The 53,798-nt window shown below is 66.2% G+C and carries 45 protein-coding genes, 1 tRNA gene and 1 pseudogene; 32 read left to right on the top strand and 15 right to left on the bottom strand.

The features are described 5' to 3' along the window. Positions 1 to 549: 549 nt before the first annotated feature. The 12 genes from ACETK3_RS18715 (at position 550) to ACETK3_RS18770 (ending at position 12,745) form a co-directional block, all read left to right on the top strand. A complete protein-coding gene (locus tag ACETK3_RS18715) occupies positions 550 to 2,406 on the top strand; it encodes a hypothetical protein (RefSeq protein WP_373993352.1) in 1,857 nt (618 codons plus the stop codon). A gap of 6 nt (positions 2,407 to 2,412) precedes the next feature. Further along, on the top strand, positions 2,413 to 3,402 hold the full coding sequence (locus tag ACETK3_RS18720; RefSeq protein WP_373993353.1) for an HAD-IIA family hydrolase: 990 nt from the start codon (positions 2,413 to 2,415) through the stop codon (positions 3,400 to 3,402). Positions 3,403 to 3,411: 9 nt separating this feature from the next. Beyond that, complete coding sequence (locus tag ACETK3_RS18725; protein ID WP_373993354.1) at positions 3,412 to 3,675, top strand: hypothetical protein; 264 nt, start codon at positions 3,412 to 3,414, stop codon at positions 3,673 to 3,675. Then, positions 3,675 to 4,490, top strand: coding sequence for a TlyA family RNA methyltransferase (locus ACETK3_RS18730; RefSeq protein WP_373993355.1), 816 nt, complete (start codon positions 3,675 to 3,677; stop codon positions 4,488 to 4,490). The genes ACETK3_RS18725 and ACETK3_RS18730 overlap by 1 nt, the downstream gene beginning before the upstream one ends. 13 nt (positions 4,491 to 4,503) lie before the next feature. Then, the gene (locus ACETK3_RS18735; protein WP_236801978.1) at positions 4,504 to 5,529 is read left to right on the top strand and encodes an NAD kinase; all 1,026 of its coding nucleotides are present in this window, start codon (positions 4,504 to 4,506) and stop codon (positions 5,527 to 5,529) included. Between the two features lie 4 nt (positions 5,530 to 5,533). After that, complete coding sequence (recN, locus tag ACETK3_RS18740; protein WP_373993356.1) at positions 5,534 to 7,273, top strand: DNA repair protein RecN; 1,740 nt, start codon at positions 5,534 to 5,536, stop codon at positions 7,271 to 7,273. A 38-nt stretch (positions 7,274 to 7,311) separates the two neighbouring features. Then, positions 7,312 to 9,099 (top strand): CTP synthase, encoded by a 1,788-nt coding sequence (locus ACETK3_RS18745; protein ID WP_236802829.1) that lies wholly within the window; start codon positions 7,312 to 7,314, stop codon positions 9,097 to 9,099. A gap of 25 nt (positions 9,100 to 9,124) precedes the next feature. Further along, complete coding sequence (locus ACETK3_RS18750; protein WP_237430229.1) at positions 9,125 to 9,784, top strand: NUDIX hydrolase; 660 nt, start codon at positions 9,125 to 9,127, stop codon at positions 9,782 to 9,784. After that, on the top strand, positions 9,784 to 10,806 hold the full coding sequence (xerD, locus tag ACETK3_RS18755; RefSeq protein WP_373993357.1) for a site-specific tyrosine recombinase XerD: 1,023 nt from the start codon (positions 9,784 to 9,786) through the stop codon (positions 10,804 to 10,806). The genes ACETK3_RS18750 and xerD overlap by 1 nt, the downstream gene beginning before the upstream one ends. A 123-nt stretch (positions 10,807 to 10,929) precedes the next feature. Further along, a complete protein-coding gene (locus tag ACETK3_RS18760) occupies positions 10,930 to 11,433 on the top strand; it encodes an RNA polymerase sigma factor (RefSeq protein WP_373993358.1) in 504 nt (167 codons plus the stop codon). Between the two features lie 2 nt (positions 11,434 to 11,435). After that, positions 11,436 to 12,227, top strand: coding sequence for a hypothetical protein (locus tag ACETK3_RS18765; RefSeq protein WP_373993359.1), 792 nt, complete (start codon positions 11,436 to 11,438; stop codon positions 12,225 to 12,227). A gap of 35 nt (positions 12,228 to 12,262) precedes the next feature. Further along, the gene (locus ACETK3_RS18770) at positions 12,263 to 12,745 is read left to right on the top strand and encodes an 8-oxo-dGTP diphosphatase (RefSeq protein ID WP_236821763.1); all 483 of its coding nucleotides are present in this window, start codon (positions 12,263 to 12,265) and stop codon (positions 12,743 to 12,745) included. Positions 12,746 to 12,830: 85 nt separating this feature from the next. Here the strand turns inward: ACETK3_RS18770 and ACETK3_RS18775 are convergent, their stop codons facing one another. The 4 genes from ACETK3_RS18775 to ACETK3_RS18790 all read right to left on the bottom strand — a co-directional run bounded on the left by ACETK3_RS18775 (position 12,831) and on the right by ACETK3_RS18790 (position 17,126). Next, complete coding sequence (locus ACETK3_RS18775; protein ID WP_373993360.1) at positions 12,831 to 13,970, bottom strand: bifunctional 2-methylcitrate synthase/citrate synthase; 1,140 nt, start codon at positions 13,968 to 13,970, stop codon at positions 12,831 to 12,833. Positions 13,971 to 14,054: 84 nt separating this feature from the next. Further along, the gene (gene prpB, locus ACETK3_RS18780) at positions 14,055 to 14,957 is read right to left on the bottom strand and encodes a methylisocitrate lyase (protein ID WP_236801986.1); all 903 of its coding nucleotides are present in this window, start codon (positions 14,955 to 14,957) and stop codon (positions 14,055 to 14,057) included. Beyond that, positions 14,957 to 16,477, bottom strand: coding sequence for an MmgE/PrpD family protein (locus tag ACETK3_RS18785; protein ID WP_236801987.1), 1,521 nt, complete (start codon positions 16,475 to 16,477; stop codon positions 14,957 to 14,959). Before ACETK3_RS18785 ends, prpB begins: the two co-directional genes overlap by 1 nt. After that, positions 16,470 to 17,126 carry a GntR family transcriptional regulator gene (locus ACETK3_RS18790; protein ID WP_236801988.1) on the bottom strand — a complete coding sequence of 219 codons (657 nt, stop codon included), beginning with the start codon at positions 17,124 to 17,126 and terminating at the stop codon, positions 16,470 to 16,472. Before ACETK3_RS18790 ends, ACETK3_RS18785 begins: the two co-directional genes overlap by 8 nt. A 172-nt stretch (positions 17,127 to 17,298) precedes the next feature. On the opposite strand from ACETK3_RS18790, the gene ACETK3_RS18795 reads away from it, so the two are divergent. Next, positions 17,299 to 19,203, top strand: a complete 1,905-nt coding sequence (locus ACETK3_RS18795) for a propionyl-CoA synthetase (protein ID WP_236821764.1) — start codon at positions 17,299 to 17,301, stop codon at positions 19,201 to 19,203. Positions 19,204 to 19,236: 33 nt separating this feature from the next. Here ACETK3_RS18795 and ACETK3_RS18800 read toward each other — a convergent pair whose 3' ends face one another. Both ACETK3_RS18800 and ACETK3_RS18805 read right to left on the bottom strand, forming a co-directional pair. Continuing rightward, the gene (locus ACETK3_RS18800; RefSeq protein WP_236801990.1) at positions 19,237 to 19,950 is read right to left on the bottom strand and encodes a response regulator; all 714 of its coding nucleotides are present in this window, start codon (positions 19,948 to 19,950) and stop codon (positions 19,237 to 19,239) included. After that, a complete protein-coding gene (locus ACETK3_RS18805) occupies positions 19,947 to 21,581 on the bottom strand; it encodes an ATP-binding protein (protein ID WP_236801991.1) in 1,635 nt (544 codons plus the stop codon). Before ACETK3_RS18805 ends, ACETK3_RS18800 begins: the two co-directional genes overlap by 4 nt. A gap of 157 nt (positions 21,582 to 21,738) precedes the next feature. Here ACETK3_RS18805 and ACETK3_RS18810 point away from each other — a divergent pair, with 157 nt between their 5' ends. The 10 genes and pseudogenes from ACETK3_RS18810 (at position 21,739) to ACETK3_RS18855 (ending at position 31,357) form a co-directional block, all read left to right on the top strand. Continuing rightward, positions 21,739 to 23,082, top strand: coding sequence for a cation:dicarboxylate symporter family transporter (locus tag ACETK3_RS18810; protein ID WP_236801992.1), 1,344 nt, complete (start codon positions 21,739 to 21,741; stop codon positions 23,080 to 23,082). 231 nt (positions 23,083 to 23,313) lie between these two features. Next, on the top strand, positions 23,314 to 24,213 hold the full coding sequence (locus tag ACETK3_RS18815) for a ParA family protein (protein WP_026266195.1): 900 nt from the start codon (positions 23,314 to 23,316) through the stop codon (positions 24,211 to 24,213). A gap of 7 nt (positions 24,214 to 24,220) precedes the next feature. Then, complete coding sequence (locus ACETK3_RS18820; RefSeq protein WP_236801993.1) at positions 24,221 to 25,036, top strand: ScpA family protein; 816 nt, start codon at positions 24,221 to 24,223, stop codon at positions 25,034 to 25,036. A 26-nt stretch (positions 25,037 to 25,062) separates the two neighbouring features. Next, complete coding sequence (locus ACETK3_RS18825) at positions 25,063 to 25,722, top strand: SMC-Scp complex subunit ScpB (RefSeq protein WP_236802830.1); 660 nt, start codon at positions 25,063 to 25,065, stop codon at positions 25,720 to 25,722. Positions 25,723 to 25,845: 123 nt separating this feature from the next. Next, complete coding sequence (locus tag ACETK3_RS18830) at positions 25,846 to 27,054, top strand: pseudouridine synthase (RefSeq protein ID WP_306971224.1); 1,209 nt, start codon at positions 25,846 to 25,848, stop codon at positions 27,052 to 27,054. Between the two features lie 3 nt (positions 27,055 to 27,057). Continuing rightward, positions 27,058 to 28,167 carry a prephenate dehydrogenase gene (locus tag ACETK3_RS18835; protein ID WP_236801995.1) on the top strand — a complete coding sequence of 370 codons (1,110 nt, stop codon included), beginning with the start codon at positions 27,058 to 27,060 and terminating at the stop codon, positions 28,165 to 28,167. Continuing rightward, a complete protein-coding gene (gene cmk / locus ACETK3_RS18840) occupies positions 28,167 to 28,880 on the top strand; it encodes a (d)CMP kinase (protein ID WP_236801996.1) in 714 nt (237 codons plus the stop codon). Before ACETK3_RS18835 ends, cmk begins: the two co-directional genes overlap by 1 nt. A 31-nt stretch (positions 28,881 to 28,911) precedes the next feature. Continuing rightward, positions 28,912 to 29,587: pseudogene (locus ACETK3_RS18845) on the top strand (lysophospholipid acyltransferase family protein); the annotation flags it as partial. Between the two features lie 12 nt (positions 29,588 to 29,599). After that, positions 29,600 to 31,147, top strand: coding sequence for a ribosome biogenesis GTPase Der (gene der / locus ACETK3_RS18850; RefSeq protein WP_236801997.1), 1,548 nt, complete (start codon positions 29,600 to 29,602; stop codon positions 31,145 to 31,147). A 136-nt stretch (positions 31,148 to 31,283) separates the two neighbouring features. Then, positions 31,284 to 31,357: transfer RNA gene (locus tag ACETK3_RS18855), tRNA-Pro, on the top strand. A 204-nt stretch (positions 31,358 to 31,561) separates the two neighbouring features. On the opposite strand, the gene ACETK3_RS18860 is transcribed toward ACETK3_RS18855, so the two are convergent. After that, positions 31,562 to 33,181 (bottom strand): polysaccharide deacetylase family protein, encoded by a 1,620-nt coding sequence (locus ACETK3_RS18860; RefSeq protein ID WP_306971225.1) that lies wholly within the window; start codon positions 33,179 to 33,181, stop codon positions 31,562 to 31,564. 115 nt (positions 33,182 to 33,296) lie between these two features. Next, the gene (locus tag ACETK3_RS18865; RefSeq protein ID WP_373993361.1) at positions 33,297 to 34,166 is read right to left on the bottom strand and encodes an Fpg/Nei family DNA glycosylase; all 870 of its coding nucleotides are present in this window, start codon (positions 34,164 to 34,166) and stop codon (positions 33,297 to 33,299) included. Positions 34,167 to 34,333: 167 nt separating this feature from the next. Here ACETK3_RS18865 and gcvH point away from each other — a divergent pair, with 167 nt between their 5' ends. From gcvH to ACETK3_RS18890, 5 genes are all read left to right on the top strand, one after another. After that, the gene (gcvH, locus tag ACETK3_RS18870) at positions 34,334 to 34,720 is read left to right on the top strand and encodes a glycine cleavage system protein GcvH (RefSeq protein WP_018763524.1); all 387 of its coding nucleotides are present in this window, start codon (positions 34,334 to 34,336) and stop codon (positions 34,718 to 34,720) included. 156 nt (positions 34,721 to 34,876) lie between these two features. Continuing rightward, positions 34,877 to 35,353 (top strand): FHA domain-containing protein, encoded by a 477-nt coding sequence (locus ACETK3_RS18875; protein ID WP_236802000.1) that lies wholly within the window; start codon positions 34,877 to 34,879, stop codon positions 35,351 to 35,353. Positions 35,354 to 35,376: 23 nt separating this feature from the next. Next, complete coding sequence (locus ACETK3_RS18880; protein ID WP_018763526.1) at positions 35,377 to 36,093, top strand: MerR family transcriptional regulator; 717 nt, start codon at positions 35,377 to 35,379, stop codon at positions 36,091 to 36,093. Then, positions 36,093 to 36,596 carry a bifunctional nuclease family protein gene (locus ACETK3_RS18885; protein WP_056331728.1) on the top strand — a complete coding sequence of 168 codons (504 nt, stop codon included), beginning with the start codon at positions 36,093 to 36,095 and terminating at the stop codon, positions 36,594 to 36,596. Before ACETK3_RS18880 ends, ACETK3_RS18885 begins: the two co-directional genes overlap by 1 nt. Before the next feature lie 233 nt (positions 36,597 to 36,829). Then, positions 36,830 to 37,423, top strand: coding sequence for a MerR family transcriptional regulator (locus ACETK3_RS18890; protein ID WP_142134380.1), 594 nt, complete (start codon positions 36,830 to 36,832; stop codon positions 37,421 to 37,423). Between the two features lie 97 nt (positions 37,424 to 37,520). Here the strand turns inward: ACETK3_RS18890 and ACETK3_RS18895 are convergent, their stop codons facing one another. After that, positions 37,521 to 38,339, bottom strand: a complete 819-nt coding sequence (locus tag ACETK3_RS18895) for a ParA family protein (RefSeq protein ID WP_236802001.1) — start codon at positions 38,337 to 38,339, stop codon at positions 37,521 to 37,523. Positions 38,340 to 38,641: 302 nt separating this feature from the next. Between ACETK3_RS18895 and ACETK3_RS18900 the strand changes: the two genes are divergently transcribed. Continuing rightward, the gene (locus tag ACETK3_RS18900) at positions 38,642 to 42,040 is read left to right on the top strand and encodes a pyruvate carboxylase (protein ID WP_237430240.1); all 3,399 of its coding nucleotides are present in this window, start codon (positions 38,642 to 38,644) and stop codon (positions 42,038 to 42,040) included. A 60-nt stretch (positions 42,041 to 42,100) separates the two neighbouring features. Here ACETK3_RS18900 and ACETK3_RS18905 read toward each other — a convergent pair whose 3' ends face one another. Beyond that, positions 42,101 to 43,909, bottom strand: coding sequence for a long-chain fatty acid--CoA ligase (locus ACETK3_RS18905; RefSeq protein WP_236802003.1), 1,809 nt, complete (start codon positions 43,907 to 43,909; stop codon positions 42,101 to 42,103). A gap of 170 nt (positions 43,910 to 44,079) precedes the next feature. On the opposite strand from ACETK3_RS18905, the gene ACETK3_RS18910 reads away from it, so the two are divergent. Next, on the top strand, positions 44,080 to 45,168 hold the full coding sequence (locus ACETK3_RS18910; RefSeq protein ID WP_236821769.1) for an ROK family glucokinase: 1,089 nt from the start codon (positions 44,080 to 44,082) through the stop codon (positions 45,166 to 45,168). A 76-nt stretch (positions 45,169 to 45,244) separates the two neighbouring features. Here ACETK3_RS18910 and ACETK3_RS18915 read toward each other — a convergent pair whose 3' ends face one another. The 3 genes from ACETK3_RS18915 to ACETK3_RS18925 are packed head-to-tail and all read right to left on the bottom strand — an operon-like array spanning position 45,245 to position 47,389. Then, complete coding sequence (locus ACETK3_RS18915) at positions 45,245 to 45,811, bottom strand: hypothetical protein (RefSeq protein ID WP_236802005.1); 567 nt, start codon at positions 45,809 to 45,811, stop codon at positions 45,245 to 45,247. After that, positions 45,798 to 46,604 carry a carboxylesterase gene (locus ACETK3_RS18920; RefSeq protein WP_236802006.1) on the bottom strand — a complete coding sequence of 269 codons (807 nt, stop codon included), beginning with the start codon at positions 46,602 to 46,604 and terminating at the stop codon, positions 45,798 to 45,800. The genes ACETK3_RS18915 and ACETK3_RS18920 overlap by 14 nt, the downstream gene beginning before the upstream one ends. Further along, positions 46,601 to 47,389, bottom strand: a complete 789-nt coding sequence (locus tag ACETK3_RS18925) for a carboxylesterase (RefSeq protein ID WP_237430241.1) — start codon at positions 47,387 to 47,389, stop codon at positions 46,601 to 46,603. Before ACETK3_RS18925 ends, ACETK3_RS18920 begins: the two co-directional genes overlap by 4 nt. Before the next feature lie 111 nt (positions 47,390 to 47,500). Here ACETK3_RS18925 and ACETK3_RS18930 point away from each other — a divergent pair, with 111 nt between their 5' ends. Both ACETK3_RS18930 and ACETK3_RS18935 read left to right on the top strand, forming a co-directional pair. Beyond that, complete coding sequence (locus ACETK3_RS18930; RefSeq protein ID WP_236802007.1) at positions 47,501 to 48,325, top strand: 1-acyl-sn-glycerol-3-phosphate acyltransferase; 825 nt, start codon at positions 47,501 to 47,503, stop codon at positions 48,323 to 48,325. A gap of 97 nt (positions 48,326 to 48,422) precedes the next feature. Beyond that, positions 48,423 to 49,814: a class II 3-deoxy-7-phosphoheptulonate synthase gene (locus tag ACETK3_RS18935; RefSeq protein WP_236802008.1), complete on the top strand. Its 1,392-nt coding sequence runs from the start codon at positions 48,423 to 48,425 to the stop codon at positions 49,812 to 49,814. A gap of 79 nt (positions 49,815 to 49,893) precedes the next feature. Here ACETK3_RS18935 and pknB read toward each other — a convergent pair whose 3' ends face one another. After that, entirely contained in the window at positions 49,894 to 51,990 is a 2,097-nt protein-coding gene (gene pknB / locus ACETK3_RS18940) for a Stk1 family PASTA domain-containing Ser/Thr kinase (RefSeq protein WP_373993362.1), read from the bottom strand. 95 nt (positions 51,991 to 52,085) lie between these two features. Next, complete coding sequence (locus ACETK3_RS18945; RefSeq protein ID WP_236802010.1) at positions 52,086 to 53,465, bottom strand: lytic transglycosylase domain-containing protein; 1,380 nt, start codon at positions 53,463 to 53,465, stop codon at positions 52,086 to 52,088. Positions 53,466 to 53,798 lie beyond the last annotated feature (333 nt).

Genomic DNA, 53,798 nt, shown 5'->3' on the forward strand with positions numbered 1-53,798 from the left:
CCCGGGAGGGTGTGGGAGAGTAGGTCACCGCCGGAACAACTATTAACTGGTCGAGGCCCCAACCACACGGTTGGGGCCTCCCACATTTAACAACCACCCACCACCACCCAGAATCCCCAGCTCACCTCTGACGGGTAAACGGTCAACCCCCGCTCACCTTTGACCGGTAAACGATCAACCCCAGCTCACTTCTGGCGGGTAAACCATCGACCCCCGCTCACCTGGTAACGATGCCTTGAGAGCGGGCCTTCAGGGAAAACCTGCCAGAGGTGAGCGGGGGCCGGGGGAAAACCTGCCAGATGGGAGCGGGCGCCGGGGAGAACCCGCCACACGTGAGCGGGCGTTGTTGGGGAGAACCACAGTCCCTGGTTGGTGTGAAGATGGCCACGATACCGCCGCCAGGGCTCCCATCGTCCCAGGGGATTTTGCGGCTCCACTAGAATTGATGAAGATGTACGGACTTCGAAGCGCTTGATTTCGGGTTGCGTAGGAAACGAAACGAGCGGCTGCAGTTGCGCCAGTGGTCGGCTCACAACAGGAGGAATCCATATGGCCGAGCACAACGGTGGCAACCGCGGCAACGACCGCGGCGCGTTCCGCGGCAACAACAACTCCGGCGGTGAGCCCCGCGGCTTTAGGTCGCGGTCTGACCGGGACGGCAACAATTTCTCCCGCGGTGGAGCTACCGGAGGCGGGGAGCGTAAATCCTACGAGGATCGTGACCGGAAGCCTTATGGTGATCGTCCGCGTCGTGATGGTGAGGGTGACCGTCGTGGTTTCGGTGGCGGCGGTGATCGCGATCGTAAGCCCTTTGGTGATCGTCCGCGTCGTGATGGCGAGGGTGAGCGCCGCCAGTTCGGTGATCGCGATCGTAAGCCCTTTGGTGATCGTCCGCGTCGTGATGGCGAGGGTGACCGTCGTGGTTTCGGTGGCGGCGGTGATCGCGATCGTAAGCCCTTTGGTGATCGTCCGCGTCGTGATGGTGAGGGTGACCGTCGTGGTTTCGGTGGCGGCGGTGATCGCGATCGTAAGCCCTTTGGTGATCGTCCGCGTCGTGATGGTGAGGGTGACCGTCGTGGTTTCGGTGGCGGCGGTGATCGTGACCGTAAGCCTTATGGTGATCGTCCGCGTCGTGATGGTGAGGGTGACCGTCGTGGTTTCGGCGGCGACAACCGCAAACCGTTTGGCGACCGGCAGGAACGTGCGCCCCGCAGCTTTGACCGCCGAGACTCGCGTGCCGAGTCCGGCCGCGGCGCAGGCCCCCGCGACTCCGGCTCCCGCAGCTTCGGCCGCGACCGCCAGGAGGAACGTCCCGCGCGCGTGCCCAACGCCGCGGACCTTCGCAGCGCCAACCGCCCGGACCGGGAACGCTCACCCGAAATCGACGAGGACGTCACGGGCAAGGAGCTCGATCGCGCCACGCAGCACCAGATCAAGACGCTCGAGTCCAAGAGCGCGGAATGGGTGGCCCGCCACCTGGTCATGGCTGGCCGCCTGATTGATGACGAGCCCGAGCTGGCCTTCCAGCACGCCCTTGCCGCCAGCCGTCGCGGCGGACGGCTGGCTGCCGTGCGTGAAGCCGTTGGACTGACTGCTTACGCTGCGGGCCACTACGGTGAAGCGCTCCGCGAGTTCCGCACCTTCCGGCGCATCAGCGGCTCCAACGTGCATCTGCCCGTGATGGCCGACTGCGAACGTGGCCTGGGCCGGCCCGACCGCGCCCTGGACGTTGCCCGCTCGGAGGAAGCCCAGGATCTGGATGCTCCCGGCAAAGTTGAACTGGCCATTGTTGCCGCCGGCGCACGGACCGACCTGGGACAGCTGGACGCGGCAGTGGCGGAGCTCGAGATCCCGCAGCTGGATATCAACCGTGCATTCTCCTACAGCCCCCGTCTGTTCCGTGCCTACTCCGAGGCACTTGCTGCGGTGGGTCGCGACGACGAGTCGCAGAAGTGGGGCCGGCAGGCTGTAGTGGCGGAAAATGCCCTGGGCCAGGGTGCGGATGAGGAACCTGACATCATCGACCTCGGCTGGGACGAGGAAGAAGAGGCCCGGGAAGAGGCTGAACGCCGCCGGATGCTGGACCGTGCTTCCAAGGCTTCCGGAGCTGAAAGCGGCGGCGATACCGGCACCGATACAACGGCAGCCGACCACGAGGTCACAGCTACTGAGAGCCCACGCGCCACCGAGGCGAAGGCTGCCGAGGACGGCGGCATCGATGACCAGGAGGCCGACTACTTCGTCTCTGACGACGCCGAATCGGACCAGGACTCGGTGGAACACGACGAGCTTGACCCCGCAGCTGCGCACGAGCCCGGCAACGGGGACCAGGGGGAAGACCAGGGCGCCGCGGAACACCACCACGACGGCGCGGACGCCTTTGCGAATGAAGAACGGCGGGACTGACCACCCATGACTGACGTTTCCCTGGTTTCCCGCTTCGATGCCCTGCTGGCCGACCTGGATGGCGTGGTGTATGCGGGACCGCATGCAATCCCCGGAGCAGTGGAATCGCTGAAGCAGCTCTCCGGGCTGGGCATCGGCTTGGGCTACGTGACGAACAACGCCTCCCGTTCACCTGCGGAGGTTGCAGCCCACCTTCGCGAGCTTGGTGCGCCCGCCGAGGACAACCAGGTGGTCAGTTCCTCGCAGGCGGCGGCGGACATGCTGGCGTCGCTGCTGGCTCCGGGGTCACGGATCCTCATCACTGGCAGCCCGGCGCTGGCCCGGGAAATCGAGCTGGCCGGTCTGGTGCCAGTGGGCAGCCAGGACGAGGAACCGGTGGCGGTGGTGCAGGGCTTCAGCCCCGGCATTGGCTGGAAGGAGCTGGCGGAAGCCACCTATGTGGTGAACGCCGGCGCCCTCTGGGTGGCGACCAACACGGACATGACGATTCCACAGGCTCGGGGGATCGCCCCGGGGAACGGCACCCTGGTTGCTGCTGTCGCCGCGGCTACTGCGCAGCAGCCCAAGGTCGCAGGTAAGCCGGAGGCGCCTTTGTTCCACTCCGCTGCCAAACGTCTTGGGGCCGAGCGTCCGCTGGTGGTGGGGGACCGGCTGGACACGGACATCCTGGGCGGCAACAACGCCGGCTTCGCCACCGTGGCGGTGCTGACCGGCGTCGACTCCCGCGAAACAATCCTTGCGGCGCGTTCCGCGGAACGACCCAACTACATCATCGGGAACCTGACGGACCTGCACCGCCCGTACCCGGACGTGACGCACGACGACGGCACCTACGTGTGCGGCGAAGCGACGGCACGCGTGGCCAACGGAGCGGTGGGCATCATCGGCAGCCAGGACAACCTGGACTCCTGGCGGGCGGCCTGCGCTGCCTGGTGGGCGGAGACGCCAGAGGCTGCAACCCCGCAGGCACCCAAGCTGGTGTGGCTCAATCACTAGACTGGTTCCATGACTGAGCTGACCGAACCGGACGACTCGACAGCCCAGCCTGCCCCGGAGTGGCCGCAACCCGTCGCCCGGGAGAATGGGCAGCACATCAGCGATCCGCAGGTGGCACGGGCCGTGGCAAGGCTTTCCGGGATCCCCGGCCTCCCTGCGGCTGACCACGAAGCTGTCTACAACGGGCTCCACGACGAACTGCTGGCAGCCCTGAACAGCGATCCCATCGACCAGGTCAGGGCGGCAACCGGCCGCGCCGGCGGGGCAGCCTGATGCCGGTCCGCCTCGATCAGGCCCTGGTGGCCCGCGGCCTGGCACGGTCGCGCACGCACGCAGCCTCGCTCATCGCCGAAGGCAAGGTCACCTCGGGCGGCAACGTCCTCGCCAAAGCCTCCCTGCAGGTTGACGAAAGCCGGGACCTCGCTGTCCAACTTGATGACCAGGACACCTACGCCAGCCGGGCCGCCCACAAGCTGGCTGGCGCCCTGGACGCCTTCCCCGAGGTGTTGCCGCAGGGCAAAAGGTGCCTCGACGCGGGTGCCTCGACCGGAGGTTTCACCGACGTCCTGCTTCGGCGCGGCGCCGCGCACGTGGTGGCGGTCGACGTCGGGCACGGCCAGTTGGTGCCACACCTCCGCAACGATCCCCGCGTGGCCGTCCACGAGGGGATGAACGTCAGGTACATGGCCCCGGCCGACATTGGCGGCCCCGCCGCCCTGACCGTGGCGGACCTGTCCTTCATCTCCCTCACCCTGGTGGTGCAGCCGCTGGCGGACTGCACCGAACCGGGCGGCGACCTGGTGCTGATGGTCAAGCCGCAGTTCGAGATCGGCAAGGACCGGCTGGGCCGCACCGGGGTGGTCACCTCGGAGCGTGAGCGGCGGATGGCGGTCGAAAAGGTCGCCAAGGCAGCGCTCGACGCCGGGCTGGACCTTTGCGGCCTGGCGCCCAGTCCGCTGCCCGGACAGGACGGAAACGTCGAATACTTCCTGTGGATAAAACGCAGGATCAGCAAAGACTTGCCTAAGATCGAAGAGCGAGAGGCAGCAGCCGCTGCGTTGCTCGGACAAATCTGGCCGAACCACTAGAGAGCGGAACCTGATGAGCAGGCGTGTACTGGTCCTTGCCCACACCGGCCGCGAGGAGTCACTGAAAGCCGCCTGGGAAGCCTGCGCCCTGCTGCACGCCTCGGGCATGGTCCCCGTGATGCAGGAATCCGAGCTGGGGGACATGGAGCGGTTCTTCGGGCACCTGGCCCAGCCGGTGGAAGTGCTCCACGACCACGTGCAGCTGCCCGATGTTGAACTAGTCATGGTCCTCGGCGGCGACGGGACCATCCTGCGGGCCGCCGAACTGGTCCGCGAGGTGGATGTCCCGCTGCTGGGCGTTAACCTGGGCCACGTGGGGTTCCTGGCCGAAAGTGAACGGGCGGACCTGGCCCAAACCGTCGAGTGGATCGCCAGCCGCGAGTACACGGTGGAAGAGCGCATGACCATCGACGTTCAGGTCTGGGTCCGTGGCCAGAAGATTTGGCACACCTGGGCTTTAAACGAGGCCGCCATCGAGAAAGCCAACCGTGAACGGATGCTGGAAGTGGTGACCGAGGTGGACGAACGTCCGCTGACGTCCTTTGGCTCCGACGGCATTGTCCTGGCCACTCCCACCGGATCCACGGCCTACGCGTTCTCCGCCGGCGGACCCGTCGTGTGGCCGGAAGTGGAGGCGCTGGTGATCGTGCCCATCAGTGCCCATGCGCTCTTCGCCAAGCCGCTCGTCGTGTCGCCCCGGTCCAGGCTGGCAGTTGAGGTGCTGGGCCGGACCGACGCCCAGGGGGTCCTGTGGTGCGACGGGCGGCGCTCGGTGGACCTGCCGCCCGGCGCCCGCGTGGAAGTGACCAAGTCAGCGACCCCGGTCCGGCTGGCCCGCACCCACCAGACCCCGTTCTCGGCACGCCTGGTCCGCAAGTTCGAGCTGCCCATCCACGGCTGGCGCGGGCCACTGCCCAAGTCCGACGCCGTACACACCGGCCCCATCCCCGTGGTGCGCACGCCCCGGCCCATGCCGCCGCTGCCCGTACCGCACGTTGAGAACCCGGACAGCGATCCCGATCCGTCGACTGCAAAGTGAATCCATGCTTGAAGAACTGAGAATCCGCGATCTGGGCGTCATCACCGACGCAACGCTTCCGCTCGGCCCGGGACTGAGCGTGGTGACCGGTGAAACCGGCGCCGGAAAGACCATGGTGGTCACCGCCGTCGGACTGCTGCTGGGCGCCCGCTCGGACGCAGGGGCCGTCCGCAGCGGTGCGAAGAGCGCCACCGCCGAAGCCGTGCTCAAGCTTGAGACCGGACATCCCGCCGTCGCCCGTGCCCTCGAAGCCGGCGCCGACGCTGAGGAGTTCGACGGCGGCACTGAACTGATCCTGGCCCGCCGGCTGGGTGCGGACGGACGGAGCCGCGCGTTCCTTGGCGGCCGCGCCGCACCCGTGGGCGTCCTGGCCGAGATCGGCGAATCGCTGGTGGTGGTGCACGGCCAGACGGACCAGATCCGGCTCAAGGGCGCCACGGCCCAGCGCGAAGCCCTGGACAAGTTCGCCGGCGAGGCACTGGCCAAACCGCTGGCCGCATATAAGGACCTGTACAGCCGGTGGAAGGCCAGCCAGGCGGAGCTGCATGCCCTGCGCAGCGCCGCCCGTGACAGGCTCCGCGAAGCTGAATCCCTGGAGGCGGCCCTGGCGGAGATCGATGAGGTGGACCCACAGCCGGGGGAGGACGAGCTGCTCAAGGCCGAGGCCGTGAAGCTTGCCAATGTTGAGGAACTGCGAATTGCCGCCAGCACAGCGCACCAAGCCCTCATTGCCGAGGACTTCGGCGAGGCGGGTGACGCCACCACCCTGGTGGACTCGGCCAAACGGACCCTTGAACACGTGGCCGAGCACGACGCCGAGCTGGGATCTGCGGCCGCGCGCCTGGCCGAGGTGGGCTTTCTGCTCAACGACATCGCCACCGAGCTGGCCAGCTACCAGGCGGGCCTGGACTCCGAGGGCCCGGAACGGCTCGCCGAGATCGAAGACCGGCGCGCTGCCCTGGCCAAGCTGGTCCGCAAATACGCCCCCACCATCGATGAGGTGCTGGAGTGGGCGGAGAAGGCGCGCGTCCGGTTCGACGAGCTGCAGGACGATTCGTCCCGCATCGAGGCCCTGGACGGGGAAGTGGTCCGCGCCGAAGCGGACCTGAAGAAGCAGTCGGCGGCCATCAGCAAGATCCGGGCCAAGGCCGCCAAGGACCTTTCCGCCCGGGTCAGCGCCGAATTGAAGGCCCTGGCCATGGCCGACGCCACCCTGGTGATCAACCTCGACCCCGCCGCGCAGCTGGGCCCTTACGGCGCGGACGAGATCAGCTTCCTGCTGCAGCCGCACTCGGGCGCCCCGGCCCGGCCGCTGGGCAAGGGTGCCTCCGGTGGTGAGCTCTCCCGGGTGATGCTGGCCATCGAAGTGGTGCTGGCCGCCGTCGATCCCGTCCCCACATTCGTCTTCGACGAAGTGGACGCGGGCGTGGGTGGGCGCGCCGCCGTCGAGATCGGCCGGCGGCTGGCCATGCTGGCACGCCACGTGCAGGTGCTGGTGGTCACGCACCTTCCGCAGGTGGCCGCCTTCGCGGACCAGCACATCACCGTGACCAAGACATCGGTCAGGGGAGCCGACGGCGGCACCGCCACCGGGTTCACCTCCAGTGACGTCCGGCTGCTTGACGGACCGGAGCGGGTGCGTGAGCTTGCGCGCATGCTGGCGGGCCAGGAGGACTCGGAATCGGCGCAGGCGCACGCCCAGGAACTGCTGGACGACGCCAAACTCCTGCCGCAGCGGGCCTGAGCGGGACGGCTCTGGCCACCCACGGGAAGGCGCAAATGATGATAGGCTCGAATTCCGTGGTGCAGCGATCAAATTCCCGTGTAAATTCCCGGTTCCCGGGCTCCTCCAAGACGACCAAGCATATTTTCGTCACTGGCGGTGTGGCGTCCTCGCTCGGTAAGGGACTGACGGCCTCCAGCCTTGGTCATCTACTGCGGGCACGCGGCCTGTCGGTCACGATGCAGAAGCTCGATCCCTATCTGAACGTGGATCCGGGCACGATGAACCCCTTCCAGCACGGTGAGGTCTTCGTCACGGACGACGGCGCCGAGACGGACCTGGACATCGGGCACTACGAACGCTTCCTCGACGAGAACCTCGAAGGTTCTGCGAACGTGACCACGGGGCAGGTGTACTCCACCGTTATCGCCAAGGAACGCCGGGGCGAATACCTCGGGGACACCGTTCAGGTCATCCCGCACATCACCGATGAGATCAAGCGCCGCATGCGGCTGCCCGCCGAGGGCAAGAACGCCCCGGACGTGATCATCACCGAAATCGGCGGCACCGTTGGCGATATCGAGTCCCAGCCCTTCCTGGAATCCGCCCGCCAGGTCCGCCAGGACATCGGCCGGAACAACGTGTTCTTCCTCCATGTCTCCTTGGTGCCCTACATCGGGCCTTCCCAGGAACTGAAGACCAAGCCCACGCAGCACTCCGTGGCCGCGCTGCGCTCCATCGGCATCCAGCCCGAGGCCATCGTGATCCGGTCGGACCGCGAAGTGCCTGAGGCCATGCGGGAAAAGATCGGCCGCATGTGCGACGTCGACATCGACGCCGTGGTGAACGCCGCCGATGCCCCCAGCATCTACGACATCCCCAAGACCCTGCACGGCCAGGGACTGGACTCCTACATCGTCCGCGCCCTGGACCTGCCGTTCAAGGACGTCGACTGGACCAGCTGGGACCGCCTGCTCGAGGCCGTGCACAACCCCAAGCACCACGTCGAGATCGCCCTGGTGGGCAAGTACATCGACCTGCCGGACGCCTACCTTTCGGTCACCGAGGCGCTGCGGGCCGGCGGCTTCGCCAACGAGGCCAAGGTCAAGATCCGCTGGGTCCCGTCGGATGAGTGCGAGACCCGCGAAGGGGCCATCAAGGCCCTCGACGGCGTTGACGCCATCTGCGTTCCGGGCGGTTTCGGCATCCGCGGCCTCGAAGGCAAGCTGGGCGCGCTGAAGTTCGCCCGCGAAACCAAGCTGCCGGTCCTGGGTCTCTGCCTTGGCCTGCAGTGCATGGTGATCGAGTACGCCCGCAATGTGGTGGGGCTGGAAGGCGCCTCCTCCAGCGAGTTCGAGCCGGATTCAAAGTACCCCGTCATCGCCACCATGGAGGAGCAGCTGGAGTACGTCGAGGGCCGCGGCGACCTTGGCGGCACCATGCGCCTGGGCCTGTACGAAGCCAAGCTCGACGAAGGATCGGTCATCGCCGGAACGTACGGCAAGACCACCGTCAGCGAACGCCACCGGCACCGCTACGAGGTGAACAACAAGTACCGCCAGCAGATCGCGGATAAGGGCCTGGTCTTCTCCGGCACTTCCCCTGACGGCAAACTGGTGGAATTTGTCGAGCTGCCCGCCGACGTCCACCCGTACTACGTGGCCACGCAGGCGCACCCCGAGCTGAGCTCGCGGCCCACGCGCCCGCACCCGCTGTTCGCCGGCCTGGTCAAGGCTGCCCTTGACCACCAGAACGCCAACCACCAGGGTGCAGGCCAGGCCGCAGCCGACACGGCGGCGGCCACGGACGGCGAGCCTGCAGCATCGGGTAGCGTTACCGCTAAGTAGTCAAAAGAACACAAAGGACGGCGCGATGCCTGGTACACCTGAAGCCACCCCTGCCAAACAGGTTTCGGATGCACCAAGCCCGCGCCGTCTTTTGTCGTCCGAGAAGGTCTATGAGGGCCGGATCTGGGACGTCGTCAGCGACACCTTCCAGCTCTCCGAGTCCGGGGACGCCCTCACCCGCGACTACATCGACCACCCCGGGGCGGTCGCGATCCTGCCCATGAACGACGAAGGCCAGATCCTCCTCCTGAAGCAGTACCGGCACCCGGTGGGCATGGACTTATGGGAAGTCCCCGCCGGCCTGCTGGACGTCGAAGGCGAAGACTTCGTGGTGGGGGCGGCACGGGAACTTGCCGAAGAAGCGGACCTGGCGGCCGGGACCTGGAACGTCCTGGCCGACGTCTTCAACTCCCCGGGATCCTCCAGCGAAGCCATCCGCATCTACCTGGCCCGGGACCTCACCGAGGTGCCGCACCACGAACGGCACGAGCGGACGGACGAGGAAGCGGAGATTGAGTTCCACTGGATCAGCCTGGACGACGCCGTGGCCTCCGTACTGGCCGGCCGCCTCCACAACCCGTCGGCCGTCGTCGGGATCCTTGCCGCCGCTGCCGCCCGGGCCGGCAACTACCAGGACCTCCGCCCCGCTGACGCCCCCTGGCCCGCCCACCCCAGCCAGCGCTGATGGTCCCGGGTCCCTCGGCTGAAGCAGTACCGTCCCTCGAACCGGCTCCGGATGCAAAAGCTCCCGGTGCTGCCCCAACGGAAATCCCGGCCGCTATCGACCGGGGAATCACGGACTACCTCCAGCACATGGGCGTGGAACGGGGGCTGGCGGCTAACACACTGGCGGCCTACCGCCGCGACCTGGCCCGGTACGCCCGCTACCTCGCAACCTCAGGCTGCACCCGGCCGGAAGACATCACCCGGCACCATGTCACCGGCTACGTCCGCGCCCTCGCCGACGGATCCGACGGCGGGTCCACCCTGGGCGTGCGCTCGGCAGCCCGCACGGTGGTGGCTGTCCGGGGGCTCCACAAGTTTTGGGCCCTGGAGGGCTACACGCCCGCGGACCCTGCCAGCGAAGTCCACCCGCCGATGGCCGGCAAGCGGCTGCCCAAGGCCATCAGCGTCGATGAGGTGACCCGCATCCTGGAAGCTGCCGGAACGGACACCGCAACGGGACTGCGGGACCGGGCCCTCCTGGAATTCCTCTATTCCACCGGCGCCAGGATCAGCGAAGCTGTAGGACTGGACGTGGACGATATCTCCCTGGCCGAGCCCGGATCCGGGCCGGCCGTTGTCCGCCTGTTCGGCAAGGGATCGAAGGAACGGCTGGTGCCGCTGGGATCCTACGGCGCCCGGGCACTGGATGCCTACCTGGTCCGCGGCCGGCCCCCGCTCGCAGCGAAGGGAAAGGGCACCCCGGCACTGTTCCTGAATGCCCGCGGCGGCAGGATCAGCCGGCAAAGCGCCTGGACCATCCTGAAGGCGGCGGCGGAGAAAGCCAACATCACCCGGGATGTCTCGCCGCACACCCTGAGGCACTCGTTCGCCACCCACCTGCTCGAAGGCGGCGCGGACGTGCGCGTGGTGCAGGAACTGCTCGGCCACGCCTCCGTGACCACCACCCAGGTTTATACGCTGGTCACGGCCGACACCCTGCGCGAGGTCTACGCCGCGGCGCATCCGCGGGCGTTGGGCTGAACAGGGTCCTGACGCGAGCCTTGGATTGATTCCCACGATAATTTTCCCGCTGCTGTAAGAATCAGCGCTGCCCGCGACACTTAGTCTTCAGGAAGAAGTCATGACGTGTCCGGGGGGAAAACTATGTTGGCAGCGGACGAGCAGGCATTCATCGATCTGCATTCCCGGCATTCGGGTCGGGTCTACCGGTACATCGCCTGCCGCATCAGTGACACGGGCCGGGCCGAGGAGTTGGCGGCCGATGTGTTCCGGATCGCCTGGCAGAAGCAACTTCCGGAGCCACCCGGCATCGGCTGGCTCCTCGCCACGGCCCGCCACGTGGTCGGCAACGAATACAAGGGCCGTCGCCGCCGCCAGGAACTTCTTGATCGGTTGCGGGACGAGGCACGCAGCAATCACCCGCAGGAGAATACCGGGGAACAGGCGGCGGTGGCAGAGGTACTCGGCCGCCCCCGGGAACGGGACCGGGAGATCCTCATGCTCTGTTACTGGGATGACCTGACCATCCCCGAACTTGGCCAAGTCCTTGAATGTTCCGCCTCAACGGCTGCCGTACGGCTTCACCGTGCACGCCGGGCGTTCGCCAAAGCAGCACCAGCTCAGCTCATGACCGAACGGAAGGACTAGCCATGGATCGGATCGAGCAGTTGATGAAGGCAGCCAAGCCCCGGCCCACGGCACCGAATGGGGTGGCCGGAGGCGACGCGGCACGCGGGTTGGGACTCATCGGGGACATGGAAGTCGTCCACCTGGCCGCGCGGGCACCGGAACGCGGCACCCCGCGCGGACGGACAGCCGTCCGCGCGGCTGCTGCCACCGTGCTCGCGGCTGCAGCTGTGGCCGGCGCGGTGTACCTGGGCGGAACCATGGCACAGAGGCCCATGCCCGGCCCTGCCGGGGTTCCCTCGGAGCCGTCCGGAAGCGCTGCAGCACCCACCCAGTCGGCCACGCCGCCGGCCAGTGAACAAGCCCATGCCACCGCGCCACCTTCCACCGCCCAACCGGGAAACCCTGCGGCTGGCGGCTTGAGCACCGGCGGCGTGCCCTGCACGCCGGCGAACATCGACCAGCTGCGCAACGACCAACAGCGCTCGATCCTGCCGATCCCGGCGGCGGAGCAGCGCTACTACACCGTGCTCGGCTGCGCGGGCGGTTGGCTCTCCTACACGATCTCCGATGAGGGGGCGCGGGCCCTGCAGCTCGACGGCGGCAACGCCTGGTTCCGGATCGCCAAACTACAGAACGACCGCTTCCTCTGGGACGTCCGCCAACCCTGGGCCACCGTCTTGAACTGGGACTTCCAAGCGCTGAACAACCAAGGCCTCACGCCCCAGGAAGCGATGGACCTTGACTTTGCCGCCAAAGGTCTTCCGGTGGAGCTCCGGCCGCAACTGGTTGGTCAAGGCCCGGCGGCCGGATAGCGTCAGGGCCTCCCGGCATCTATAGGGTTGTGCACATGAACTTCTCCCAGGTCACACTCTGTTTCCTCCTGCGGGAAGGCCCGGCCGGGGCTGAAGTCCTGCTCGGGCTGAAGCAGACAGGCTTCGGCAAGGGCAAGATCGTGGGCATCGGCGGCCACGTGGAACCGGGGGAGACAGACGCCCAGGCGGTGATCCGTGAGGTACTCGAAGAAACTGCTGTAGTGCTCCGCCACGAGGATCTCGCCGACGCCGGAACCGTCCGCTTTGTCTTTCCGGCGCGGCCGGAATGGAACATGGCCACCCGGCTCTTCACGGCGCGCACCTGGCAGGGGGAGCCGGCCCCCAGTGACGAGATCCTGCCTGAATGGTTCAGCGTGGCGGCCCTGCCCGTGGAGCGCATGTGGCAGGACGCCGACCATTGGCTGCCCGTGGTGCTGGAAGGCGGCCGGGTCAACGTGGTGGTCACCATGCACACCGACAACGAGTCGGTTGCCTCGTCCGAAAGCCGCCTGGAGTAAGTCCGGCAGCGTCCCCGCCGTTTAACGTTCGACGGCGGGTGGCCACCTAAGTGGCCGCCCGCCGTCGTAATCTTCCTGCCAAGAGCTACGGTAGGTGCCGTTCCTCCACGCCGTTGTATTCGCTCAGCGGCCTGATCAGCGAGTTGGCGTCCAGCTGCTCCATGATGTGCGCGGTCCAGCCGGTGATCCGGCTGGCCACGAACAGGGGAGTGAACGTGGGGGTGTCGAAGCCCATCAGGTGGTACGTGGGTCCCGCCGGGTAGTCGAGGTTCGGCTTGATGGCCTTGGCCTCGTCCATCGCCGTTTCCAGCCCGTTGTACAGGCCCAGCAGTTCGGGGCGGCCGTAGTGGGCAATCATCTTGTCCAGGGCCGCCTTCATGGTGGGAACCCGGGAATCGCCGTGCTTGTAGACGCGGTGGCCGAAGCCCATGACCTTCTTCTTCTTCGCCAGGGCGTCTTCCATCCAGGCCTTCGCCCGGGCCGCAGCCTCCTCGAGCGACTCCTCCTGCCGGATGCCGATCTCATCGAAGGTGTGCATCACGGCCTCGTTGGCACCGCCATGCAGGGGACCCTTCAGGGCCCCGATCGCTCCAGTCACTGCCGAGTGCAGGTCGGAGAGCGTTGAGGTGATGACCCGGGCCGTGAAGGTGGATGCGTTGAAGGAGTGCTCGGCGTACAGGATCATCGAGACGTTGAAGGCCTCCACCACTTCGGGGACCTGTTCCTCGCCGAAGGCCATCCACAGGAAGTTCGCGGAGTAGCCCAGGTCGTCCCTGGGTTCCACGAGGTCCTGGCCGTGGCGGCGGCGCTGGTCGTAGGCCACCACCGCAGGCATGGCCGCGAACAGGTCCACTGCCTTGGCCATGTTGGCTTCCCGGGAGGAGTCCTCGGCCAGCGGATGCCGGGCGCCCATGACCGATGCTGCCGTCCGGCAGACATCCATCGGGTGGGAGCTGGTGGGCAAAGCATCAATGACCTGCTTGACCACCGGGTCCAGGGCGCGGCCCTCGCGTTCCTTCGCCGTGAATTCCGCCAGCTGCTCCTGGGTGGGCAGTTCGCCGTTCCAGAGCAGGTAGGCCACTTCCTCGAAGCTGCAGCGGGCGGCCAGCTCCTGGACGGGATAACCCCGGTACAGCAGGGAGTTGGTGTCCGGGTTGACCTTGGAGACTGCGGTGTAGTCCACCACGACGCCGGCAAGGCCCTTTTTGATCTCATTTTCAGCCATGCTGAAACTCCTTTGTTCCTAAAGCCTGTTTTCCTGGAGCCGTTGTCCGGCTGCTGCCGGCATTCCGGCGTTCAGGTCTGGGTGTCAGATGCCGGGGATCTGGAAGTTGAACACCCCGGTGTCAAAGCGGTTGTAGGCCTCATAGTCGACGAGTTCGTAGAGCCGGGCACGGGTCAGCATGCTTGGGACCTGTGCCTCCTGGGTGCCGTCGGACTTGATCGATTCCAGAGTACGCTCAGCAGCACCCATGGCACTACGGAGCAGGGTGACCGGATAGATGATCATATTGACCCCGACGCCGGCCAGCTGGTCCACGGTGAACAGGTCGCTCTTGCCGAACTCGGTCATGTTGGCCAGGATCGGCACGTCCACGGCGTCCCGGATGGCCTGGAACTCGCTGAGGTCCTTCATGGCTTCCGGGAAGATGGCGTCGGCTCCGGCTTCAACCAGGGCCTTTGCCCGCTGCTGGGCCGCTTCCAGCCCGTCGGTGGCCCGGATGTCGGTGCGGGCCATGATCAGGAAGTTCGGGTCCCGGCGGGCGTCCGCGGCGGCCCGGATCCGCTTGGTGGCGGTGTCCAGGTCCACCACGTTCTTGCCGTCCAGGTGGCCGCAGCGCTTGGGGTTGAACTGGTCTTCGATGTGGCAGCCGGCCAGGCCGGCGTTTTCGAGTTCCTGCACCGTGCGGGCCACGTTCATCGGCTCGCCGAAACCGGTGTCCGCGTCCACGATCGAGGGCAGGTCGGTCATGCGCGCAATCTGCCCGGCACGGGTGGCCACCTCCGTGAGGGTGGTCAGCCCGATGTCCGGCAGGCCCAGGTCGTTGGCCAGGACGGCACCGGAAATGTAGACGCCGGCGAAGCCCTTTTCCTCGATCAAGCGGGCGGAGAGCGGGTTGAACGCGCCCGGGAACTGCTGGATGGTGCCGGAAGAGAGCAATTCCCGGAAGCGGATCCGCTTCTGTTCCGGGGTGGTTTTGGAGTACAGCATCAGAAGAGTCCCTTCGGTGCCGCGGCCAGGTCGATGACGCCCGGGGCGGCGGTGATGTTGAGCTGGTCCAGTTCGCCGGCGGCGAGTTGGGGGAGGCGTTCGACGGCGGCGAGGAACCTTTCGATCTCCGCCTCCTCCACCAGGCCCGTGGCGAGGGTACGGAACTTGTTGACGTACTGTTCCCGGGCGAACGGGCGGGCACCCAGCGGGTGGGCGTCCGCGACGGCTATCTGGTCCGTGATGACGGTGCCGTCCTTGAGCGTGATCTCCACGGAGCCGCCGAAAGCCTTCTCGGAGATGTCCAGGGAGTGGTAGCGGCGGGTCCATTCCGGGTCTTCCACGGTGGTCACCTTGTGCCACAACTCCACGGTGTCCGGGCGGGCAGCGCGTGCCGGCGCGTAGGAATCCACGTGGTGCCAGGCGCCATCCTGGAGGGCGACGGTGAAGATGTAGGGGATGGAGTGGTCCAGGGTTTCCCGGCTCGCGGTGGGGCTGTACTTCTGGGGGTCGTTGGCGCCGGAGCCGATCACGTAGTGCGTGTGGTGGCTGGTCTTGATCAGGACGGACTCCACGTTGGTGGGGTCGGTGACCTCCGGGTTCTCGCGGTGGAGCTTGCGTGCCAGGTCGATCCAGGCCTGGGCCTGGTACTCGGCGGAGTGTTCCTTGGTGTAGGTGTCCATGATGGCGCGCTTGGCTTCCCCGGGGGTGGGGAGCGGGACCATGTAGGATGCGTCCGGCCCGTCCAGCATCCACGCGATGACGCCGTCTTCGCCCTCGTAGATGGGCACAGGGGAGGTCTGGCCGCGCATGGCCCGGTCCGCGGACTCGATGGCCATCTTGCCGGCAAACGCAGGGGCGTGGGCCTTCCAGGTGGAGATCTCGCCCTTGCGGGACTGCCGGGTGGCGGTGGTGGTGTGCAGCGCCTGCCCCACCGACTGGAAGATGGTTTCGACGTCGAGGCCCAGCAGGGTCCCGATGCCTGCTGCGGCGGAGGGGCCCAGGTGCGCCACGTGGTCGATCTTGTGCTTGTGCAGGCAGATGGCCTTGACCAGGTTGACCTGGATTTCATAGCCGGTGGCAATGCCGCGGATCAAGTCGTGGCCGCTGGAGCCAACGTGCTGGGCGACGGCCAGGATCGGCGGAATGTTGTCCCCGGGGTGGGAGTACTCGGCCGCGAGGAAGGTGTCGTGGTAGTCCAGTTCGCGCACGGCCACGCCGTTGGCCCAGGCCGCCCATTCCGGCGCCACCCGCTCCTCGATGCCGAACACCTTGGAGCCCTGGCCGCCGGTGGTGGGCCCATGGGTGAGTGCCTGGGCACGGGCCGCGACGATGGGCGCCCGGTTCAGGGAGGCGATGGCCACCGAAGCGTTGTCGATGATGCGGTTGATCACCATGTCGGTCACCTCATCGGAGACGGCGACGGGGTCCGCTGCCACTTGGGCGATCTTGTACGCGAGCTGGTCCTCGCGGGGGAGGTTTTCTTCGCTCTTGTAGACGCGGACGTGGTGTTCCTTAACCATGATGCTCCTTTGGGTGGGATGCGTGGGTTGCTTTGACGTGGGAGAGGCTTCGGTGCAGGTGGACGATGGTGGCTGCTTCTGCCAGCTTCGGGTTGCCGGCAGCGATCGCCTCCGCGATGGCGGCGTGTTCGGCGGCCGCGGCGGTCAGGCGGTGCGCATCGTCGGCTGCCAGGCGCCGGATCCGGACCAGGTGGACGCGCAGGCTGCGCATGGCCTGCGCCAGGTAGGAATTGGAAATGGCTGCGTCGATGGCGGTGTCCAGCCGCCCGACCAGGTCGTAGTAGTCATGGAGGCCGGGCTCACCGCCGCTGATCAGATCGGGCGCCCGGAGCAACTCGTGCTGCAGGCGCTGGAACGTTGCGGCGTCACCGCGCCGGGCGGCCAGTGCCGCGGCCCTGCCCTCAAGCGTTTCGCGCAGTTCGAAGAGTTCGTCGATGTCCTCAAGGGAAATGTCGGTAACGACGACGCCGCGGCCGCCCGCCGTCGTCAGTCCCTCCGCTGTGAGGCGACCCAGCGCTTCCCTCAGCGGTGTGCGTGAGACGCCCAGGCGTTCAGACTGTTCAACTTCGGCAAGGACCGTTCCGGGCGCCAGGCGCCACTCGATGATGTCGTCGCGCAGGGCGGCATACGCCTTGTCGCTGGCGCGCATGGCGTCCTCCTTCCTCGATAACCCGTTCAGTGTATACAGAGACGCGCTGGAATTACAGCACTTTGCAGAATTCGAGCCGAATATGGGGTTAGATGTATACATACCCCTTGCCAGCGTCCCGGCTTTACCTTTAGCATGAGCTGCATCACAATGTCGTGGATGGGATTACCTCATGGTCACCAACAGCTACCGGGACACCTACAAGCGCAGCGTTGAACAGCCCGAAGATTTCTGGCTGGAGGCAGCGCAAAAGATCTCGTGGGCTTCTCCGCCCACCCAGGCCCTGGACAGCAGCCGGGCGCCTCTGTACGGCTGGTTTCCGGACGGCATCGTAAACACGTGCTACAACGCGCTGGACCGGCACGTCGCCGAGGGCCGCGGAGGGCAGGACGCCCTGATCCATGACTCCGCCATGCTGGGGACGCAGCAGCGCTACACCTATGCAGAACTCACAGACCTCGTGGCCCGCTTTGCGGGTGTGCTGCGCAGCAATGGCGTGGGCAAGGGGGACCGGGTGGTGATCTACATGCCGATGATCCCGGAAGCGGCCATTGCCATGCTGGCCACTGCCAGGCTGGGCGCGGTCCACTCCGTGGTGTTCGGCGGCTTTGCGCCCAAGGAGCTCGCGGCCCGGATCAGGGATGCCGCCCCTGCCGCCGTGGTTACCGCCTCGGGCGGGATCGAACCTTCCCGCCGCATTGAGTACCTCCCTGCCGTCGCCGAGGCACTTGAGCTGGCGGGCGCGGGCGGCCTTCCGGTGCTGGTCAAAGCGCGGGACGGATTTGCAGCAACGGCGGCGGACCACGCCGGCTGGCTGGACTGGGATGAGGCCATGGCGTCCGCCCAGCCGGCCGGTCCGGTGGGCGTGAAAGCCACCGACCCCCTCTACATCCTTTACACGTCCGGCACCACGGGTACGCCCAAGGGTGTGGTGCGGGACAACGGTGGCCACGCCGTCGCCCTCCGCTGGACACTGGAAAATATCTACGACGTCGGACCCGGCGACGTGATGTGGACCGCCTCGGACGTCGGCTGGGTGGTGGGGCACTCCTACATCGTGTACGGTCCGCTGCTGGCCGGAGCCACCACCGTGATGTACGAAGGCAAACCGGTGGGAACGCCGGACGCCGGGGCATTCTGGCGGGTGGTCCAGGACCACAAGGTCAACGTCCTCTTTACCGCCCCCACGGCGCTGAGGGCCATCCGCAAAGCCGATCCGGAAGCATTGCTGCTGGCGGACTACGACGTCTCCAGCCTGCGGACGCTTTTCACTGCCGGTGAGCGGCTGGACACGGACACCTTCCACTGGGCTTCCCGGGTCCTCGGCGTGCCGGTGGTGGACCACTGGTGGCAAACCGAAACCGGCTGGGCCATCTGCGCCAACCCGCGCGGGCTGGAGCGGCTGCCCATCAAGGCCGGCTCCCCAAGTGTTCCGATGCCCGGATTCCAGCTGCGGATCCTCGACGGCGCGGGCGGGGAAGTGGAGCCCGGAACCGAGGGCAACATCGTGCTGGGGCTGCCGCTGCCACCGGGCACGCTCACCACGCTGTGGGGAAACGACGAACGCTTCATCTCGTCCTACCTGCAGGCCTTTGAGGGCTGCTACGCCACCGGCGACTCCGGCTACCGGGATGAGGACGGCTACCTGTTCGTCATGGGCCGCACTGACGACATCATCAACGTCGCCGGCCACCGGCTCTCCACCGGCGCCATGGAACAGGTCATCGGGCAGCACCCCGCAGTTGCCGAGTGTGCCGTGATCGGCCTCGCGGACCCCCTCAAAGGACAGCGTCCCAGCGGCTATGTGGTGCTCAAATCCGGGGTCGACATCCCTGAAGACGTCCTGGCCAAGGACCTCGTGGCACTGGTCCGCAGGGATATTGGCGCCGTCGCTGACTTTAAGCACGTGACGGTGGTGGACGCCCTGCCCAAGACGCGGTCGGGAAAGATCCTGCGCAAGACCATGCGCCAGATAGCCGACGGCGAGGACTACACGGTGCCCTCCACCATCGAAGATCCCGGGGTCATCGACCAGTTGGTGGGAGCGCTCCGGGTGGACAGGGCACAGGCCGGCTGATGGGATGGCTGGAACGGCCGGGCGCGAAGCGCGTCAGCGGGCGTTCCAGCGGTATTCGTTTTCCGGCCTGCCCGGCGTTCCGTAGCGGGCGGTCCGGGAAACCGTGCCGGCGTCGGCCAGGTACTCAAGGTAGCGCCGGGCCGTTACGCGGGACATTCCCAGGGCATCCATGACTTCGGTGGCGGACACCGCCTCCGGCTGTTGGCGGAGGAACTCCTGCACCGAGCCGAGCGTCGCGGTGGAGAGGCCCTTGGGAAGCGGCAGCTCGGACGGAGCCCGAAGGCTGGCAAAAGCCCGGTCAACTTCGCCTTGCGAGGCGCCGCCCTTGCCGGGGCCGGCACTGGAACCGGCCAGCTGCAGGCGGAACTGGCGGTAGTTCTCCAGCTTGTCGGAGAACGCGGCGAACGTGAAGGGCTTGATCAGGTACTGGACTACGCCGATGGCCACGGCGCTGCGAACGATGGCCAGCTCGCGGACAGCGGTGATGGCGATAATGTCCGCCAGGATTCCCGCTGAACGCATCCGCCGAGCAATGTCCAGGCCGTGAAGATCGGGCAGGTTCATGTCCAGCAGGACCAGTTCCACCGGCTCGCCCGCCGCCACGAATTCACTCAGCAGCCGCAGGGCGGACTGGCCGTCCGGGGCCGTTCCGGCGAGCTCGAATCCTTCAAGCCGTCCCACATAAGCCGCATGCGCTGCCGAAGCAATGGCCTCGTCTTCGACGACGAGGACCCGGATGTTGCTCACTGTGTATGCTCCTTCTCCGCGGGAACCGCTGCGGGCAGGAATACTTCGAACTTGGCGCCACGCCGGCCGTTGATGGCCAGCGTACCGCCCAAACGCTGCACCGCCTGCCGGACCAGTGCAAGGCCAATGCCCCGGCCACCGGCTCCCGCCGGCTTCGTGCTGAATCCGTGCCGGAAGATCCTCTCCGTATCCCCAGCGCTGATGGGCGTCCCGGAATCATTGACGGCGATGTCCAGCCCCTCGTCATCCGCCTCCAGGGTCAGGATCACGCGCCGCGGCGGCGGCGCATCTGCGGCGGCATCGATGGCATTGTCCAGCAGGTTGCCCAGGATTGTCACCAGGTCATGCACGGCCAGCCCAGGTGCTGCCCCCGATCCAAGCGTGGCTACATCCAGTTGCACGCCCCGTTCGTGGGCCTCGGCCACTTTTCCCATGACCAGTGCGCCCAGCACGGGTTCATCGATTGAGCTGACCATGTCATCCGTCAGCTGCTGGCTCAGGGCCAGGTCCTGGGTGGCGAAGTCCAGGGCTTCCCCAGTCCGGCCAAGTTCCAGGAGTGAAACCATGGTGTGCAGCCGGTTGGCGTGTTCGTGGGTCTGGGCCCGCAGTGCGTCGGAAAGGGTCCGCATCGTCTGGAGTTCGTTGCCCAGCGCTTCGATTTCCGTCCTGTCCCGGAGGGTTGCCACTGTTCCATAGACGGGAACCTTCCCGCGCGTCCCGGCGGAGTCGGGCCCACGTGCCGGTCCCTGGTTAACCACCAGCACGCGCGTACCGGCCAGCACCATCTCGTCCTTGGTGGTGCGTCCGGAATCGAACAGGTTGCGCAGTTCACTTTCCAGGGGGAGTTCCGCCAGCGACGGCGGCCGGGTGGGATCATTGCTGCCGGGTGCGGGCAGCCCCAGCAGTTCGGCAGCGTGGTCGTTGTACATCACAACGCGCTTTCTGGGATCTACCAGGATGAGGCCTTCGCGAACCGAGTGCAGCACCGATTCGTAGTAGGCGAAGAGCTGCGCCAACTGCTCGGGGCCCCAGCCCCGGGTTACGCCGCGCAGGTACCGCCCAAGCAGCCATGACGCCAGGGAACCGCCCACCAGCAGCGCGATCCCAAGGCCAAGCAGGGCGGGCAGGCGCCCGGCGAGGGCAACATCAACGCTCCGAACGGTAACGCCGGCTGCGACGAGGGCCTTGACCGCACCCGTGGAGTCCTTGACCGGAACAATTGTCCGGACGGACGGTCCAAGCGTGCCCGCCGTGACTTCCGTAAACGCCTGGCCCCGCAGTGCGGCGTCGATCGAGCCGATGTAGGGCCGGCCCAGCTCCTCGTCCCGCGGATGCGTCCAGCGGGTCCGGTCCGGAGCCATGATGGTGATGAAGTCAACGCGGGCCGCGGCAGTGACATCCTTGGCATAGGGCTGCAGGAGGACTGATGGGTCCGGCATAGCCGCAGCCTGCAGCACCAGGGGATTGGCAGCGATGGAAGCGGCCACTCCTTCCATGCGCCGGCCTGCTTCGTCGTACGTCCGGTCCCGGGCATCCACGTAGGCGGCCGTGCCCACTATGGCGATAAAGGATATGACAATGAGCAGGTTCGCCAGGAAGAGCCGGCGGGCAATGCTCCAGCGGTGGATCATCCGTACCTCCATCTGACCCTGCGGTCGCTGCGACCAATATGAACGCAACGGTGAGCTGGATCACGGGGTGCCGAATGATGGGTATCACATTGCAAGGACGTGTTGAGCCCAGAGACTGCGCCGCAGCGTCTATCAGAATATCCACAAGGAGACACACATGGCTTCTCAACGAGGAGAGTCGCTCAAGACCGCGACGCCGCGGCGCAAGGGACTGGACAAGTCCCACTACCTTTACATCGCCGTTATCGCCGCCGTCATTCTCGGCGCGCTTGTTGGCCTGATCTTCCCCGAGTTTGGCAAGTCCCTCAAGCCCCTGGGCGACGGCTTCGTCAAGCTCATCAAGATGATGATCGCGCCGGTTATCTTCTGCACCATCGTCCTTGGCATCGGCTCTATTGCGAAGGCTGCGACCGTCGGCAAGGTTGGTGGGCTGGCGCTGGGCTACTTCATCGTCATGTCCACGTTCGCCTTGGCCATTGGCCTGGTGGTGGGCAACCTCATCCACCCGGGTGAGGGCCTGAAGCTTACGCCTTACGACCCCAGCAAGAAGGCCGCCACGGACAGCACCGTGGACTTTCTCCTGGGAATCATCCCCGGCGACGTACCTGTCCTGCCCACACTGCTGGCAGCCATCCTGGTTGGCTTCGCACTGCAGAAGATGGGCGCCCAGGGCGCTCCTATCCTGAGGGCCGTCGGCTATGGCCAGGCGCTCGTGTTCCGCATCCTCATCATGATCATGTGGCTCGCTCCCGTCGGTGCCTTTGGCGCGATCGCCGCAGTCGTCGGCGCAACCGGCGTCCAGGCCATCGTGAGCATGTTCACCCTGATGGTTGCCTTCTACATCACCTGCGCACTGTTCATCGTGGTCATCCTCGGTGGCCTGCTCCAGGTAGTCGCCGGCGTAAACATCTTCAAGCTGATGAAGTACCTGGCCCGTGAGTACCTCATCATCTTCTCCACCTCGTCCTCCGAGGCTGCGCTGCCCCGGCTTATCGCCAAGATGGAACACCTCGGCGTCTCCAAGCCGGTTGTCGGCGTCACCGTTCCCACCGGCTACTCCTTCAACCTTGACGGCACGGCGATCTACCTGACCATGGCTTCCCTCTTCGTGGCCAACGCCATGGGAACCCCGCTGGACCTCGGCGCCCAGATCTCCCTGCTGGTCTTCATGATCATCGCCTCCAAGGGCGCCGCCGGCGTGACCGGCGCCGGCCTGGCCACCCTCGCGGCAGGCCTGCAGGCACACCGGCCTGAACTGCTGGGCGGCGTCGGCATCATCGTTGGCATCGACCGCTTCATGTCCGAGGCCCGCGCCCTGACCAACTTCACCGGCAACGCTGTCGCCACGGTCCTGATCGGCACGTGGGTCAAGGAGATCGACGGCGGCCAGGTCGGCCGCGTCCTTTCCGGCGAACTGCCCTTCGACGAGCAGACCATGATGGTTGGGCACGGCGAAATGGCGCCTAAGGAAGAAGGCGCGCTCGAGGCTGCGAAGGCCTAGCTCCCGCCCCAAAACCGAAACGGAAACGCCCCCGCAGCCTGGCTGCGGGGGCGTTTTTCCTATGGTGGGCGGTTCAACCTTCGACCTCAGCTAGAGGGTCAAGGCTCAACATCCGCGGAAAGTCAAGTTCCCTCGAATACCGTGTCGGGCGCTGTAACCTAGGGAGCAGAACGAACGCCGCCGGGAAGCCGGCGGCAGGAAATCACCGTCATCGAAAGTGTGGACAGATACGTGAGCAGCGAACAGGGTTCAGCAACTCTGGAGGGCACGGAATTCGACCTCGAAAACGCGGTGATGGGGCCTACTGGGCGCCCATACCGTGAGTTCCCGGAACCCGCGCCGCTGTCCTCCCACGGTCCAGCCAGGGTGATTGCCATGGTCAACCAAAAGGGCGGCGTGGGGAAGACCACCTCCACCATCAACCTTGCCGCCGCGCTCGCTGAATACGGCCGCCGCGTCCTGCTGGTGGACTTCGACCCCCAGGGCGCTCTGTCCGCCGGCCTGGGCGTCAACCCGCACGAGCTGGACCTCACCGTGTACAACGTCCTGATGGACCGCAAAGTGGACATCCGCGACGCCATCCACCACACCGGCGTTGAAAATGTCGACCTGCTGCCGGCCAACATCGACCTCTCCGCCGCCGAAGTGCAGTTGGTTAATGAAGTGGCACGTGAACAGGTCCTGGACCGCGCGCTGAAGAAGGTCGAAGACGATTATGACGTTGTCCTGATCGACTGCCAGCCGTCGCTGGGTCTCCTGACGGTGAACGCCCTTACGGCCGCCCACGGCGTCATCATCCCGCTCATCTGTGAATTCTTTGCCCTCCGCGCCGTGGCGCTCCTGGTCGAAACCATCGACAAGGTCCAGGACCGGCTGAACCCGCGACTGCAGGTGGACGGTGTCCTGGCCACCATGTACGACGCACGGACGCTTCACAGCCGCGAGGTCATCACCCGGCTGGTGGAAGCGTTCGGAGACAAGGTCTTCGAAACCGTCATCAAGCGCTCCATCAAGTTCGCAGACGCCACCGTGGCCGCTGAACCCATCACCAGTTACGCGGGGAACCACGTGGGTGCTGACGCCTACCGCAGGCTCGCCAAGGAGCTGATTTCCCGCGGCGGCGCACCCTAGCCACGCCGTGGCCGAACCCAAACCCGGTTTCGAGGTGCGGCTGGCCAACTTCACCGGTCCATTCGACCTCCTCCTGGGGCTGATCGCCAAGCACCAGCTGGACATCACCGAAGTGGCCATCGCCACCGTCACCGATGAGTTCATCAAGTACATCCGCAAGCTGCAGCAGCTTGGCGAAGAATGGGCGCTGGACGAGGCGAGCGAGTTCCTGGTGATTGCCGCCACCTTGCTTGACCTTAAGGCGGCGCGGCTGCTTCCAGCCGGTGAAGTCGAGGACGATGAGGATATTGCCCTGCTGGAGGCCCGGGACCTCCTTTTCGCCCGGCTGCTCCAGTACAAGGCCTTCAAACAGGTGGCAGGCATCCTCGGTGAAACCCTGGACCAGGAAGGCCGGCGCTTTCCGCGGCAAGTGGCCTTGGAGGAACACTTCGCGGCGATGCTGCCCGAGCTGGTCTGGAAACACACGCCCCAGCAGTTCGCAGCATTGGCAGAAGCCGCGCTCCGGCCCAAGGTGCCCACGCAGCCGCCCCAAGTGGGACTTGCCCATCTGCACGGCAGCAACGTCAGCGTCAAGGAGCAGGCAGAATTGCTGGGGCTTAGGCTCCAGCAGGAGTCACCGTTGACGTTCCGTTCGTTGATTGCCGACGCCGGCTCCACCCTGGTGGTGGTTGCCCGGTTCCTGGCACTCCTGGAACTGTTCCGGGACCGGGCAGTTGCGTTCGACCAGCTCTCCCCGCTGGCGGAGCTTGCCATCCACTGGACGGCGGTAGACCGGGACTGGTCAGCGGAAAACCTGAGCGAAGAGTATGAGGAGCAACCGTGACCCCCCAGTCTCCGGAAACCCAGCCGCTGGATACGCAGCCGCAGGAGGACGCCGGCCCTGCCACGGACTTTGATCATCTCCCCGGCGGCGCCAAGGCCGCCCTTGAGGCGGTGCTCATGGTCCTGGACCAACCTGCCACCGAGGAGGAGCTGGCCGCAGGGCTGGGCTTGACGGTCCAACGGGTGCGTTCCCTGCTGGCCGAACTGCAGCGTGAGTATAACGGCTATACTGTTAAAGCCCCGGAGATGGACAGTGCCAGCCACGCTGGTATCGGTTCCAGCCCCCGGGGTTTTGAATTGCGGAACATCGCCGGTGGGTGGCGGATCTACTCCCGCACTGAATTTGCCGACATTGTTGGCAAATATGTGCTGGAAGGACAGACTGCCAGGCTCACCCAGGCGGCGTTGGAAACATTGGCAGTCATTGCTTACCGGCAGCCGGTTTCCCGCGCCCGTGTGTCTGCGATTCGCGGTGTCAATGTTGATTCCGTCGTACGGACGCTCACCCAGCGCGGGCTGATCGAGGACGCGGGAACGGATCCTGAATCCGGCGCAATCCTCTACCGGACTACCTCCTATTTCCTCGAGCGGATGGGAATCAGTTCAGTTGAGGACTTGCCCCAGCTGTCGCCGCACCTTCCTGGGCTTGACGGGATCGCAGAATTCTACGACGCCGAAACCATGTAGGCACGCACGGTGCCTGCAGCACATATTTACCGAGTTTAGTTATCAGGGCAGACGAAGTCTGCGCGGCTGGCTAGGGTTGTCCTTGGACATCGCTGCCGGCCAAAACACATTGAAGGACGGGTCATGACACAGGCGGGACGCCAGGGTTCACCACGTAACGGTTCGGGACGCGGCGGGAACGAACGCAACAATTCCCAGCAGCGCAGTTCACAGGGCGGCAGCTTCAGCGGGGGCTCCCGCGGCGGGACCGGAAAACGCGCTGCCGGGTTCGGCGGCGATCGTCCGCACCGCGCTCCCAAACCGCGCGAGGAACGCTTCGTCGACCCCGACCTCGCGGGCAACCAGCCCGAACGCGGTGCGGAAGGCGCAAGGGGAGCCAAGCCGTCGTCGCGCAAGCCCGCTGCCAGGAAGCCCGGCGCTAAAAAGGCCCCGGGAACTCCCGGCGCACTCAAGCCCAAGCCCCGCACCGGCGCACCCGGGGCGGCAGCTTCCCGCGCGTTCGGCAGCGAACGCTTCGGCCAGAACCTGGGCCCGGTCCGCAAACCAGGCCGGAAGAAGCACCCCCGCGGCAATGTTCCCCAGTCCGAGCTCCACGACGCCGACGGCGTGCGGCTCCAGAAGGTCATGGCGTCCGCGGGCGTCGCTTCCCGGCGCGTCTGCGAGGAGATGATTGCCGAGGGCCGTGTTGAGGTGGACGGCCAGGTGGTCACCGAGCTGGGCGTCCGCGTCGATCCCAAGACTGCCGTGATCCACGTCGACGGCCTGCGGATCCAGCTGGACGAGAACCTGGTGTACATGGTGTTCAACAAGCCCAAGGGCGTGGTGTCCACCATGGAGGACCCCGAAGGCCGGCCCTGCATCAGCGATTTCCTCAAGAACAACAAGAACACCGGCGAACGCCTCTTCCACGTAGGCCGGCTCGACGTCGCCACCGAGGGGCTGCTGCTGCTGACCAACGACGGCGAACTGGCCAACCGGCTGACCCACCCGTCGTACGAGGTGCCCAAGACCTACCTGGTGCAGGTTCGCGGACCGTTCCCGCAGGGCGTCGGCGCCCAGCTGAAGGCCGGCGTGGAGCTGGAGGACGGCATGGCCGCCGTCGACTCCTTCCGCCTGGTGGATTCCACACCCGGGCACGTGCTGATCGAAGTTGTGCTCCACTCCGGCAAGAACCGCATCGTGCGCCGCATCTTCGATGCGGTGGGTTTCCCGGTCCAGCGGCTGGTGCGCGTCAAGGTGGGCCCGATCGGGCTTGGAGACCAGCGCCAGGGCAGCATCCGCAACCTGGGCAAGCAGGAAGTCGGCCACCTGCTGGCATCCGTAGGACTCTGACGCATGTCCGCCTTCAAAAGCCAGGGCCGCGGCCACCTGGATGGCCCCGTGGTGGTCATTGGTACCGGACTGCTGGGCACCAGCATCGGGCTGGGACTGCGGGGCCGCGGCGTGCCCGTGTTCCTTTCCGACCCGTCGCCCACCAACCAGGCCGTGGCGGTGGACATCGGTGCGGGCCGCCCCTTGGCGGAGTTGGGCAGTGGCACGCCCCAGCTGGTGGTGGTCGCTGCCCCGCCGGACGTGACGGCCGACGTCGTCTGCCGGGCACTGGCTGACTACCCCGAATCCGTCGTGGTGGATATTGCCAGCGTCAAGGCGGATATCCAGTCGCGGCTTCGCACCCTCGGCGCCGACCTTTCGCGGTACGTGGGCACCCACCCCATGGCCGGACGGGAAAAGTCGGGTCCGGTAGCTGCGCGCGGCGAGCTGTTCACCTCCATGCCGTGGGTGCTCTGCCCGTCGGAGAAGACGTCCGGGAGTGCCCTGCAGGTGGCCCGCTCACTCGCCTCCGATTTAGGCGCGGTGGTGTCGCAGTTCAGCGCGGACGAACACGATGAAGCCGTGGCACTGGTGTCGCACCTGCCGCAGGTCATGTCCTCCCTGGTGGCCAGCCGCCTGCAGGGGACGCCACTGCATGCGTTGTCGCTGGCCGGTAATGGACTTCGCGATGTCACCAGGATTGCCGCCAGCGACCCCACCCTGTGGGTGCAGATCCTGGGCGGCAACGCGGCCAAGGTAGTGGAGATCCTCTACGGCGTCCGCGACGACCTGAACCGCCTGATCGGCACCTTGGAAGACCCGGCAGCCCCGGGTGCGAGGCTGGACCTGGCCCAGCTGATCAGCGAGGGCAACGCAGGCCAGGCCCGGATCCCCGGCAAACACGGCGGGCCGCCGCAGGCATACTCCTGGCTCACCGTCCTGGTGGACGACAAGCCCGGCCAGATTGCGCAGCTGCTCACCGAAATCGGCGAAATCGGCGTTAACGTCGAAGACCTTCGGCTGGACCATTCCTCGGGACAGAACGTGGGCATGGTGGAATTGTCTGTGTTGCCGAACAAGCACGACCACCTGATCGAAGCTCTCAACGACCGCGGATGGCGGGTACTTCAGTAATGACACAGGAACTCCTCGAAACCATGCGCGCGCTGCGCATTGGCCGGCCCCTGGTGGTCGCTATCGACGGCCCCTCCGGCTCAGGCAAATCGAGCGTGAGCAAGGAAGTTGCCCGTCGGCTCCGACTGGCATACCTGGACACCGGCGCGATGTACCGGGCCCTGACCTGGTATTGCGTGACCGAAGGCATCGACCTTGACGACTCGCCCGCTGTAGAGCAGGCATCCAGGGACTTCGTCCTGGAAGTGAGCACCAGCCCGCAGGAGGAGTACGTCCGGGTGGGCGGCGTGGACGTCACGGACGCCATCCGGGAGCCGGCCATCTCGTCCGCCGTCAGTGCCGTGGCCACCACCCTCGGTGCCCGGACTGAACTGATCCGCCGGCAGCGCGACCTCATCGAAAAGCACCACCGCCGCATGGTGGTGGAAGGCAGGGACATTACCACCGTCGTCGCGCCCGGGGCTGAAGTGCGCATGCTCCTGACGGCCAGCGAGGAAGCCCGGCTGCGCCGGCGCGGCATCCAGCTGGGCGGCACGCAGGACGCCGAGCAACTGGCGGCCCAGGTGACCCACCGGGACGCCAAGGACTCAGCGGTGGTGAACTTCACCAAGGCGGCAGACGGTGTGGTCACCTTGGACTCCTCGGACCTGGACTTCGAGCAGACCGTGGATGCCGCCCTGGTGATCGTCACCAAGGTCCTCAACCGTGACTGAGTCAACGGCCGCCGTGCCGTCCGGCCTGACCATGGCGTGGAGCAGGCCGGTGGGCTGGATCCTCGACCATCTGGTCTACCGGACCACCGTGACCGGCAGGAGCAACGTCCCCACCGGCGGGCCGGTGATCTTCGCGGCCAACCACATCAGCTTCCTTGACGGGCCGGTGATGTTCGGCGCGGCGCCCCGGCCCATGCACATCCTGGTTAAACAGGAGATGTTCAAAGGATTCCTGGGCCGGGTGCTCACCGCCTCCGGGCAGCTTCCGGTGGACCGGCGCGGGGACCGTGCCGCGCTGCAGCGCTGCAAGGACGTGCTCGACGCCGGGCGATGCGTTGGGATCCTTCCTGAAGGGACGCGGGGGAGCGGGGCAGCCGCGGACATCAACGGCGGCGTGGCCTGGCTGGCATTGAACAGCGGGGCGCCGGTGGTACCGGTCGCCATCCTGGGGACCCGCCAAGGCAACGAGCACCTGGACTTCGTTCCGCGGCCCGGGCGCCGCTTCCACGTCAGCTTCGGCTCCGCCCTCACCCTGGCCCGCCGGGCCGGCGAAACCGGGCGTGCTTCAATGGACAGGGCGGCGCAGGAGATCCGTGCAGCGCTGGCAGGGCACGTCCAGGACACCATCCAACTCAGCGGGCAGCCACTGCCCGATGCTGACCCTAAAGACTTGACAGCAGTAGCCGGGGACGCCGGCAGATGACCACAAAGGACTTGCAATGAGCGACACCACCCAGACTTCCGGGCCTTCCAGCGCCGACGACGACTACAGGCCCACAGGCACCGACCAGGTTGCCGAACGGCTGGCAGCGATTGACGACGACGAAGCGGAGCTGCGTGCCGCTTCCCTCCGGGCCGGCCTGGAGGACTACGAGCTTGACGAGGACGACGCCGCCCTGCTGAGCGGCGAGTATGGCGATGAGGACTTCGAGGGCCCCCTCAAGCTGGATCCCGTCCTGGCCATCATCGGCCGGCCGAACGTCGGCAAGTCCACACTGGTGAACCGCATCCTGGGCCGCCGGGAGGCGGTAGTGGAGGACACCCCCGGCGTCACCCGCGACCGCGTGATGTACTCCGCGCAGTGGAACGGCCGCAACTTCACCCTGGTGGACACCGGCGGGTGGGAGCATGACGCCCGCGGCATCCACGCCCGGGTTGCCGAACAGGCCGAGATGGCAGTGGAACTCGCCGACGCCGTGCTGTTCGTGGTTGACTCCGCGGTGGGTGCCACCGCCACGGACGAAGGCGTCATGAAGATGCTCCGCCGGAGCAAGAAGCCGGTCATCATGGTGGCCAACAAGGTGGACGACTTTGCCCAGGAAGCCGACAGCGCCGCGCTGTGGGGCCTGGGTTTCGGCGAGCCCTACCCGGTTTCGGCCCTGCACGGCCGCGGGGTTGCCGACCTCCTGGACCACGTCATGGACGTGCTGCCCGAGTTCTCCACCATCGAAGGCGTGGAGCGCTCCGGCGGCCCCCGCCGCGTGGCCCTCATCGGACGCCCCAACGTGGGCAAGTCCTCCCTGCTGAACAAGCTCGCCGGATCCGAACGCGTGGTGGTGGACAACACGGCCGGCACCACCCGGGACCCCGTGGACGAATTCATCGAGCTCGGCGGCCGCACCTGGCGCTTCGTGGATACGGCCGGCATCCGCCGCCGACAGCACATGGCCCAGGGCGCGGACTACTACGCCTCCCTCCGGACGCAGTCCGCGCTCGAGAAGGCGGAGGTCGCCGTCGTGCTCCTGGCCGTGGACGAGGTCCTCAGCGAACAGGACGTCCGCATCCTCCAGCTGGCCATCGAGTCCGGGCGCGCACTGGTTTTGGCCTTCAATAAGTGGGATCTGCTCGACGACGAACGCCGCCGCTACCTGGAGCGCGAGATCGAGCAGGACCTGGCGCACGTTGACTGGGCTCCGCGCGTCAACATCTCGGCAAAGACCGGCTGGCACAAGGACCGACTGGTTCCTGCCCTGGACCTGGCCCTGGAGAACTGGGACCGGCGCATTGCCACCGGGCGCCTGAATGCCTTCCTCGGCGAGCTGGTGGCCGCGCACCCGCACCCGGTCCGCGGCGGCAAGCAGCCGCGCATCCTCTTCGGTACCCAGGCCTCCAGCCGGCCGCCGAAGTTCGTGCTGTTCACCACCGGATTCCTGGACCCCGGGTACCGCCGGTTCATCACGCGCCGGCTGCGCGAAACCTTCGGGTTCGAAGGCACGCCCATCGAGGTCAGCATGCGCGTGCGTGAAAAGCGCAGCCGGAAGCGTTAATTGCGACACACCTTGGGGCTGATCGCCGGAAAGTGTCACAGGCACCCCTCCGGATCGTGTAAGCTCTTCTAGGTGGTTCGGCCGGACTGCTGATGAAAACCTTCGGGTTGGGATCAGCGGAGAACGGCGGAACCAGCGGGCTGTAGCGCAGCTTGGTAGCGCACTTGACTGGGGGTCAAGGGGTCGCAGGTTCAAATCCTGTCAGCCCGACCGAAGAGCGGAAAGCGCCGGAGAATTTCTCCGGCGCTTTCCGCTTTTTTGGCTTCGAAATCATTTTTGGCCGCGCACCTTCCGCCGGACAAAGCACCCTCGACCGGACAAAGCACCCCTCCACCGGACAAAGCACCTTGGAACCCGGGGGTGATCTGTCCGGGTGGGGGTGTTCTTTGCCGGACGTGGCGGGCACAGGGCCAGCTAGCCGAGGGCGGCATCCAGGGTGACGAAGCCGTAGCCTGCCGCCCGGAGCTGGGAGATCACCTGGGGGAGGGCCGCGGCGTCGAGTGTGGAGCCGTCGTCGGGGTTCGAGCCGAGGTGCATCAGGATGATCTCCCCGGGCTGCGCGGATGCCATGACACGCTGCACGACGAAGTCCGGACCGCGCGTTCCATTCATGGTGCCTTGCCAGCCCAGGGTATCGACGGTCCACCGGATCGCCGCGTAGCCTGCGGCGTTGACGTCTGTGATCGTGCGGCCATCACGGGCCCCATACGGGAAGCGGAAGAACGGGAGGGGGTCGCCTCCGGCAGCCTCGATGGTCCCCTGCGCGCTGTTGATCTCGGCAGCGATCTGGGCGTCGTTCAGGGTGGTGAAGTCTGGGTGGGTCATGGAGTGATTTCCAATCCGATGTCCCGCGTTGTAGATCAGCGCCGGGTCGGAGGGGAACTGGTTGACCCAGTCTCCGGTGAGGAAGAACGTACCTGGGACGCCATTGGCTGCGAGGGTGGCGAGGATCGATCGGAGGGCGGCGTCGTTGGCCCCGGCGTCGAACGTGAGCGCGGCAATCCTCTGCGTGGTCGGAATGCGCTCGAGGTCCACGCCCCGGAGCGCTGACGGGAAGCTGGTGTAGACGACCTCGGTCCTGCCACTGGCCGCGTGCCACAGGATCGATCCCTGCTGGAAGTCGTTGCGGCGCCCGCCCGTGATGCCATACTCGCCGCTGGTCGGGTAGCCGAGCCGGCTGCGCTCCCAACCCAGGACTGCCCACTGGGCCCGGATAGCCCCGTACACCTCGTGGGCTCCGGCGGCGGGCGACCAGAAGATCGACGAGCCGGCGTTCGTGCCGCTGAAGTGGTTGTACCGGCCCACCCCATCGGAGGTGCCGGTCTCGTCCGTCACGGGGAATCCAAGAACACCAGACGGCCCGCCGAGCTCGAAGTAGCGTCCGCGGATGGCCCCGTGCACCTCGTGTGCTCCCGTGCCGGGGCTCCAGTAGACCGTGCCGCGCTCGAAGTCGTTGTATTGGCCACCGCCGCCGGGAGTGGCGGTCTCGTCGATGAGCGGGAAGCCCAGGTAGCCGCCCGGTCCGCCGAATGCGAGGTATTCACCGCGGATGGCCCCGTGCACCTCGTGTGCTCCGGTGCCGGGGCTCCAGTAGACCGTGCCGCGCTCGAAGTCGTTGTACTGGCCACTGCCGCCGGGACTGGCGGTCTCGTCGGTGAGCGGGAAGCCCAGGTAGCCGCCCGGTCCGCCGAATGCGAGATAACGTCCGCGGATGGCCCCGTGCACCTCGTGTGCTCCGGTGGCGGGGCTCCAATAGATCGTGCCGGCGGTGTAGTCCTGGGCGCGACCTCCAGCGATGTCATACGTGCCGCCGATTGCCGCGCCGAGGAATGATGCGCTGCCGCCGAGCTGCTCATAGTGCTGGGCGATCGCGTCGTCGCCGGCCTGCTCAGCGACTATCGAAGCCGGAAGGCTCCGGTGCGCAGCTACTGCCGGCGTGGCGGCAACGGGCGGCGCCAATGCGGTGCCCCCAAGACCACCGCCGAGGGCGAGGGCCAAGGCCATTCCGGGGACGGCGAATCGAGACCGGCGCATTGTGGCCCCTTTGAGCTGATCGAGACTTCTGAGCCTTGATCAAGACGCTACACACCAGGGGCGCACCCGGGCAGGACCGGAAGTCCCGAATCGCAACTTCGGGCGCCGGATCTTCCTATTTCAGGAACTTCGATGTCCTGCGGTCAGCCAGAATCTTGCCTTTGGTCTGGCACGTGGGGCAGTACTGCAGGGCCGTGTCCGCGAACGACACCTCCCGGACGGTGTCCCCGCAGACAGGGCAGGGCTGGCCGGCACGGGCGTGCACGCGCATGTGGCTGCGCTTGACGTCCTTAAGGTCCTTGGGAGGCTTGCCGCTGGCCTCTGCCAGCGCTTCGCCCAACACGCTGTGGATGGCGTCGTACAGCACTTGCACGGTGTCCCGGTCCAGGGACTTTGCGGTGGCAAAGGGCGAGATCCGTGCGGCATGCAGGATTTCGTCGCTGTAGGCGTTGCCGATGCCGGCAATGACGCTCTGGCTGCGCAGGAGGCCCTTGATCTGTTGTGAACTGCCGGCCAGGATCTCAGCCAGCATGTCGGCGTCAAACGCCTCGGTAAAAGGATCGGGCCCCAGCGTGGCGATGCCGGGCACCTCCTGCGGATCCCGCACCACATAGACGGCCAGGCTCTTCTTGGTGCCCGCCTCGGTCAGGTCCAGCCCACGGGGCCCCTCGGGGCCCGAGAAGGCACACCGCACCGCTATGAGGCCCTTGCCCATTCGGAGCTGGCTGTCGGCAGGGGAGTCCGTGAAACGCACCCAGCCTGCCCGCGCCAGGTGGAACACCAGCGATATGCCATCCGTGTCGATGCTGATGAACTTGCCGAACCTCCGCACGCCTGACACGGTACGTCCCCCGATCGCGTTGAAGGGCGGATCCGCCGTCTTAAGCACGGCAAAGGAGACGATCTGCAGTTTGGTGACCACGCAGCCCCGCAGTTGTTCATCCAGGAACCCGGCGAGGCCGGCGACTTCAGGCAGTTCCGGCATGGCCTACCCGCCCGGTTCCATGGGTGCTGCACCGATGCTTGCATTCATGGCCCCATCTTGTCAGAAAGCCCCCGTGCCGGCCCCGGCAGTTATGCCTATACTTTCAGCGGCGGCCCGTTTTGCGGGCCCCTTTTGACATTGGCGCGTACCCCGATGAAAGGCCCCCCATGAGCAACATTCCCGAAGACCTGTCCTACACCGCGGAACATGAGTGGGTCACGGCCCCCAATGCCGACGGCGTGGTCCGCGTGGGAATCACCGACTTTGCCCAGGACGCCCTTGGAGATGTCGTTTACGCCCAGATGCCCGAAGTGGGCACAAAGATTACGGCAAACGAAGTGGTGGGCGAAGTGGAGTCCACCAAGAGCGTGAGCGATATTTACGCGCCCGTTTCCGGGGAAGTCGTGGCCCGGAACGACTCGCTGGACAGCGATTCTGCACTGATCAACACTGATCCCTACGGTGATGGCTGGCTCATCGAGGTCAAACTCGCCGAACCTGACGCCGTTGAGTCTTTGCTCAGTGCATCCGAGTACGAACAGCAGGTAGGCTAAAGCTAACCGGTAATTCCGGTCCGGCCCCGCGCCGCAGCAATGCGTCTCCGCACGTCAAAGCCGGGAACGGGAGCCGGGGCCGGACCTGCTGGCAGGGCCGGCAGAGCAAACGTTGGTTGCGGGTTTGGTGCCCGCAACGTCTAAGGGGAGGAATCCATGGCTGGCCACAGACACAACCCTGCCGATGGGGATTACGGCACGGGTGCGGCTAGGGCGTCGGAGACCACCTCGATCCATCTCACCCCGGTCACCGACGAACCCACCATCACTCCCAGGCTGTCCTCGGACGAGCGCAACTCCGTTGAGGCCCTGCCCGCAGGTTCGGCGCTGCTCGTGGCCCACAGCGGTCCGAACGCAGGTGCCCGGTTCCTGCTGGACTCGGATGTGACCACCGCAGGACGCCACCCGGATGCGGACATCTTTCTGGACGACGTCACGGTGTCGCGCCGCCACGTCGAATTCCGGCGCACCGCGCGCAGCTTCGAAGTGGTGGACAAGAACAGCCTCAACGGCACCTACGTCAACCATGACCGGGTGGACCGCGTCGAGCTGAAGTCCGGCAGCGAAGTCCAGATCGGCAAGTTCCGCCTCACCTTCTACCTGAGCCCTGCCACGGCTGCAGGCCGCAGCTGACCCGGGGACCGCTGCCTGTGGCAATGGCACAACCGGAACGCCGGGGCCCCCAGGTCCTCAACATTGGCGAAGTCCTCGCCCAGCTGAGCGCCGACTTCCCGGGCATGACCGCGTCGAAGATCCGGTTCCTTGAAGAAAAGGGACTCATCAACCCGCGGCGCACTCCTGCCGGCTACCGCCAGTATTCGGATGGCGACGTGGAGCGGCTGCGCTTTGTGCTGGCCCTGCAGCGGGACCAGTACCTGCCCCTGAAAGTCATCAAGGACTACCTTGATGCCATCGACAGGGGAGAGCGCCCGGAGAACCTGCCGCCCGGCGTCGTGGTTTCGCCACGCATCGTCTCCGACGAACTGGCCGCCGAACTGCAGAACCGCGGCCGGAAGCTCAGCGAGGAGCAGCTCCGCACCGAATCCGGAGCCAGCGTTCCCCTGCTGCAGTCACTCTTGAGTTTCGGCCTCATCAGCCACAGCAACGGCCAGTTCGACGAGCACGCCCTCCAGGTTGCCCGCGCCTGTGTCCAGCTGGAAAGCCACGGCCTGGAACCCCGGCACTTGCGGCCGTTCCAGGCGGCGGCCGAACGGGAATTCGGCCTGGTGGAACGTGCGGTCGCGCCGCTTGCCTCCCGCAAGGACTCGGCATCCCAGGCGCGGGCAGCGGAGGCTGCCCGCGAAATCAGCGACCTCTGCCTCACCCTGCACAGGGCCCTGGTGCAGGACCACATCTCACGCATGGACATCTGATGATCGAAGTCGAGATTGTTGGCGTTCGCATCGAACTGCCTTCCAACCAGCCGCTGGTCCTGCTCAAGGAGATGCACGGCGAACGCCACGTGCCCATCTGGATCGGCACGCCGGAAGCCAGCGCCATCGCCCTTGCCCAGCAGGGCGTGGTCCCGCCCCGGCCGATGACCCATGACCTGCTCGTGGACGTCGTGGAGTCCCTGGGCCACTCTGTGGTCAGCGTCAACATCGTGGCCGTGGAGGACAACATCTTCTATGGGCAGTTGCAGTTCGAAAATGGAACCACGGTCAGCTCGCGCGCATCGGACGCCCTTGCGGTGGCACTGCGCGCCAAGTGCCGGATCTGGTGCGCCGATTCGGTGATGGATGAGGCGGGAGTCCGCATCACCGAACATGACGAGGGGGAGGACGCCGAGCCCGGCCCCACCGTCGATGAGGAGCGCGAACTGCGCCGTTTCCGGGAGTTCCTGGACGACGTGGAACCCGAGGATTTCGACGGCTAAGGTCACGTTAAGGTTAAAGTTAAGGCTGAAACTTTCGACACGCCTCTTCCAAGCCCCGAAGGTCTTTGACCTCGGGACCCGCCGGGCCTAACGTCGAAGTATCAAGTTTCCTTGCTTACGGCAGCCGCGCAGGTCACACTGGAAAGTGCGCCCCGCGGAAAAATTACACGCATGGTCTTCATGCCAATGCAGCCGTATCAGTACCAAGGGAGCGTACGACAAGGAGGATCCAGGTGAGTCCCAAAGGCGAAGCAGGCGGGCTAAAGCAGCCCAAGGCTGGCGTTGCTGTACCCGTAAGTGGTGCCCAGGGCCTCCTGTTCACCGAGGACCTTCCGGTACTGGATGAAGACGCAGGCTACCGCGGGCCTACTGCCTGTAAGGCTGCAGGCATCACCTACCGCCAGCTCGATTACTGGGCCCGTACCGGCCTGGTGGAGCCGGCCGTCCGTGGCGCTGCAGGATCCGGATCCCAGCGGCTGTACGGCTTCCGCGACATCCTGGTGCTCAAGGTGGTCAAGCGGCTCCTCGACACTGGCGTGTCCCTGCAGCAGATCCGTACGGCCGTGGAACACCTGCGCGAGCGCGGGGTGGAGGACCTTGCGCAGATCACGCTCATGAGCGACGGCGCCAGCGTCTACGAATGCACGTCTGCAGATGAGGTCATAGACCTGGTCCAGGGCGGCCAGGGCGTTTTCGGCATCGCGGTTGGGCGCGTATGGCGCGAGGTGGAGGGCAGCCTGGCTTCGCTGCCCAGCGAACACGCCGCGGAGCAATCCTTTCCCGACGATGAACTCAGCAAGCGCAGGGCCGCGCGGAAGATCAGCTGACCCGTAGATCAACGAACCAGGGGCCGTCCTCCATTTGGAGGACGGCCCCTGGACGTTTAAGCGTCGGGTGCGCTGGGAGGTTGTGCCGGCCTGCGGTTCAGCGGGCCCGGCTCCGCAGGCCGCTGCGGGAGGCCATCAGGTTGGATAAAAGGTCGTCAAACAGGCCGGCGGCGGACTTGGCCGAATCCCCGGGCCAGTGGTGGACGGGATGGGCGGCGCCTTGGATCTGCTGCCAGTTGGCCTGTTCCGGAATGCGCGGGCTCAGGAGGAGTTCGCCAAACATGGATTCCATTTCGGCAAGCCGGTAGGTGTGCTCCGACGAGCCGCTCCGGACGCGGTTTGCCACGATCCCGGCCGGCGACAGGTTCGGGGCGAACTCCTGCCTGAAGAGCTGGATTGCCCGCATGGTGCGTTCCGTGCCGGCCACCGAGAACAGGCCGGGTTCGGCAACCAGGGCAACCTTGTCGCTGGCGGCCCAGGCCATGCGCGTCAGGCCGTTGAGGGACGGCGGGCAGTCGATCAGCACCAGCTGGTAGTCGTTGGCGCCGGCAAGCACGGCGGAAAGCCGGCGGAGGTCGCGGCGGCCCAGGTCCGGCCGGTCGTAAATCCCGGTGTAGGCGGAGCCGACGGCGACATCCAGGACGGCGGGCCCGGAACCGTTCGTGGGGGTTCGGTCAGCCCAGCTGCTGCGGACCACGTTCTCCGCCAGTTTTGCCCTGCGGGGGCTCTTGAGCATCCTGCCAATATCCAACTGGTCGCCCGGCTGGACGCCCAGGGCGGTGGTGGCGTCGGCATGCGGATCGAGGTCCACCACCAGCGTGCGTACTCCCGCGGCCAGCGCCGCAGACGCCAATCCTGTGGTGACGGAAGTCTTACCGACTCCACCCTTGAGGCTGCTGATGCTGACTACTTGCACTTGAGAGACCAAAACCTAACGCCGGATGCCGTGTTGGGAGTAATGTTTGCCTCGGCAGAGCCGAAGCCGGGCGGTCCTGCCGCCCTACTCATCATATGTTGATGCGTCGGCGAATCCTGCTTTAACGGGCGTCGGCATGCCACCGACTGTGCTGCCGGGGCGGTTTCCGCCAGCCAGGCTGAAAGCGTTCGGGACATGACGGGAAATTCTGTGACCGTGACCACAAAGATTTGTGTTTGTCCTTGTAGGTCCTAGACACTGTGACCACTCATCGATCCACCCAGCAATGATGCAGGAGAAGTATGTTTTCCAAAGTTCTGGTGGCCAACCGCGGTGAAATCGCGATCAGGGCCTTCCGCGCCGGCTACGAGCTGGGCGCCAAGACCGTTGCCGTTTTTCCCCAAGAGGACCGAAACTCAATTCACCGCCAGAAAGCGGACGAGGCCTACCTGATTGGCCAGGAGGGACACCCCGTCCGGGCATACCTTGACGTGGCGGAGGTGGTACGGGTCGCCAAGGAGTCCGGAGCTGACGCCATCTACCCGGGCTACGGCTTCCTCTCGGAAAACCCGGAGCTGGCACGCGCGGCAAAGGAGGCCGGCATCACGTTCGTGGGGCCGCCCGCCGAAGTGCTGGAGCTTGCGGGCAACAAGGTGGCAGCGCTGAAGGCCGCCCGCGAGGCCGGCGTGCCGGTCCTGAAGTCCAGCGAGCCGTCCAAGGACTTGGATGAGCTCCTTGCTGCGGCCGATGAGATCGGCTTCCCAATCTTCGCCAAGGCCGTTGCCGGCGGCGGTGGCCGGGGCATGCGCCGGGTGGATACCCGCGAGGCCCTGCCCGAAGCCCTGCAGTCAGCCATGCGCGAAGCCGACGCCGCCTTCGGTGACCCCACCATGTTTCTTGAGCAGGCAGTCCTCCGGCCGAGGCACATCGAAGTGCAGATCCTGGCGGACGCCGAAGGCAACGTCATGCACCTGTTCGAGCGTGACTGTTCCATCCAGCGGCGGCACCAGAAGGTCATCGAGATCGCTCCCGCCCCCAACCTGGACGACAACATCCGGCAGGCCCTCTACCGGGACGCCGTGAAGTTCGCCCAGGCATTGAAGTATGTCAACGCCGGTACGGTCGAGTTCCTCGTCGACACCGAGGGTGAGCGGGCCGGCCAGCACGTCTTCATCGAAATGAACCCGCGCATCCAGGTGGAGCATACGGTAACCGAGGAAGTCACGGACGTGGACCTGGTCCAGGCCCAGATGCGGATCGCCTCCGGCGAGACCCTCGCCGATCTTGGCCTCTCCCAGGACACGGTCAGGCTTCGCGGCGCAGCCCTCCAGAGCCGCATCACCACGGAGGATCCCGCCAACGGCTTCCGCCCCGACGTCGGAAAGATCACCGGGTACCGCTCGGCCGGCGGCGCGGGTGTCCGGCTTGACGGCGGCACGGTGTACTCCGGGGCCGAGATCAGCCCGCACTTCGACTCCATGCTGGTGAAGCTCACCTGCCGCGGCAGGGATTACCCCACTGCCGTTGCCCGCGCCCGCCGTGCCCTGGCCGAGTTCCGCATCCGTGGCGTCTCCACGAACATCCCCTTCCTCCAGGCTGTGCTGGACGATCCCGACTTCATCGCCGGAGATGTGGCCACCAACTTCATCGACCAGCGCCCGGAGCTGCTCAAGGCCCGGGTATCCGCCGACCGCGGCACCAAGCTCCTCACCTGGCTGGCCGACGTCACCGTGAACAAGCCCAACGGCGACCTGACCGTGCATTCGGATCCCGCGCACAAGCTGCCCGACGTCAAGGACAGGGAGGCAGGACCCGGTTCACGGCAGAAGCTCCTTGAACTGGGGCCGGAAGGCTTCGCCAAGGCATTGCGTGAGCAGAATGCCGTCGCCGTCACCGATACCACTTTCCGCGACGCGCACCAGTCCCTTCTGGCCACCCGCGTCCGCACCCGCGACCTCGTAGCCGCGGGCCCCGCTGTTACGGCGCTCATGCCGCAGCTGCTGTCCGTCGAGGCGTGGGGCGGTGCCACCTATGATGTGGCGCTGCGCTTCCTGGGCGAGGACCCCTGGGACCGGCTGGCAGCCCTGCGCCAGGCCATGCCCAACGTCTGCATCCAGATGCTGCTGCGCGGCCGCAACACGGTGGGCTACACGCCGTACCCGGAAGAAGTCACGGAGGCCTTCGTCAACGAGGCCGCCGCCACCGGCATCGACATCTTCCGCATCTTCGACGCCCTGAACGACGTCAACCAGATGGCTCCAGCCATCCGCGCAGTCCGTGCCACCGGCACCGCCGTGGCGGAAGTGGCGCTGTGCTACACGGGCAACCTGCTGGACCCGGAAGCGAAGCTCTACAATCTGGACTACTACCTTGGGCTGGCGCAGAAGATCGTCGACGCCGGGGCCCACATCCTGGCCATCAAGGACATGGCCGGGCTGCTGCGCCCCGCTGCCGCTGCGAAGCTCGTTGCGGCGCTCCGTGAGCGCTTCGACCTGCCGGTCCACCTGCACACCCACGACACCGCGGGCGGCCAGCTGGCCACCCTGCTGGCTGCTGTCGACGCCGGCGTGGATGCCGTGGACGTGGCCTCCGCATCGCTGGCCGGCACCACCAGCCAAGTGTCGGCGTCGGCCCTTGTTGCTGCCCTGGCCCACACGCCGCGCGATACCGGCCTCAACCTGGACGCCGTCAGCTCGCTCGAGCCGTACTGGGAAGCGGTCCGACGCGTCTATGCCCCCTTCGAGTCGGGCCTGCCCGGCCCCACTGGCCGGGTGTACAAGCACGAGATCCCGGGCGGCCAGCTGTCCAACCTGCGCCAGCAGGCCATGGCCCTGGGCCTGGGGGAGCGGTTTGAAGCGATCGAGGACATGTACACCGCCGCCGACCGCATCCTGGGCCACCTGGTGAAGGTCACGCCGTCCTCCAAGGTGGTGGGTGACCTCGCCCTGCACCTGGTGGGCCTCAACGCCGATCCTGCGGACTTTGAAGCGAACCCGCAGAACTACGACATTCCCGACTCAGTCATCGGCTTCCTCTCCGGCGAGCTCGGTGATCCTCCCGGAGGCTGGCCCGAGCCCTTCCGCACCAAGGCCCTGCAGGGCAGGAGCGTGAAGGTGCGCGACGTCGAGCTGAGCGCCGAGGACAGCGCCGCGTTGAAGTCCGATTCGAAGACCCGCCAGCACACGCTGAACCGGCTGCTCTTCGACGGCCCCACCAAGGACTACCTGAAGAGCGTGGAGACGTACGGCAACATCTCCGTCCTGGATACCCGTGACTACCTGTACGGCCTCCAGCGCGGCACCGAGCACGAGATCCAGCTGGAGCGCGGTGTCCGCCTCATCGCCTCCCTGGAAGCCGTCTCGGAGCCGGACGAAAAGGGGATGCGCACCGTCATGTGCACCCTCAACGGCCAGTCCCGCCCCGTGGTGGTGCGTGACCGGTCCGTGGTGAGCAACGTCAAGGCCGCCGAAAAGGCCGACCCCGCCCAGCCCGGCCAGGTGGCCGCACCGTTCGCCGGCGCCGTTACCGTCACGGTCAAGCCCGGGGACACGGTCAACGCAGGTGACACCGTGGCGACCATCGAGGCCATGAAGATGGAAGCATCCATCACGACGCCGGTAGGCGGCAAGGTTTCCCGCCTCGCCATCTCCGCCGTCGAGCAGGTCCAGGGTGGAGACCTGCTCCTCGTCATCGAGCAGTAAGAAGTTCCAGACACAACGAAAGGGTCCTCCCAAGGCGGGAGGACCCTTTCGTTGTTGTGATCAGGGACGCGGGGCGGAGTACATCTCTTCGATGACCGTTTCGAAGTCCTTCATTACCTGGGCCCTCTTCACCTTCATGGATGGGGTCAGGTGGCCGGAGGCTTCGGTGAAGTCGGCGGGGACGATGCGGAAGGACTTGATGGCCTCAGCCTGGGAAACTGACGTGTTGGCTGCGGTGATCAGGTCCTGGACTGCAGCCTTAACCACGGGGTTTTGTGCTGCCTGCTCCAGCGTGGTGTCTGCGGGAAGGCTGTGGCGCTGGAGCCAGCCCGGCAGGGCTTCCTGGTCCAGGGTGACCAGGGCCCCGATGAAGGGCCTGTTATCCCCTACCACCAGCACCTGCGACACCAAGGCGTCAGCCCGGATCTGGTCTTCGAGCAGGGCGGGAATGACGTTCTTGCCGCCGGCCGTGACGATGATTTCCTTCTTGCGGCCGGTGATCCAGACGAAACCCTCGTCATCCAGCCGGCCGATGTCCCCGGTATGGAACCAGCCGTCAGTGAAGGCTTCCGCGGTAAGGTCATCCCGCTGGTAGTAGCCCCGCATGACGCAGACTCCCTTGGCCAGGATTTCGCCGTCGTCGGCAATCTTCACTGCGTTACCCGGCAGCGGCTTGCCCACCGAGCCGATCTTGATCCGCGATGGGGTGTTCACGGTGATGGGGGCGGTGGTTTCGGTGAGGCCGTAGCCTTCCAGCACCTGCAGGCCGATGCCCTGGAAGAAGTGCCCCAGCCGCTCGCCCAGGGGGCCGCCGCCGGACACCGCGTGTGCCACGTGTCCACCCATGGCGGCACGCAGCTTGCCGTAAACCAGCTTGTCAAACAGCGCATGCCGCAGCTTCAGGCCCAGCCCCACCCGTCCGTCCTGCCGCGCCTTGGAGAAGGCGATGGCGGTTTCGGCGGCGCGGTGGAAGATGGCGCCCTTGCCGCCGTCCTCGGCTTTGGTCAGCGCGGAATTGTAAACCTTCTCGAAGACCCGGGGCACGGCCAGGATGAATGTCGGTTCGTAGCTCTGCAGGTCGGCCAGGAGGTTTTTGATATCCGGGGTGTGGGCCACCGTGGTTCCGGCTGCCATGGCCAGGACCGAGATGAATCGGGCGAACACATGGGCCAGGGGCAGGAACATGATGGTTTTGGCGTTCTCGTGGACAATTTCGCCGATGATGGCCAAGGCGTTGTCCGACAGTTCCACGAAGTTGCCGTGCGTGAGCTCGCAGCCCTTGGGCCGTCCCGTGGTTCCGGAGGTGTAGATGATGGTGGCCACGTCGTGGAGTCCTGCTCCGCTGCGGCGGGACTCGAGCTCTTCGTCGCTGACATCGCGGCCTGCTTCGCGGAGGCTGTCCAGGCCCGTCCCCTCGAGCTGCCACACGTGCTGCACCGCTGTGAGGCCCTCGGCGGTGACGGCCTGGCGGATGACGTTCTCGTGGTGGGCGGATTCGCCGAAAGCGGCAACGGCACCGGAGTCCCCAAGGTTCCAGGCGACCTGGGAGGGGGATGAGGTCTCATAGATGGGAACAGAAACCGCACCGGCGAACCAGATGGAGAAGTCCACCAGGGACCACTCGTAGCGGGTGCGGGACATGATGCCCACCCGGTCCCCGGCGCCCACTCCGCTGGCGATCAGGCCCTTGGCAAGCGCCCTGACGTCAGCAAGGAACTCCGTGGCGGGGACGTTGCGCCAAGAACCCGCCGGGTCGAGGCGGGAAAACAGTGCCGGGTTGCTGGGCTTGGCCGCCTGCCGCAACACCAGGTCGGTGATGTTGGTTTCCGGCGGGACAACAACCAGGGGCGGAACACTGAATTCGCGCACTATAGCTCCTTTGATATCTGAAGTCCCGCGCAGGGGGTTGCCTAAAGACTAATACCCCGGACGGAACAGTGCAGTATATAAACCTACTGGCGAGTAACTTAGCCGTCAATGCACGTCCTGTGTGCGCTATATGTCAAGACAATCTTGCCGCCCCCTTAGAATGGTGGACTATGTACGGACCGTTGCCCGGCGATCAGGCCGGCCCCCTGAAAAGACCCGCCCCCTGGCGCCGCCGTCCCGCCAGCTACCGTGCCGGACAGCTCCATGGCGGGACCGGTGGACATCTTCGCCTGGGCCGCAAGGGATTGGCCATCGGGATAGATATTGGGGGAACGAAGGTAGCCGCGGGCGTGGTGGACGCCGAAGGCCGGATCCTTAATGAAGCCCGCCGCTCCACCCCCGGGACGGATCCCCGTGCTGTCGAACAGGTCATCGTGGAACTGGTGGAGGAGCTCAGCCAGGGGCACCGCATCTGGTCGGTGGGCATCGGCGCCGCCGGGTGGATGGACCTGGCCGGCGGCACCGTCCTCTTCAGCCCGCACCTGGCCTGGCGCAACGAGCCGCTGCGTGCAAACCTCCAGCGGCTCCTCCGCCGGCCGGTACTCCTGACCAACGACGCCGATGCGGCAGCCTGGGCTGAGTGGCGCTTCGGCGCCGGCCAAGGAGAGGACCGTCTGGTCTGCATCACGCTGGGCACCGGTATTGGCGGTGCAATGGTGATGGACGGCAGGGTGGAGCGCGGCCGGTTCGGCGTGGCAGGGGAGTTCGGCCACCAAATCATCATGCCGGGCGGCCACAGGTGCGAATGCGGCAACCGCGGATGTTGGGAACAGTATGCGTCGGGCAATGCCCTGGGCCGCGAAGCGAGGCTGCTGGCCCGGTCCAACTCCCCGGTGGCGCAGGACCTGCTGGCAGCGGTGCATGGACATCCGGAAGCCATTACCGGCGCCATCGTCACCGAGCTGGCACTGGCCGGCGACCGCGCCTCCCGCGAGCTGATCGAGGAAGTCGGCGAATGGCTTGGACTTGGGCTCGCCAATCTGGCGGCAGCCCTGGATCCGGGCCTCTTCGTGATCGGCGGCGGCCTCTGCTCAGCTGGCGACCTGCTGGTGGAACCCGCCCGCAAAGCCTTCGCCCGGAACCTGACGGGCCGTGGCTTCCGCCCGGCTGCCGGAATCGAGCTTGCTGCACTGGGCCCTAGCGCGGGGCTCATTGGGGCGGCGGACCTTTCGCGGGTCAGCAGCCGCGTCCGCAGCTGACCACCGCCTGCTGACACGGCGGGCGACGACTTCGTTGACCACGACTTAGTCGACGACGACGGCGGGCCCGGGGGCGCTACACCCTGGCGCCGTCGTCGTCCCCGTTCTTTTCCTGCGGCAGCTTCATGATCAGGTACACCGTCCCAAGGACGAACGCGGCAACGATGCCGACGATGGCCAGCAGGGGCGCCGTGCGCCAGAACATCGCCGACAACAGCAGCGCCACGGGGCCGCCCACGGCACCGAGCCAGGCCAGCATGGTCAGCGGCTCGGTGCCGGCCAGGCTGGGCGGTTCCTCCGGCACGAACTCTTCGTCGCCATCGTCCACCTCATAGTCCCGGGGACCCTCCGGGGCCCCGCCTGCACCCTGGCCGTCCTCCCCTCCTGCCCCCGCCTGGCGTTCCGCCGGGGACGGCTCGGCAGGGGCAGTCCCCGCCAGACCCAACGGATCGAAGTCGCGGAAGGAGGGAGCCCCCGGTGTTTCCGGGCCAGCTTCCGTCCCGGTGGCCGGCTTTTCCCCGGCGCCCGGGGTGTCGGGGCGTATTGCCACCGTGTCTGACTCAAGCCGTGCCACCAGGTCCAGCCATACGGCGTCGTCCTGGTTGGCCCCCTGGTCAGGCTGTTCCGAGTCAGGCCTGTTCACCGCGCACCTCCTGTCCTGATCCTGCAGGGCTGGCCGTCGTTTGCTTCAGCACGCGCCGGATAAAGTCCACCGAACCCTCGAAGATGCGGTCGGCGTCGTTGTCCAGGGTGGCCACGTGGTAGCTGTTCTCGAGCCGGACCACCTCCAGGGGAGCGTGTACCAGCCCGCGCCGCAGGACGTCCATGCTGGAGTCGGACACGACATGGTCCACGGTGGACCGGTAAACCTGGACGGGCGCCGTGACCCGGGGAAGGAGCCGGACGGTGTCCTTGAACATTTTGTTCAGTTCATGGGCCGCGGCCACGGGCGTACGGGCGTAGGCGCCTTCATCCATGCCCGCTTTCAGGATGTCGTTGCCGATGGACGGGGTACTCTTCAGCACCAGTTTGAGCAGTCCGGCCAACGGTGCCCTGGGATCGTCAATCACCAGGCCTGGGTTCACCAGCAGCACACCGGCCACGGGGCGGGTGGCGGCAAGGCGCAGGGCGAGGGCGCCGCCCATGCTCAGGCCGGCCGCGAAAACCTGGTCGCATTCAGCATCCAGTTCCAGGAAGGCATCATCCAGGGCGCCGTGCCATTGCTGCCACCGGGTGCGTGCAAGATCCTGCCACGTGGTCCCATGCCCGGGCAGCAAAGGCATCCTGACGGCGAAGCCGGCAGCGGCGAATGCCAGGGCCCAGGCGCGAAGGCCATGCGGGCTTCCCGTGAAGCCGTGGGACAGCACTACTCCCGTTCGCGGCCCTTCTCCGCTGAAGGCGCTGCTGAACGGGCTGTGGTCCGGACCGGACGTCATGGCGTCTCCAAAGTAGTGGTGCGGCGGGCATGGGCGGCGAAGAATTCGTCCGACCCCGCGAAGATGGCGGGCGCGTCAACGTCCAGAGTAGCCACATGTCCGCTGCTGGCAAGCTCTTCCACCGCCGCGAGGTTCGCGCCCAACCCCTTCCGCAGCAGGGCCAGGGAGGTGGGCGGCACCACGGCATCGGTGCGCGACTTGAAAACCTGGACGGGAGCATTCACGCTGGGCAGGCCGCGCACGGCTGCGCGGAACAGTCTCTTCAGCTCGTGCACCGCGGACAGCGGAGTCAGAGAGTAGTCGCCGTCATCGGTTGCGGGGGCGCCGGTCTGGTCCTCCTGGAGGGGAACGGTGGTGCGCTGGACATATTTAAGCAGGCCGATGATCCGCACCCGCCAGTCGTAGAAGCTCAAGCCCGGGTTCACCACGCTGACCCCGGCCACTGGATGGCGGGCAGCGGCAAGCAGTGCGATGGCCCCGCCCATCGACAGGCCGGCGGTGAAGCAGGCGTCCGTCCGGCCGGCGAGGTCGAGGAAGGCCTTTTCGTAGCTGCGGTACCAGTCCTTCCAGCCAGTCGAGGCGAGCTGGCGCCAGTCCGTACCGTGCCCCGGGAGAAGGGGGACGGTGACGGCGTACCCCAAGTCCGCAAGGTGCTGCGCCCACGGCATGATGCTCAGCGGGCTGCCCGTAAATCCATGGCACAGGGCCACCCCGATGCGGGCATTAACACCGTGGCCTGGATAGCTGAAAGCGGCCGGACGGGGCGGAATGCTGCTTTCAGTCATGACTCCATCGTGTCACTGTTCCACCCAAATCTCACTAGAGTAGGGTTGCATTGAATCGCTGGCCAGGCCCGACGCGGGGACTGGAAGCTGCCTTCCGGAGAGGTTCACCACGTGTTCTATTGGGTCATGAAAAGGATCTTCCTCGGTCCGGTGATCAAGCTGCTTTTTCGGCCCTGGGTTAAAGGCCTGGACAACATCCCGGCGCAGGGAGCCGCCATCATCGCCTCAAACCACCTGTCATTCTCCGATTCGATTTTCATGCCGCTCATGGTGCGCCGCCCGGTGGTCTTCCTTGCAAAGTCTGAGTACTTCACGGGGACGGGAATCAAGGGCAGGCTGACGGCGGCGTTCTTCCGCCTCACCAATCAGCTGCCCATGGACAGGTCCGGCGGCGCGGCTTCCGCGGCGTCCTTGAACGCGGGAATGGAAGTGCTCAGCGCAGGCGGACTGCTGGGTATCTACCCCGAGGGCACGCGGAGTCCCGACGGGCGGCTGTACCGCGGCAAGGTGGGCGTGGCCAGGCTTGCGCTGCAGGCGGGAGTCCCCGTCATTCCCGTTGCCATGATCGGCACCGACAAGGTCCAGCCCATAGGCAAACGGCTGCCCAATATCCGCAGGATCGGCATGATCTTCGGCGAACCCCTGGACTTCAGCCAGTACCGGGAGCAGGCCGAGGACAGGACGGTCCAGCGCAAGGTCACCGATGAGATCATGTCCAGCCTGCTGCGGCTCTCGGGGCAGGAGTACGTGGACGAATACGCGGCCGTGGTGAAGCTTCGGCTCGCCGGCAAGCCTGTGGAGCCCCGGGCGGCAGCTGAGCCCTTGGCAGCCCCAGTGGCAGCCGAGGGAGAATTCGTGCAGGACAACGCCGCCGGCAGTCCGGCCGCCGGGCCTCATGGCGTGGAGGACGACGCCGGCACAACAGCCGCCGGGTAACGGAACCTTCCAGGGGCACAGCCCGGTTGTGACGGGGGGAGCCGGCAGCGTGACGGCCCGGTGCCCTCCGGCGCCGCCCTGCCGGTAGTCTTGGAGGGTGACTGAGCTATCTGCAAAACCCGCATTTTCGCTGTCCAGCACCGCCCAGAGCGGAGCAGCCAACTATCCCGGACTGGACCACTGGCGGGACCTTCCCATCTCGCAGCAGCCAAGCTGGCAGGACCGGGAAGTTTTTGATGCGTCCGTGAAGGAGTTGTCCGTCCTTCCGCCGCTGGTATTCGCAGGCGAAGTGGACGTGCTTCGGGAGCGGCTGGCCGCTGCTGCCCAGGGCAAGGCGTTCCTGCTGCAGGGCGGCGACTGCGCGGAAACCTTCGAGGCCGCTACGGCGGACAAGATCAGCGCCCGTGTCAAGACCATCCTCCAGATGGCCGTGGTCCTCACCTACGGTGCGGCTATGCCCGTCATCAAAATGGGGCGGATGGCAGGCCAATTCGCCAAGCCCCGTTCCTCCAATGACGAAACCCGAGACGGCGTAACCCTGCCCGCCTACCGCGGTGACATCGTCAACGGGTACGAGTTCACCCCCGAGTCCCGCGGCCACGACGCCTCCCGGATGCTGCGTGCCTACCACACCTCCGCATCCACGCTGAACCTCATCCGGGCCTTCACCCAGGGTGGCTTTGCCGACCTTCGCTCCGTACACCAGTGGAACAAGGGGTTCACCGAGAACCCCGCGCACGCCCGCTACGAATCGCTGGCCAGGGATATCGACCGTGCCATCAAGTTCATGGCCTCCTGCGGCGCCGACTTCGAGGCCCTCAAGCGCGTCGAGTTCTTCGCAAGCCACGAGGCCCTGCTGCTGGATTACGAACGGGCCCTGACCCGCATCGACTCCCGCACCGGATTCCCCTACGACACCTCCGCGCACTTCCTGTGGATCGGGGAGCGCACCCGCGAACTGGACCACGCCCACGTCGACTTCCTGTCGCGCGTGCGCAACCCCATCGGCGTCAAGCTCGGCCCGTCCACCACAGGTGATGACGCCCTGCGCCTGATCGACAAGCTGGACCCGGACCGCGAGCCCGGCCGCCTCACGTTCATCACCCGCATGGGCGCCGGCAACATCCGCGAAAAGCTGCCGGCCGTCGTCGAGAAGGTCACTGCCTCCGGCGCGCAGGTCCTGTGGGTCACCGACCCCATGCACGGAAACACTGTCACCTCGCCCAACGGCTACAAGACACGCAATTTCGACGACGTCATCGACGAGGTGCGCGGGTTCTTCGAGGTGCACCACGGCCTGGGCACGGTGCCTGGTGGCCTCCACGTGGAGATGACCGGCGACGATGTGGCGGAATGCCTGGGCGGCGCGGACCCGATCGACCAGGATGCGTTCCTGGACCGTTACGAGTCTGTCTGCGATCCGCGGCTGAACCACATGCAGTCGCTCGAAATGGCCTTCCTCGTGGCCGGCGCCCTCGCCAAGCACTAGTAGCAAGAGCATTCGAATACCGCGCTGAAAGGCGCGGCCGGAACTCTTCCGGCCGCGCCTTTTGTGTGCCCAACGCTCTTTAGACCACGGTCAGGGTCACGGTTGAGCCCTCCGGAACTTCCTTGTTCACCGGGCTCTGGTCCCGGACCGTGCCGAAAAAGCCACCAAGGATGTTGTTCACTTTGACGTCGAAGCCCAACTCCTTCAGTTGCTTACGGGCATCCTCTACCTGTCTGCCAATGAAACTGGGAACATTCACCATTTTGGGGCCCTTGGAGATGGTCAAGGTGACCGTTCCGCCCCTGGTCAGCGTCCCGTTGGCCGGGGACTGGCTGGCCACATCCCCCTCCGGGACGTTCCGGTCGAAAATTTCATCCGGGGCCACCCGGGCAGTAAGGCCTGCGGCCTCGATGGCCGCCACGGCGTCATCCTCGGACTTTCCGATGACGGATGGAACTGCAATCGGCTGAGGGCCCTTGGAAACCGCAATGGCCACGGGCATGCCGTGGCGTGCGGGGCTGCCGGCTGCAGGGTCCTGCGACAGGACGATCCCGGCCGCCGCATCCTCGTCGAACTTCTCGGACACAGTCCCCAGCGCCATCTGCGCCGCGTTCAGGGAACTCTTTGCTTCGTCCAGCGTGCCGCCGGTGATGTTCGGCAGGGGAAACAGCTGTGGACCCTTCGAGACCAGCAGGGAGACGGGCTGGAACTTCCGGATCTCGGTCCCCGCAGCCGGCTCACTGCCCACCACGAGCCCGGTGGGCACCTCGTCGTCGAACACATCGCTCGTGGTGGAACGGAAACCCACCCCGCTCAGCACCTGCTGGGCCTGGGCCACCGTTTTGTTAGCTACTGCAGGTACGGCGGCGGCAGCGCCGGGACCCATGCCGAAAAACCATCCGGCACCAGTGGCCAGGAGGGCGGCGATGATCAGGACCAGGACCCAGAGGACGCCGCGGCGCCGGGGATTGCCCTGCCGCAGGGTGCGCACCGGGGTGGCAGCGGCCACGGCCCGGAGCTTTTCGTCTTCCTTGTCGGCACGGCGCTGGGCGCGCTTTCCCAGCCGGGGCGGCGGGGGAGACCAGCCGCTGTCGGAATCGTCGTCGTCGGGCAGTGCCAGTCCGGGCCGCTGGTGGTAGGCCACCTGGGCGGTTGGAGCCTGGGCGTTGGATACCTTGTCCTGGGCCGGCGCGAAGTGAGCGGGCGGGTAAGGCGGCGCAGCGGGCCGCGAAGGCGGCAGCACGGTTGTCGGATTGCTGGCGCGTGCCAGGACCTCGGTGTGGTGCTGGGACGCGGGACCACCGGCTGCGGGCGGCAGCAAGTCAAGTTCCGCATCCGTGAGGTGGGTCCGGATGTGCCGCAGTTCCTGAAGCAACGCGTTGCCGTCCACCGGCCGGTTCTCGGGATCATTGGCGGTGCACCACTGCACCAGTTCGTCCACCTCGCCCGCCAGTCCGGGTACCTGGTCCGACGGCGGACCCACCGTCCCGTTGACGTGCTGGTAGGCCACCTGGATGGGCACCTCGCCCTCGAACGGCTGCCGGCCCGTCAGCATTTCATACAGCATGATCCCCACGGAATAGACATCGCTGCGTGCGTCCGCCGGCTTGCCCAAAACCAGTTCCGGTGAAATGTAGGCAACCGTGCCGATCAGCGCTCCGGTGCTGGTTGAGCTGGTGACGGCTCGGGCCAGGCCAAAGTCACCGATCTTGATCCTGCCGTCATCGGCAATCAGGACATTTTCGGGCTTCACGTCGCGGTGGATAAAACCCGCTGCGTGCGCAGCACCCAGTCCCTCCACGACGGGATCAATAAGTGCCAACGCAAGCCTGGGCGGCAGGGCGCCCCTGTCCCGGATGACATCCCGGAGCGTATGGCCCCTGATGTATTCCATGACAAGGTAGGCCGTGGTGCCGTCGTTGCCCTGGTCCAGCACGCCCACCACGTGGGGATGCGACAGCCGGGCAGCGGCCTTTGCTTCCCTGCCCAGCCTGCCCAGGAAGTTTTCGTCAGCAGCAAGGTGGGGGTGCAGCACTTTCAATGCCACTTCGCGGTCCAGCCTCTGGTCCACGGCCAGATAGACCGTGGACATGCCGCCGCGGGCAAGCCTGGAGGTGACTGCGTAGCGGTTGTCTACCAGCGTCCCTACAACGGGGTCCGACACGTCTTCCTGCACCTTATGATCCTAATCCCGCAGCAAAACGCGTCCGCAACGAAAGCGGGTCCGAACCGGTAACGGTTCGGACCCGCATTACTGCAATCGTCAGTGGCTTACCTGAAGTTCTTCTGGTGGGCCTTGATCGCGGCAACATACGCCTTGGTGTCGTCGTACATGCCGTACTTGCTCACCGAGTACTGGCCCTGGTAGTAACCCGCGATCGCGCTGTCCTGGTCCTTGCTGGTGGCCAGCAGTTGCCGAATGATGGCCACGCCGGCTGCTGCATTGTCGTACGGGTCCAGCAGGTTCAGCTTCCGTCCCACCAGGTCCGACGCCCACTGTCCGGAGCTGGGAATGACCTGCATGGTGCCGATTGCGTTCGCCGGCGACACCGCGCGCTGGTTGAAACCGGACTCCTGGAAGGCAAAGGCAAGGGCCAGGGAAGTGTCGACACCCATGCGCCGTGCGGTGTCGGCAACGATGTTCTTCATTTCCTCCCGCGAGGGCACGGGTGAAGCATTCAGCAGGGCCTTGTTCTCATTGGCCGAGCTGACAACAGCTGCCGGGTAGCTGAATCCGAGGAACGAGCTGGGCACCAGGGGAGCCGCGGCCGGCTGCGGCGCCGCGGGCTGCTGGGCCGGCTGCCCGGAACCGCCGGGGATGACCAGTTTGCTGCCCGGGTAAATGATGCTGGTCATGCCCAGCTTGTTGGCAGACAGCAGGTCCGGCAGCTTTACGCCGTGGCGGGATGCGATGGCCGAGAGTGTGTCACCGGCTTTGATGGTGTAGGACCCCGTTGCGGGTGCCGATGTGTTGGCCAGGGCGGGTGCAGGTGCTGGTGCCGCCGGCGCGGGAGCTGCCGGCGCCGAGCCGCCGCCCACCTTGATCTTCTGTCCCGGATAGATGATGGAACGCATGGACAGGTTGTTCCAGGTGAAGACATCCGACAGCGACACGTTGTGCCTGGCAGCGATGGCGCCCAGGGTGTCGCCGGATTTCACTGTGTAGGTTGCCCCGGCGCCGGGTGCCGGAGCTGCAGGGGCAGCGGCGGCTGCAGGCGCGGGTGCGGCGGGAGCGGGTGAGCCGGACAGCTTGAGCTTCTGGCCGGGGTAAATGATGGTGTTGGCCTGCAGGTTGTTCAGCTTGAGGATCTCACCCGTGTCCAGGCCGAAACGGCCGGCGATACCGCTGACTGTGTCGCCGCGGACAATCGTGTACTCGGCTGGGGCTGCCGGCCGGGCCGGCTGGAAAGCTGCCGGAATGGTGGTGGAGACAACAGAAGCGGGGATCACGGTGCCCGCGGCCTTCGCCTCGGCCTGGGCCTTCATTGCCGCTGCCAGGCTGCTGGGAATGCTCCGCGCGGGCTGCTGCGCTGCAGCCGGCTGGGCCAGGGCAAGGGATGACAGGACGACCGCTGGCAGTGCCGCGGTGGTGGCGGCAATCATCGGCAGACTCGGCTTGGGGGGCTGCTTGGGCGAGCGGGACATCGTCATCGGAAAGAATCCTCTTCTCAACTGCGGGTGCGGACGCGGACGGGGATGCCGCTGTCAATCTTGATACTACTGTGACTTAAGTTATTCCTGTTACAACTGTGATGAGTGTGAATCTCTCATGAATTTGCGATTAGCACAAGAAATTCCTGATTCTGTGCAATGCCTTCATTTCGGGAGTGTCCGCAGGCCAGGAGCGGAATGAATTGCCTCGACTAGGTGTATTGACCACGGAGGTTAGGAACATGCGGCGTGGTTAGGTGACAAAAAGAAGACCTCCAAGTGGAGTGGGGCTTGTCTAAGAGTCCGATCCACAAGGAGGTCTTCAATGTCCCA

It is taken from the genome of Arthrobacter sp. E44, assembly GCF_041877125.1.
Lineage (GTDB): Bacteria > Actinomycetota > Actinomycetes > Actinomycetales > Micrococcaceae > Arthrobacter.

Bases quoted from the DNA above. Each gene is read 5' to 3' on its own strand.
- ACETK3_RS18810 (WP_236801992.1), top strand. From the start codon at position 21,739: ATGGCTTCTCAACGAGGAGAGTCGCTCAAGACCGCGACGCCGCGGCGC.
- ACETK3_RS18730 (WP_373993355.1), top strand. From the start codon at position 3,675: ATGCCGGTCCGCCTCGATCAGGCCCTGGTGGCCCGCGGCCTGGCACGG.
- ACETK3_RS18775 (WP_373993360.1), bottom strand. From the start codon at position 13,970: ATGGCTGAAAATGAGATCAAAAAGGGCCTTGCCGGCGTCGTGGTGGAC.
- ACETK3_RS18770 (WP_236821763.1), top strand. From the start codon at position 12,263: ATGAACTTCTCCCAGGTCACACTCTGTTTCCTCCTGCGGGAAGGCCCG.
- ACETK3_RS18735 (WP_236801978.1), top strand. From the start codon at position 4,504: ATGAGCAGGCGTGTACTGGTCCTTGCCCACACCGGCCGCGAGGAGTCA.
- ACETK3_RS18765 (WP_373993359.1), top strand. From the start codon at position 11,436: ATGGATCGGATCGAGCAGTTGATGAAGGCAGCCAAGCCCCGGCCCACG.
- ACETK3_RS18795 (WP_236821764.1), top strand. From the start codon at position 17,299: ATGGTCACCAACAGCTACCGGGACACCTACAAGCGCAGCGTTGAACAG.
- der (WP_236801997.1), top strand. From the start codon at position 29,600: ATGAGCGACACCACCCAGACTTCCGGGCCTTCCAGCGCCGACGACGAC.
- ACETK3_RS18920 (WP_236802006.1), bottom strand. From the start codon at position 46,604: ATGACGTCCGGTCCGGACCACAGCCCGTTCAGCAGCGCCTTCAGCGGA.
- ACETK3_RS18835 (WP_236801995.1), top strand. From the start codon at position 27,058: ATGTCCGCCTTCAAAAGCCAGGGCCGCGGCCACCTGGATGGCCCCGTG.
- prpB (WP_236801986.1), bottom strand. From the start codon at position 14,957: ATGCTGTACTCCAAAACCACCCCGGAACAGAAGCGGATCCGCTTCCGG.
- ACETK3_RS18750 (WP_237430229.1), top strand. From the start codon at position 9,125: ATGCCTGGTACACCTGAAGCCACCCCTGCCAAACAGGTTTCGGATGCA.
- ACETK3_RS18885 (WP_056331728.1), top strand. From the start codon at position 36,093: ATGATCGAAGTCGAGATTGTTGGCGTTCGCATCGAACTGCCTTCCAAC.
- ACETK3_RS18760 (WP_373993358.1), top strand. From the start codon at position 10,930: ATGTTGGCAGCGGACGAGCAGGCATTCATCGATCTGCATTCCCGGCAT.
- ACETK3_RS18945 (WP_236802010.1), bottom strand. From the start codon at position 53,465: ATGACGATGTCCCGCTCGCCCAAGCAGCCCCCCAAGCCGAGTCTGCCG.
- ACETK3_RS18725 (WP_373993354.1), top strand. From the start codon at position 3,412: ATGACTGAGCTGACCGAACCGGACGACTCGACAGCCCAGCCTGCCCCG.
- xerD (WP_373993357.1), top strand. From the start codon at position 9,784: ATGGTCCCGGGTCCCTCGGCTGAAGCAGTACCGTCCCTCGAACCGGCT.
- ACETK3_RS18875 (WP_236802000.1), top strand. From the start codon at position 34,877: ATGGCTGGCCACAGACACAACCCTGCCGATGGGGATTACGGCACGGGT.
- ACETK3_RS18830 (WP_306971224.1), top strand. From the start codon at position 25,846: ATGACACAGGCGGGACGCCAGGGTTCACCACGTAACGGTTCGGGACGC.
- ACETK3_RS18720 (WP_373993353.1), top strand. From the start codon at position 2,413: ATGACTGACGTTTCCCTGGTTTCCCGCTTCGATGCCCTGCTGGCCGAC.
- gcvH (WP_018763524.1), top strand. From the start codon at position 34,334: ATGAGCAACATTCCCGAAGACCTGTCCTACACCGCGGAACATGAGTGG.
- ACETK3_RS18865 (WP_373993361.1), bottom strand. From the start codon at position 34,166: ATGCCGGAACTGCCTGAAGTCGCCGGCCTCGCCGGGTTCCTGGATGAA.
- ACETK3_RS18860 (WP_306971225.1), bottom strand. From the start codon at position 33,181: ATGCGCCGGTCTCGATTCGCCGTCCCCGGAATGGCCTTGGCCCTCGCC.
- ACETK3_RS18900 (WP_237430240.1), top strand. From the start codon at position 38,642: ATGTTTTCCAAAGTTCTGGTGGCCAACCGCGGTGAAATCGCGATCAGG.
- ACETK3_RS18785 (WP_236801987.1), bottom strand. From the start codon at position 16,477: ATGGTTAAGGAACACCACGTCCGCGTCTACAAGAGCGAAGAAAACCTC.
- ACETK3_RS18880 (WP_018763526.1), top strand. From the start codon at position 35,377: ATGGCACAACCGGAACGCCGGGGCCCCCAGGTCCTCAACATTGGCGAA.
- ACETK3_RS18805 (WP_236801991.1), bottom strand. From the start codon at position 21,581: ATGATCCACCGCTGGAGCATTGCCCGCCGGCTCTTCCTGGCGAACCTG.
- recN (WP_373993356.1), top strand. From the start codon at position 5,534: ATGCTTGAAGAACTGAGAATCCGCGATCTGGGCGTCATCACCGACGCA.
- ACETK3_RS18925 (WP_237430241.1), bottom strand. From the start codon at position 47,389: ATGACTGAAAGCAGCATTCCGCCCCGTCCGGCCGCTTTCAGCTATCCA.
- ACETK3_RS18790 (WP_236801988.1), bottom strand. From the start codon at position 17,126: ATGCGCGCCAGCGACAAGGCGTATGCCGCCCTGCGCGACGACATCATC.
- ACETK3_RS18715 (WP_373993352.1), top strand. From the start codon at position 550: ATGGCCGAGCACAACGGTGGCAACCGCGGCAACGACCGCGGCGCGTTC.
- cmk (WP_236801996.1), top strand. From the start codon at position 28,167: ATGACACAGGAACTCCTCGAAACCATGCGCGCGCTGCGCATTGGCCGG.
- ACETK3_RS18910 (WP_236821769.1), top strand. From the start codon at position 44,080: ATGTACGGACCGTTGCCCGGCGATCAGGCCGGCCCCCTGAAAAGACCC.
- ACETK3_RS18745 (WP_236802829.1), top strand. From the start codon at position 7,312: ATGATAGGCTCGAATTCCGTGGTGCAGCGATCAAATTCCCGTGTAAAT.